Origin of the sequence: Salmonella sp. 741265073_HBA (genome assembly GCF_046569105.1) — a bacterium.
Classification (GTDB): domain Bacteria; phylum Pseudomonadota; class Gammaproteobacteria; order Enterobacterales; family Enterobacteriaceae; genus Salmonella; species Salmonella enterica.
In genome coordinates, this window is the sequence record NZ_JBKFRY010000015.1 from 57,100 (window position 1) to 109,339 (window position 52,240).

Sequence of the window (52,240 nt, forward strand, 5' to 3'; positions counted from 1 at the left end):
GCGCGTAACATGCAGCCGTAATCGCCCATCGCTTTGCCCGTTGTGCGCTGGATCAGCAGATTAATGATTTTTGACGCCGATTTGCGAAACAGGCTGTCTTGTCGGTTCTGGCGCACAGTGCCTACCACATCGAACCCTTCATCGGCTTTCGCCACCAGACGTGGGATCTCTTCCGGCGGGTTTTGCAGATCGGCATCCAGCGTAATGATAAGATCGCCGCTGACATGGCTAAACCCCGCCATAATTGCTGCATGTTGACCGTAGTTACGGTTGAGTAAAATAGAGATGATATGGCTATCGGCCTCCTGGGACGCCTTAACCATCAGCTCCGCCGAGCTATCGCTGCTACCATCATCTATCAATAAAATCTCCCACGCTTTGCCCAGACTCTCGCAGGCGGTGGTGGTGCGTCTTATCAATTCCGGCAGGCTTTCCTGTTCGTTATAGACAGGAATAACCACCGAGACTTTTTTTATGGGGGCGGCGTCAAACATGCTTATTGTCCTGCTATCTGATGAAGGGCGGTAATGACCCGATCAAAGTCACTCTCGGTCATGTCCGGGAAGAGCGGCAGTGAGCAGATCCGCTCGCTGTTCCACTCGGTGTCAGGCAGCGTGAGCGTTGGGAAACGTTCGCGATAATATTTTTGCGTATGCGCGGCGCGGAAATGCAGCCCTGTGCCGATGCCTTTCGTTTTCAGCGATGCCATCAGAGCATCCCGGGTAATACCGCAGCGGGCTTCATCGACCCGGATAATGAATAAATGCCAGGCGTGAATATGCTCCCACGACGGAAGGCTCAGAGGCTGAAAAGGCAGGTCTGCCATTGCCTGGTGGTACTGCGCTGCGATGGCGGCGCGGCGAGCGTTAAGCGCATCCAGTTTCTGTAACTGAGCAAGCGCGATAGCGGCGTTGAGGTCGGGCAAATTATATTTGTAGCCCGGCGCCAGGACTTCCGCTTGTGGCGCGCGTCCTCCGCTCTGTCGATCCCAGGCATCAACGCCAAGCCCGTGAAACTTGAGACTGCGCAGTTTATCGGCGAATTGCGGGTTATCCGTGACGACGATACCGCCTTCAGCGCAGGTAATGTTCTTAATGGCGTGGAAGGAGAAAATCGCGGTGCCCCGGGCGCCAATGTGGCGACCTTTGTAGCTGGTTCCTGTCGCGTGCGCCGCGTCTTCAATCACCGGAATGCCATAACGCTCGCCAAGAGCGTAAATAGCGTCCAGATCGGCGGGCGCGCCAGCGTAGTGGACGGGGATAATTGCTTTGGTTTGTGGCGTAATCGCGGCTTCGATATGTTCAGGTGTGACCATCAGCGTATCGCGATCGACATCGACCATGACGGGGTTCGCGCCGAGTAAAACGATCATATTTAGCGTAGAAACCCACGTCATTGACGGTGTAATGACCTCGTCGCCTTCACCAATGCCCAGCGCCATCAACGCGATGTGCATACCGGCAGTGGCTGAACTGACGGCAACGGCATATTGATTGCCTGTTAGCCGACAAAACTCCGCTTCCAGTTCCTGATTTTTCGGGCCGGTTGTTATCCAACCTGAGTCCAGTACGGTCTTAACGGCAGCGAGCTCTTCCGCGCCCATCGCCGGACGAGAGAAAGGCAAAAAGTCCGACATCATTTTTCCTTCAGCCATTGAAAGCCGCTTTTCAAATATTTCGGGAATAGAAAAGGGCTTATTTTTTAACGCATTTAACTGAACCCTACTGGATGAATATTAAATTAACATTAAGAAATTAAGGTGAAGTAAAAAGATAATTTTTAATGGAATTATGCTTTGCTTTCGCCGAAAGTTTAAGGCATTTTATGCATGCCCAAAAGCTGTTTTTATGTTTCTGGTCTGGTCTTCCGTCGCGGGATTTCATTTTAATCGTATTGCTATTAAGTTAGCTGCACTGTTTGCCTGAGAGGTTAATGTGCTGGCATTTACCCTACGCTTTATTAAAAACAAACGCTATCGCGCGACTCTGGCGGGGGCGTTGGTTATTATCGCCGGGTTGATCTCACAACATGCCTGGAGTGGTAACGGTCTACCGCAGATTAACGGTAAAGCGCTGGCGGCGCTGGCGAAGCAGCATCCGGTAGTAGTGTTATTCCGCCATGCCGAGCGGTGCGATCGTTCCGATAATACCTGCCTGTCAGACAGTACGGGGATTACGGTCAACGGTGCGCAAGACGCCAGAGCGCTGGGTAAAGCCTTCAGTGCCGATATACAAAATTACAATCTCTATTCCAGTAATACGGTGCGCACCATCCAGTCGGCAACCTGGTTTTCTGCGGGCAGGTCGCTTACGGTGGATAAAAAAATGATGGATTGCGGCAGCGGTATTTATGCTTCAATCAATACGTTACTGAAAAAGTCGCAGAATAAAAATATAGTCATTTTTACCCATAATCATTGTTTGACGTATATTGCAAAAAATAAGCGCGGCGTAAAGTTTGATCCGGACTATCTTGATGCGCTCGTTATGCATGCGGAAAACGGAAAACTCTTTTTAGATGGTGAATTTGTTCCCGGCTAGCCGCATGTTAAAAGCGTAAAGACAGCCTGAAGCGGCTGTCGTCATTATAATAACCCTTTCAATGCTAATGTGTGGCGTGTCGCTACATTCAAATCATACAGCGCCAGTTCTTCTGGCTTGACCCAGGCGTAGTCCTGAAATTCATCGTTAATACATATATCGCGATTAGCGGAAACACAGTCGAAGATGAGATAAATCATATAAATCTCTTCTTGTCTGCCATCAGCGTACGTTTTAACACGGATATCGTCGCGGAAGGTCCATGGCGTAATATCGCTCAGAATCAGTTGTTCGCCGAGTTCTTCCCGAATCTCCCGACGCAGCGCCTCTTCAATGTGTTCGCCTGGCTCGACCCCACCGCCCGACAGCGCCCACTGACCGGGAAAGACGCCGCGGTTGTCGGCCATTTTGCACAGCAGATAACAGCCATCATTTTGAATTAATGGGCAAACTATAGTTCGTTGACGCATAAGTCGCTTCCTTAAACCACCAGGACATCAGCTTAACAAATCATTCTGCGAAATTCTTTGTGAAAAATGGAAGCGATAACGCAGACTGCGTTTTTGGTTAATTTTGTTGATGCAGGCGTCGCCATGTGATGGCGCAATGATGCGTCATGGCGAAAGTAGTATTTCGTTACAATATGTTTTTGGAATGGTTTCTTAGTGCATTGATTCCTCAGCGTCTGGCAGTACAATTCTGCCGTTTTGGGGAGTTTTTCTTTATGTGCTTGCTGGAAAGGGTAAAAATGAAAAAAAGCATATTATTAGGTTTTGCCGGAATGCTGTTCGTTTCTGCATCGGCGCAGGCCATCAGTATTAGCGGCCAGGCGGGCGAAGATTACACCAACATTGGCGTGGGTTTTGGTACGGAATCGACGGGACTGGCGCTAAGCGGTAACTGGATGCACAACGATGATGATGGCGATGCTGCGGGCGTTGGTCTGGGGCTGAACATTCCGGTGGGACCGCTGCTGGCGACGGTCGGCGGTAAAGGTATTTATACCAATCCGAAAGACAGTGATGAAGGCTATGCGGCGGCTGTCGGCGGTGGGTTACAATGGAAAATCGGCGACAGCTTCCGTCTGTTCGGCGAGTATTATTATTCACCAGATTCGCTGTCCAGCGGTATCGAAAGTTATGAAGAAGCGAATGCAGGCGCGCGTTTCACCATTATGCGCCCGCTGAGCATTGAAGCCGGTTATCGTTACCTGAACCTGGCGGGTAAAGACGGCAACCGCGATAATGCGATTGCTGACGGCCCTTATGTTGGCGTAAACGCCAGCTTTTGATGCTAACGGCGCGGCAATCGTCGCGCCATATTCCTCCTGTTCCCGTCATTCTTCTTTCCACGTCCTATTCCTCTTTGCGTTATAGTGTTTTCATCATAAGAGCAGGAGAACACAATGCTAAATGTGGAAATGCTATCCACCGGGGATGAGGTGTTGCACGGACAAATCGTTGACACCAATGCCGCCTGGCTGGCTGATTTTTTCTTTCATCAGGGCGTTCCGTTATCACGGCGAAATACGGTAGGCGATAACCTGGACAGTCTGGTCGCTATCTTGCGTGAACGCAGTCAACATGCTGATGTTTTGATTGTTAATGGCGGGTTAGGGCCGACCAGCGATGATTTAAGCGCGCTCGCCGCGGCAACGGCAAAAGGCGAAGGATTAGTACTGCACCAGGCGTGGCTGACCGAAATGGAACGTTATTTTCAGCAGCGCGGTCGTGTGATGGCGCCGAGCAACCGTAAACAGGCGGAACTGCCTGCCAGCGCGGAGTTTATTAATAATCCGGTCGGCACTGCCTGTGGATTTGCGCTCCAGCTCAACCGCTGCCTGATGTTTTTCACCCCCGGCGTACCGTCGGAATTTAAGGTTATGGTGGAGAAGGAAATCTTACCGCGGTTACGCGCGCGTTTTTCGCTGCCGGAGCCGCCGCTTTGCCTGCGGTTAACGACTTTTGGACGTTCAGAAAGTGACCTCGCGCAGCGTCTCGATTCACTGCCGTTGCCGCCCGGCGTGACGATGGGGTATCGCTCATCAATGCCGATCATTGAACTGAAGTTGACCGGCCCGGCGACGCAACGGGAGGCGATGCTGGCGTTATGGCCAGAGGTCAAACGGGTCGCCGGACAGAACCTGATTTTTGAAGGTACGGAAAACCTGCCGGCGCAAATAGCCCGCCGCCTGCAGGAAAGGCAGTTGAGTCTGACGTTGAGCGAGCAATACACCAGCGGCTTACTGGCGCTACAGCTTTCCCGCGCCGGGGCGCCTGTTCTTGCCAGCGAAGTCGTTCCTTCTCAGGAAGAGACGCTGGCGCAAACGGCACACTGGACGACAGAACGACGCAGCAATCATTATGCCGGTCTGGCGCTGGCCGTGTCGGGGCTGGAAAACGAACATCTTAATTTCGCGCTGGCGACGCCGGATGGCACGTATGCCTTACGCGTGCGTTTTAGCGCCAATCGGTATAGTCTGGCAATACGTCAGGAGGTCTGCGCGATGATGGCGCTAAATATGCTGCGCCGCTGGCTTAATGGCGAGGACATTATCAGCGAGCATGGCTGGATAGATGTGGTTGAATCATTGACATCATAATCCCTTTCTCTTATCTGCGATGGGAACGACATCGTGAGCCGGATAAGGCCGCTATGCCATTATCCGGCAATATTATCTGCTTTTTTGTCCAGCCAATTGTACTGAATACAAAGTAATACGTGCGTTAATTCACATTTATATGGTTAACCCTTCCACTCCGTTGGAAGGCGGATAAGCTTTGACGCGCTTCACAATTTTTTCCCTACTGACCTTTCACACTGATTCCAGTGTCTCAGACTGGAGTCCAATATGTTGGAATCAAGTAAAGTCCCGGCTCTTACTCGCGCAATCGACATCCTCAATTTGATCGCGCGTATTGGCCCATGCAGCGCGGCAATCATTATTGAAACGCTGCGTATTCCAAAAAGCACCGCGTACCTGCTGTTGAATGAATTAAAACGTCAGCGATTTATTAGCCTCGATCATCAGGAGAACTACTGCCTGTGGACTAAGCTCGTTGAATTGTCGGGTCATGCGCTCAGCAAGATGGATCTGCGGGAGCTGGCGCGTCCTCGTCTAACACAACTGATGGATGAAACCGGGCTGCTGTGTCACTTGGGGATCATCGACCACGAAAATGCGTATTACATACTGAAAGTGGAATCCTCATCCACTATCAGCGTGCGCTCGCATGAGGGGAAAAGCCTCTCTCTTTATCGTTCCGGCATCGGCAAATGCCTGCTGGCATGGCAGCCGGCCGCCGTACGCAAAGCCATTATTGAAAAAATGGTATGGGAGCGAGCCACGCTGACCACCATCACCGAGCCGCAACAATTGAATGATGAGCTGGAACGCATTCGCCAGCGTGGATGGAGCTTTGATAACGGGGAGGATTATCCGGATGTCCGCTGCGTTGCCGCACCGGTATTTAATGCCAGAAACGAACTGACCGCGGCAATTTCAGTGGTCGGCACACGCCTGCAAATCAACGAAGAGAATCTTGATTATTTGGCCGGTAAAGCTATTGCCTGTGCCAAAGATATTTCACGCCTGTTGGGATGGAAAAGTCCCTTCGACTCACTCGCATCTTAAAATGGAGAATATTATGACTCTTCCTAAAATTAAACACGTTCGAGCCTGGTTTATTGGGGGCGCTACCGCAGAGAAAGGGGCTGGCGGCGGGGATTATCACGACCAGGGAGGAAATCACTGGATTGATGACCATATCGCCACTCCCATGAGCAAATATCGCGACTATGAGCAGTCTCGTCAGTCTTTTGGGATCAACGTGTTAGGGACGCTGATTGTCGAAGTAGAGGCGGAAAATGGGCAGACGGGGTTCGCCGTTTCGACAGCAGGGGAGATGGGCTGTTTTATCGTAGAAAAACATCTTAACCGGTTTATTGAAGGCAAATGCGTAAGCGATATCAAACTTATTCACGATCAGATGCTCGGCGCGACCATGTACTACTCCGGTTCCGGCGGTCTGGTGATGAACACGATTTCCTGTGTGGATCTGGCGCTGTGGGATCTGTTTGGCAAGGTGGTTGGACTGCCGGTTTATAAATTGCTGGGCGGAGCGGTGCGCGATGAAATTCAGTTTTACGCCACCGGCGCACGCCCGGATCTGGCTAAAGAAATGGGCTTTATCGGCGGTAAAATGCCGACTCACTGGGGACCGCACGATGGTGATGCGGGGATCCGTAAAGATGCCGCGATGGTGGCGGATATGCGTGAAAAGTGCGGGCCGGATTTCTGGCTGATGCTCGACTGCTGGATGAGTCAGGATGTGAACTATGCGACTAAACTGGCTCACGCCTGTGCGCCATTTAATCTCAAATGGATTGAAGAGTGTCTGCCGCCGCAGCAGTATGAAGGCTATCGCGAATTAAAACGCAACGCGCCTGCAGGGATGATGGTTACCAGCGGCGAACACCATGGTACGCTGCAATCCTTCCGCACTCTGGCAGAAACCGGCATTGATATTATGCAGCCGGATGTTGGCTGGTGCGGCGGATTAACCACGCTGGTTGAGATCGCCGCGCTTGCCAAATCGCGCGGGCAACTGGTGGTGCCGCACGGTTCGTCTGTCTATTCGCACCATGCAGTTATTACTTTCACTAATACCCCTTTCAGCGAGTTCCTGATGACCAGCCCGGACTGCTCCACCCTGCGTCCGCAATTTGACCCGATTCTCCTGGATGAGCCGGTGCCGGTGAATGGACGCATCCATAAATCAGTGCTGGATAAGCCGGGCTTCGGCGTCGAGCTTAACCGTGACTGTCACTTGAAACGCCCTTATAGCCACTAATAACTCGTGCGTTGCCTTTGTACGGCAACGCCCTCATCCTGTTGAGGATATTGCTATGAGCATCACTTTACTTGACGGCGTAGTGAAGAAAAACCGCGCACGTTTAATTCCTTTTATGTTGGCACTGTATGTACTGGCGTTTCTGGATCGTTCAAATATTGGTTTTGCCAAAGAGACCTATCAGATAGATACCGGGCTAAGTAATGAAGCCTACGCGCTAGGGGCCGGTATTTTCTTTGTGGTTTACGCTTTCCTTGGCGTACCGGCTAACCTGCTGATGCGCAAATTTGGCGCAAGAACCTGGATCGGCACGACTACCCTGCTGTGGGGCTTTCTCTCTGCTGCGATGGCCTGGGCGGATAGTGAAGCAAAATTCCTGATAATCCGCACGCTATTGGGCGCGGCGGAGGCTGGATTTTTCCCCGGCATGATCTATCTAACTTCACAATGGTTCCCGCAGCGTAACCGTGCCAGCATTATGGGGCTATTTTATATGGGCGCGCCGCTGGCGTTAACGTTGGGTTCGCCGCTCTCCGGCGCTCTGCTGGAGATGCATGGTTTTATGGGGCACCCGGGATGGTTCTGGATGTTCGTTATCGAAGGCCTACTGGCGATTGGCGCAGGGATATTCACCTTTTTCTGGCTTGATGACACTCCGCAGCAGGCGCGTTTTCTTAGCCTGGAAGAAAAGAACGCGCTTATCAGGCAACTGGCGAGCGAAGAAGAGAAAAAGGTCACGTCAAGGCTTGCGGATGCGCTGCGTAATGGACGCGTCTGGCAACTGGCTATTATTTATCTGACGATTCAGGTGGCGGTATACGGACTCATCTTTTTCCTGCCTACCCAGGTTGCTGCGCTATTGGGCACTAAAGTGGGCTTTACCGCTTCGGTGGTAACAGCGGTTCCCTGGGTGGCGGCTTTGCTTGGCACATGGCTTATTCCTCGCTACTCCGACCGTACCGGCGATCGCCGTAACGTTGCGGCAGTGACGCTACTGGCTGCGGGCATTGGCATTGGCCTGTCAGGTCTGGTTTCTCCGGTGCTCGCTATTCTGGCGCTCTGTGTTGCAGCAGTAGGATTTATTGCCGTTCAGCCCGTATTCTGGACCATGCCAACGCAGCTACTTTCCGGTACGGCTCTGGCGGCAGGAATTGGTTTCGTTAATCTGTTTGGCGCTGTGGGCGGTTTTATTGCCCCAATTCTGCGCGTAAAAGCGGAAACGTTGTTTGCCAGCGATGCGGCGGGCCTGCTGACGCTGGCCGGAGTCGCCATCATTGGCTCATTAATTATCTTCACGCTGAGCGTTAATCGTCCGGTGGCGCAATCCGGCGCTGCGCATCATTAATCTTATCTACGTTGTAAGGATCGCTATGAACGCATTGTTATCAAATCCTTTTAAAGAAGGATTACGTAAAGGGGATACGCAAATTGGTTTGTGGCTCAGTTCAACCACCTCTTATATGGCGGAGATTGCGGCGACGTCGGGTTATGACTGGTTGTTAATAGATGGCGAGCACGCGCCTAATACGGTGCAGGACTTGTATCATCAGTTACAGGCCATCGCCCCATACGCCAGCCAGCCGGTGATTCGCCCGATCGAGGGAAGTAAAGCGCTCATTAAACAGGTACTGGACATCGGGGCGCAAACGCTACTGATCCCGATGGTTGACACCGCAGAACAGGCGCGCCAGGTCGTTTCCGCTACCCGATACCCGCCGTTGGGGCAACGAGGCGTTGGCGCGAGCGTGGCGCGTGCGGCGCGCTGGGGGAGAATCGACAACTATATGGCACAGGCCAATGAGTCGCTCTGCCTGTTGGTGCAGGTTGAAAGCAAAGTGGCGCTGGAAAACCTTGACGCGATTCTGGAGGTTGAAGGCATTGATGGCGTCTTTATCGGTCCGGCAGATCTCTCTGCTTCATTGGGTTACCCCGATAATGCCGGACACCCGGAAGTGCAGCGGATCATTGAAGCGTGTATTTATCGTATTCGCGCCGCCGGAAAAGCGGCGGGTTTTTTGGCGGTCGATCCGGCAATGGCGCAGAAATGTCTGGCGTGGGGCGCGAATTTTGTCGCGGTCGGGGTAGATACGATGCTCTACACCGAGGCGCTGGACAGCAGGTTGGCGATGTTTAAATCTGTTCAGTCAGTAAGCACGGCAAAACGTAGTTATTGAGAAAAATGCCGGATGGCACGTATGCCTTACGCGTGCGTTTTAGCGCCAATCGGTATAGTCTGGCAATACGTCAGGAGGTCTGCGCGATGATGGCGCTAAATATGCTGCGCCGCTGGCTTAATGGCGAGGACATTACCAGCGAGCATGGCTGGATAGACGTGGTTGAATCATTGACGGCATAGAACTTTTAGTGGGAAGGCCTGGCCTTCCCACCCTTATATACTTATAAATTCTTCGCAGAGCATCATTTCAGGATAAGAGCCTATCCCACCAGGCGTAATTGTTGAAGCCAGTTTGGGGCCGGCCAGCGCGCAGAAACCGGAGCGTACACGTAGTACGTGAGGATTTTGAGCACTGCCCGGTCCCAAAATGGCGAATAAAATAGCCTAATGGGATAGGCTCTAAGTACTCACCATTACTGGAGACTGTATTCATATATTTGTCGCCGGGTTTGGGTGTTAAATAGTGTTTGTTCCTCTACTGAAAGCGTTAAGAACTTTTCCGCAAAATCTCGTAGTGTGGTAGCAGGATCGTTTTGTCCGGCATTCGATAAGAGTTGAATTGTATGGTAACAAAATAGACCACAGCCGTTGGGTACATTATTTTGTAAATTCATTTCGATAAAATTAACATCATCGCTTTCTGATATGCCTGCAATTGTTGCTGCTTCTATAATCTCTTGCTTAGTATTTTCATTTAAATCATGATAAGTATTAAATATAAGGCATTTTATTTTTTCTGCAAGTTTATAAAATAAACAGAGAAGCCAGTGATCTCCTGTATTTACCAGGAAGACTTCATTGTGAGATAATCCTGATTGAGCCATCTTTTCAAGTAGCTGAGTGCTTAATATATTTTCTTTGGTGGTAGGATGAATAAGCCCAATAGGATAGTTTACCGAGAGAAAAGGTGATTCTTGAACCAGGCCTTGCGTTGCAGCTGCCAGCTCATCTGACGACAACATTCGCGCACTACACCAAAGATTTTCAACTCCTACCTGTTCTTGATCTGTCTGAGCGAACTGGTCGCCCATAATTTTATGTGCTATTCCTATTTTTTTAGAAAGGTCGGTTGTCGCTGAACCGGCCATATAAAGTAATCTGGAAGGGGCATGTAGCTTTTTCCACTCAGTATTATTTTTCGTTATATCGTTATTGGCGATTTGATGTAATACAAGGCAAGCCTGATTGATTTTTTTGTCTATATCTGATGATCCCGATCTTTTTCCGCTAAAGAGATCAAAAAGAAATTTCTCAACTCTATGTCCCAGGTCATCGTTGCGTAACGCAAGATTGCATAACAGATCAATACAATTCTGATCACCGTTCTCTACGGCGCTAAACAACAACGCAAGCGTCTCATCGCTCACCTCTTCTGCATATAAGCTGTGAAATTGCGGTATGCTCAATCGGTAAAGTGAATTTACACATATATTCATTTTGCTCTGTTTCCTGGTAGGTGAAAGTAGCGAATATGATGTAATTTATAATTATTTGTAAAAATATTATTGTTAGTGGGGGATATATTAAATCAGGCATAGACCTGATTTTATTATTATTCACATAGCACTCAATTATTATCGGAGATATTCAGTTATCTCCCTCTTTAAAGGAGGCTGGTAACGCGTCGATACAAGAGATATTGCTCTATAAACAGTAACGTCGTTATCTGTCATGCCACCGTGGGTTAGCGGTCATGGTTAACCAAATAGGGCAGGTTATTGCAAAGAGACATCCGCGTTTATACCCAAAATAATCCGTAGCCAACACATAAGCAACTTGAAGTATGAAGGGTATATGTCTGATGGAAAATCGGCCCTGGTGAGTAGGGTAATGGCACCGGAGGGGCTCCGGCGCTTTTTACTTAGCCGAGCGCCTGGGCGAGTAGCGTAATGGGGTGTTCGCAGCGTTTGCTTGTAGACATCTCAATTTGCCACTTACAGGTTTCACAATCGGTGACGACAATGTCGGCGCCGCTCTCTTCAATCTGGCGGAACAGCGGCGCGCCGATGGACTGTGATGTCGGATAGTTTTCCTTTTTAAATCCATACGTACCGGCAATGCCGCAGCACTGTGAATCAAGTACCGTCAATTCAAGCCCCGGAATTTGCCGCAATAGTTCAAGCGTGTAAAGCGTCCAGCCCATTTTTTCCATATGACACGGCGTATGGTAGAGCACTTTCAGCGGCAAAGGATTAAGCGGCAGCGTTTTCCCGGCATCCAGTTTGCGCCATAGCCAGCGGGTGGCCAGCTCGATATGTTCGCGCAGCCCGGCGTTGTCCACGTCCAGCACTTCAGGATATTCATCGCGCAACGCAAACGTACAGGTGGATGACGTGGCGATGACCGGAATACCTTTGACGGCAATCGCCTCGCGTAGCGACTCCACATTGCTGATAGCCTGCTTGCGAGCTTTATCCGTAAAACCGTTAGCGATCAGCGGTACGCCGCAACACTTCTCTTTACTCAGTAGCTGTACGCCGGTACCCATTGCGTTCAGCACCTTAATCAGATCTTTTCCGAGCTGCGGATGGTTGTAATTCACAAAACAGCCATGGAAAAAGGCGACCTGATCTTTGTATTTAGCCTGCTGCGCCGCCACGCTACGATACCAGCGGCGGAAGGTGCCGAAAGAGTATTTTGGTAAGGTGCGGCGATGATCGATTTTGAGCGCGTAATCAAGCAACTGGCGCACTGGCTTTAATGCGGTGGCGGTATTGACCACCGGCGCGAACGGCGTTGAAACGCTGCCCATCAGATCGGTATGGCTGAGAATAAAGTTACGCAATGACGGGCGCGTCGTATCGTATTTCGCGCGGGCGCGCTGGATGATATCGCCAATCTTCACGTCCGACGGACAGGCGACCTCACACCGTTTGCAGTTAATGCAATATTTCAGCGCCTCGTCATACAGGGCGCCGTCTTTCAGACGCAGGCGTTCGCCATCCGGTCCGGCCTGTTTAGGGCCAGGGTAGCCTGGATTAACGCGGCTGACCGGGCACGCGGTGGTGCACACCGTACATTTAATACAACTTTCAAAACGTGTGTCGCTCATTGCTGTTCTCCTGCACGCTCAGCGATATGGTGCGCGGCCTGGAGGGCGCTGACTGCGCAGACGCCGCCGCCGCATCCCTCAGCTATAGGATCGAATCCCGCCAGCACAGAACCTATTGCATACAGATTTTCTACCGTATTGCCCGCAAGGGAGGGGCGGAAAGCGTCATCCGTCACGACGCCAAACTGCTGCCAGGGCTGTGGGTCGAAGAAATGTTGTTGATACCATTCGGCGCGGGTGGCCGTTTGCTGTACGTCGAGCCCTAAAATAGGTTCGCGGATCCCTTCGCGCTCGGCAACCAGACCGCTACTAAAGAAGCTACCGCTGGCAAGTACGGCAAAACGCGGGCGCAGTGGGATATCGGCATGGTTGCGGGTCCATATTTCGCTCACGGTACCGCGACGGCAGGTGACTTTCTTCACTTCATCGCCCGGCATCCAGATGCCGCCCTGACGAACAAACTGGCGCTGGAGCTGATTGTGCAGACGAATACCGAGCACCGATGGCGGCAGCGTCGGCAGCAGCGTGAGCGCGCAGGGCAGACGTTCGTTAAGCCAGCGCCACAGCGTATCGTTCGCCAGCCCGAAACAGGCGGGCATGATGATCATGTCGCAGTTTGTCGCTATTGGCGACAGCGCGTCGTACAGCAGCGGCCATTTTTCTTCGTTATCAAGCAGACGCGCAATATTGACCGCGCGAAATTCCGTCGGGTTATCACGCAGTACGTCCAGTTCCGGAAGGTCGATTTCTGCGGTTTCCACGTTGAGATCGCGTTGACGCAGCGACGCTGCCGCAAGGTGCGCCTGGAAATCCAGTAATCCGCTAACGCCGACGACGCAAATTCGCTGTGCGGATAACGGCCAGACCGGTACTTCCGGCGAGCTAAGCCAGGTTGAACGCAATGTGCCAAGCGGCGTGACACGCTGGTGCGCCTGCTGTACGTCGCCGTATAACTGCGCGCCGCTGGCGTTAAGTAGCGTTTGCGCCTGTTGCGCCAGCGTAAGGACTTTTTGCGCGCCCAAACGTGAATAAGGATGTTCAGGTGCCTGGCGGCGCAGCGCATCAAGCCCGGCGGTAATGTCGGTCACCGGTTGGCCGTCGGGCAGGGCGCTGAGTAGATCCAGCGAGCCGGAGGAAAAATGCAGTGCGCTTTGTCCGCGGGTGACGATGGCGCAGCGTAATCCATGCTGCTGGAGTTGCAGTCCGCACAGCAAACCGGCGAGACCGCCGCCCATAATAACCGTATCAAATTTCATCCTGGTGCTCCTTCTCCAGACCGCATAATCCCTGATAAACCCAGCGCGTGAATTCGCTTTCGCGCAGCGCGTCTCCCCAGGCGACAGGTTGTACGCCTTTCCAGCGCTCATTCAGAAATTCAGAGAGTTGCGTAATAGATTGCGCCGCGGTCGTCACATTAAAACGCTGCAATAGCCCGGCCGCGCGGCAGGCGCACAGCTCGCCCTGGCAAGTGCCCATCCCTACGCGGGTGCGACGACGCAGATCCAGCAGGCTATTCACGGTTAAGTTTTCGACGGCATACTGCACTTCTCCCGCCGTGACGGCCTCGCATTCACAGACCAGGCTACGGTGTTGGCGGCCTTCGCTCAGCCACCCCGGCGTGCGATCGCCATGCCGATAAACCGCCGATCCGCGTAGCGGCGCGGGAAGCGAGATAATGCGTTTCAGCGTATGTTCCGTAGACTCTTTTGAGCCAGGCAACGGCGTATCCGCCGTGATGCAGGGGCGAGTATTGCCCAACTTGCGGCACACGGCGTCGGTCGCCCATTCCGCCATCAGGCGGTAAGTCATTAGCTTCCCGCCGGTAATGGTAATGAAGCCATCAAGCCCGTCGCGTTCGGCGTGGTCGAACAACACAATACCGCGGCTGACGTTACGACCGCTGGGATCGTCATCGCTGGCCACCAGCGGGCGGACGCCGGAATACGCGCGCAGAATACGCGTCTTCGCCATGACAGGGGCCAGTTTTTCCCCTTCACGCAGCAGGATATCGACTTCATCTGCGGTGACGCGGTTGCTGTCTATCTCATTGTAATCAATATGGGTAGAGGTGGTGCCGATCAGTGAAATCGTATCGCCAGGTACCAGAATGTCGGCATCCGATGGTTTCCGGCAGCGGTTAATGACATGCTGGTTGATCCGATGGTCCATGATCAACAGCGAGCCTTTCGCCGGGAACATGCGAATACTCAGGTCGGCGTATTCGGCGATCCGTTGCCCCCAGATACCTGCCGCATTGACCACCACCGGCGCGTGAAGCGTCTGGGTTTCGCCAGTGAGATGGTTGCGCACATGGACGCCGCAGACCGTTGCGCCTTCACGAATGAGCCCGGTCACTTCATGCGCCGTTAACACGATTGCGCCATGTTCTCTGGCATCCAGCATATTGGCGGCGGTAAGGCGGAAAGGGTCCACGGTGCCATCCGGCACTTTTACCGCACCGATGAGCGCAGGGTTAACGGAAGGTTCGATGATGCGAGCCTGCTGCGGATCGATGGCTTCAGCGCGAATGCCTGCCGCTTCACAGGCGCGAATAAAGGTGGCCTGAAACGCAAGATCATCTTCCGGCAACGTAATAAACAGACCATCCGTCGGTTCGACGCAATGGCGGGCGATCCGTTTTAAAATCTGGTTTTCACTAATGCACTCGCGCGCGGATTCCGCGTCGGTAACCGCATAACGAGCGCCGCTGTGCAGCAGCCCGTGGTTACGCCCGGTCGCGCCGGTCGCTATATCATGCCGCTCCACCAGAATGACACGTAAACCGCGCAGCGCGCAGTCGCGGGCGATCCCTGCGCCTGTTGCTCCACCGCCAATGATAATCACGTCACTTGCTTGCGAGTCGCGAGTTTTCATTGTTTTTCCTCACAGTTCGTTTTTTATCATTTAGCCATACAAATCATATGGAATGTTTGATTTCGCGCATAATCGCTCACTATTCGAAAATGAAACGTGATTTCGTGCGCCTTTCTGAACATTAGCCGTAAAACTGTAACAATATGTGCTGTAATTCACATTAACGTGACGTATCTTTACTTAACATCGCGGCCACACTGGGAGCAGCGGGGTTGTTTGAACAAACTGCGGTGTTTACCTCTAAATAAAATATGGGCCACGGAGGCTACAATATGTTGAGTATTTTTAAACCAGCGCCGCATAAAGCGCGCTTGCCAGCGGCGGAGATTGATCCGACCTATCGCCGATTACGCTGGCAGATTTTCCTGGGGATATTCTTTGGCTATGCCGCGTATTATCTGGTGCGCAAGAACTTTGCCCTCGCGATGCCCTACCTGGTAGAACAGGGTTTTTCACGCGGCGATCTGGGCTTTGCGCTGTCCGGGATTTCCATCGCTTATGGTTTTTCGAAATTTATAATGGGTTCGGTGTCCGATCGCTCGAATCCGCGCGTTTTTCTGCCGGCAGGGTTGATTCTGGCCGCAGCAGTCATGTTATTTATGGGCTTTGTACCGTGGGCGACATCCAGCATCGCCGTGATGTTTGTACTGTTGTTCCTTTGCGGCTGGTTCCAGGGGATGGGGTGGCCGCCGTGCGGACGTACGATGGTTCACTGGTGGTCGCAGAAAGAGCGCGGCGGCATTGTGTCGGTCTGGAACTGTGCGCATAACGTCGGCGGCGGGATCCCGCCACTGCTGTTCCTGCTGGGGATGGCGTGGTTTAACGACTGGAAAGCGGCGCTCTATATGCCAGCCTTTGGCGCGATTGTGGTGGCGCTGTTCGCTTTCGCAATGATGCGCGATACGCCGCAATCCTGCGGTCTGCCGCCTATCGAAGAGTATAAAAACGACTATCCGGACGACTACAACGAAAAAGCGGAAGAAGAGCTGACTGCGAAGCAGATCTTCATGCAGTACGTACTGCCAAACAAACTGTTGTGGTACATCGCTATCGCCAACGTGTTTGTTTATCTGCTGCGCTACGGCATCCTCGACTGGTCGCCGACCTACCTGAAAGAAGTGAAGCATTTCGCACTGGATAAATCCTCCTGGGCCTACTTCCTGTATGAATACGCGGGTATTCCGGGCACGCTGCTGTGTGGCTGGATGTCGGATAAAGTCTTCCGCGGCAACCGCGGTGCGACCGGCGTATTCTTTATGACCCTGGTGACTATCGCGACCATCGTTTACTGGATGAACCCGGCAGGAAACCCGAACGTTGATATGGCTTGTATGATTATCATCGGCTTCCTGATCTACGGCCCGGTAATGTTGATAGGTCTGCACGCGCTGGAACTGGCGCCGAAAAAAGCGGCGGGTACGGCGGCGGGCTTTACCGGTCTGTTTGGTTACCTGGGCGGTTCTGTCGCTGCAAGCGCCATTGTGGGTTATACCGTTGACTTCTTCGGTTGGGATGGCGGCTTTATGGTGATGATTGGCGGCAGCATTCTGGCGGTAATCCTGCTGGTGGTCGTGATGATTGGTGAAAAACGCCATCATGATGAGCTGCAGTTAAAACGCAACGGAGGCTAATAACATGAAAACCACACTGAAAAATCTTAGCGTGGCGTTAATGTTGGCAGGAATGACCATCGGAAGCTGTGCCGTGGCGGCTGAAAAAGTCGTTATCGCCCACCGTGGCGCCAGCGGTTATCTGCCGGAGCATACGCTACCAGCGAAAGCGATGGCGTATGCGCAAGGGGCAGATTATCTGGAACAGGATTTAGTGATGACAAAGGACGACCATCTGGTCGTCCTCCATGACCACTACCTTGACCGGGTGACTGACGTCGCTGACCGTTTTCCGGACCGGGCGCGTAAAGATGGGCGCTATTACGCTATCGATTTTACGCTGGATGAAATTAAATCCCTGAAGTTTACCGAAGGGTTTGATATTGAAAACGGCAAAAAAGTACAAACTTATCCGGGCCGTTTCCCGATGGGAAAATCTGATTTCCGCATTCATACCTTTGAAGAGGAAATTGAATTCGTTCAGGGATTAAATCACTCTACCGGTAAAAATATCGGTATTTATCCGGAAATTAAAGCGCCGTGGTTCCATCATCAGGAAGGGAAAGATATTGCCGCGAAAACGCTGGAAGTGCTGAAGAAGTATGGTTACACCGGCAAGCAGGACAATGTCTATTTGCAGTGTTTTGATGTCGCTGAGCTGAAACGTATTAAGAATGAACTGGAACCCAAAATGGGGATGGATCTCAATCTGGTTCAACTTATTGCGTATACCGACTGGAATGAAACACAGCAGAAACAGCCGGACGGTCGTTGGGTAAATTACAACTACGACTGGATGTTTAAGCCGGGCGCTATGAAGCAGGTGGCGGAATATGCGGACGGTATTGGTCCGGATTACCATATGCTGGTCGCGGAAGGCTCAACGAAAGGGAATATCAAGCTGACTGGAATGGTGCAAGACGCACATCAGAATAAGATGGTAGTGCATCCTTACACCGTGCGTGCCGATCAATTGCCGGACTATGCCACAGACGTTAATCAGTTGTACGACATCCTGTATAACAAGGCGGGCGTCGACGGGCTGTTCACTGACTTCCCGGATAAGGCGGTCATGTTCCTGCAAAAAAATGACTAAAGGTTTGCCATAGTAGAAGTGACGCGCCGGATGAGGCCATAAACGCCTCATCCGGCCTGGCGCAACGTTTGCCAGCGTAAGTCTGGTAAACGCAATGACATCAGGCGGTGTTGTTTTATAGCAAACCCTCATCGGTCAGTGTTTCCATACATTTTTGTAATAAAAATAGCGGACTTCCTTCTACCGGCGGTTCTTTTGCTAACAGGGAAATTTGTCGATAAAAGGTGGGTTCCAGCGCCACGGAGCATAATTTTCCTGTCGTGGCTTTTAAGGTTAATTCTGGCAATAAGGCGATACCTAATCCCTGGCGAATAAAATTCAGCGCAGTATCGGGATGGTTAAATTCATATTTAAATATCGGCTCAATACCCTTTTCTTTAAACAACGCCATAATGCTTAATTCATAACGACCTTTACTGACAATAAGTGGTTCGTCCATCAGTTCTTCAACCGTCACTGTACTATTGGCCGCCAGGGGATGATTTTCAGGCACCACTACGGTGAATTTATCCCGGTAAATGGGGACGCAATACATACCGTTGACCGGAAAAGGAACGAAACCGGCATCAATACTTCCGTCCTGCAGCGAATCAATAATAGCCGTACTATTCTCTTCATAGGGGATAATTTTTACATTTGGATGATGGCTTTCAAAATAGCGAATGACGCCGGGTAAAATGCAGGCGCAGGCGCTGGGAAAACAGCCAATCCGTAGCGTACGGGCCGGGTTCTTTTTTTCTTGTTCGGCAATCTCTTTTACCGCGTTGACGTCGCGCTGGATCGCGCGTAAGTGCCTGACGATGCGGCTACCGGCGGCGGTAAGCTCAATCTCTTTACGACGCTCACGAATTAATATATCAACGCCAAGCTCCTCCTCAAGCGCGGAGATGGCCTGGCTGACGGCGGATTGCGTCATGTATAGCCGTTTGCTGGCCTCGGTAAATCCGCCGTACTCCAGTACGGCAAGCAGGGCGTGGATTTGGGTTAGCGTCATTAGCAAAACCTAATCAATATAATTAAAACGATTAATTTTTCTAATAGAGTGCACTTGTTTATACTGCGATTCTATCGAATACATCACATTTTGACGCACCTGATAGGTGTTCAGTTGAGCTGAGCGTTGCCTGCGTGCGCCATCTGAGCGGGTCGTTAAGAATGAAAGAAAAATTATGGACGAAGGATTTTTGGGCAATCACCATAGTCAGTTTTATTATCTTTTTTGTTTTTTATGTACTGCTAACTTTATTACCCATTTATATCGCTGACCGCCTGCATGCTTCTGCAGATAAGGCCGGGCTGTTAGTGACATGTTTCCTGGCCGCGGCAATTGTTATTCGGCCATTTGCCGGACAATGGGTGGGAAAATATTCGAATAAAAAGATTCTGGTGCTCTCTTCTCTGGCTTTTTTGGTGATTACCGCGCTGTATCCGGTTTGCCATTCTATCGAGTCGCTGCTCTTTATCCGCGTACTTCATGGGATTACGTTTGGTGTTATTACCACGGTAAAAGGAACTATTTCAGCGCGGTTAATTCCGGCCTCCCGACGTGGAGAGGGCATCAGCTTTTTCTCTTTAGCGATGGGCCTGGCGATGGTCGTAGGACCGTGGATCGGTTTGAATATGGCCCGCTGGAACGCGTTCACTGCCGCATTCTGGCTTTGTTCCGCTGTAGCGGCGTTAGGGATTGTGCTTTCCCTGATTGTGACGGTCCCTCCGGTAATTCGTCATGCCGATGGTTCGAAGCCGAATCTGGGTTTTGCCGCGATGTTTGACCGCGCCGCCTTGCCTTTTGCGCTGGTCACCTTTTTTATGACTTTCTCCTATGCCGGCGTGTCGGCTTTCCTGGCGCTGTATGCGCGTGAGCTGGATTTAATGGCGGCGGCCAGTAATTTCCTGCTGTGCTACGCGATTTTCCTGATGATATGCCGTACCTTCACCGGGAATATTTGTGATAAAAAAGGGCCGAAATATGTTGTTTATCCATGCCTGTTGGCTTTTACCATCGGTCTGGTGGCGCTGGGCTACACCAATGGCAGCATCATGATGATTATTTCCGGCGGTCTAATCGGTATCGGCTACGGTTCGGTCACGCCGGTTTTCCAGACGCAAATTATCAGCTCGGTTGAACCGCATAAAATCGGTGTGGCGAATTCACTGTTCTTTAACGCAATGGACGCCGGAATGGCGATTGGCGCCTTTATCATGGGAATGATGGTTGAGTCGGTTGGCTATCGTATGATTTATGTCGCTGGCGCGGTGCTGGTGGTACTCGCTGGCGCTCTGTATGCCGTGCAGATGAAAAAACGTGGCGTGATGCCTTTGGTTTCCACCAGCGAGTTGCACTGAGTTACATCTCGATTTCGATATCGCCTTTTGCCCTGCAGCAGCAGGGCAAAATCTCTCCCGGCTGGATAAACGCTAAAGGTTCCGTAATCCAGTCAACCTGACCGGCAACCAGCCGGGTACGACAGGAGCCGCAATATCCTTCGCGGCACTGATACTCCACCTCAACGTTATGCGATTCCAGCGCGGCCAGCAGAGAAGGGTGTTCATCCTGGCACAGCAGCTGTGTGCCAGTGATACGCAGCGTGACGCGTCCCATCAGAGCTGGAAATTACTCAGATCGTCGGTATCGACTTCCGAATCGATTTGTCCGACCAGATAAGAGCTAACTTCCACTTCCTGTGGCGCGACCTGAACGTTATCGGACACCAGCCAGGTATTGATCCACGGGATTGGGTTGGAGCGGGTCTGGAACGGCAGATCCAGCCCTACCGCCTGCATACGAATATTAGTAATATATTCAACGTATTGACACAGGATATCTTTATTCAGGCCGATCATCGAACCGTCGCGGAACAGATAGTCCGCCCACTCTTTTTCCTGCTGCGCCGCCTGCACGAACAGGTCATAACATTCCTGTTTACACTCTTCGGCGATTTCCGCCATCTCCGGGTCGTCCACGCCGCTACGCAACAGGTTCAGCATATGTTGCGTGCCGGTCAGATGCAGAGCTTCGTCACGGGCGATCAGACGGATAATTTTGGCGTTGCCTTCCATCAGTTCACGCTCGGCAAATGCGAAAGAGCAGGCGAAGCTGACGTAGAAGCGGATGGCTTCCAGCGCGTTCACGCTCATCAGGCACAGATACAGTTTTTTCTTCAGCTCACGCAGATTCACGACAACCGTTTTGCCATTAACGGTATGGGTGCCTTCACCGAGCAGATGCCAGTAGCTGGTCATCTCAATAAGTTCGTCGTAGTAGGCGGAGATCCCTTCGGCGCGCTTCTGAATTTGCTCATTGGTCACGATATCGTCAAACACGACCGCCGGATCGTTGACGATGTTACGAATAATGTGGGTGTAGGATCGTGAGTGAATCGTCTCAGAAAACGCCCAGGTCTCTACCCACGTCTCCAGCTCCGGGATGGAAATGAGCGGCAGCAGGGCGACGTTCGGGCTACGTCCCTGAATGGAATCCAGCAGCGTCTGGTATTTGAGGTTGCTGATGAAGATATGTTTTTCGTGCTCCGGCAACGCCTGATAATCGATACGATCGCGGGAGACGTCGACCTCTTCCGGACGCCAGAAGAAAGAGAGCTGTTTTTCGATCAGTTTTTCGAAGATGTCATATTTCTGCTGGTCATAGCGTGCAACGTTGACCGGCTGGCCAAAGAACATGGGTTCCTTGAGCTGATCGTTTTTCGTCTGTGAAAAAGTGGTGTATGCCATTGAAGTGAATCCTTTATGGGATGAGCGCCGGATGGCGGCGCAAGCGCCTTATCCGGCCTACAAACCGTACAATCGTAGGCCGGGTAAGCATAGCGCTACCCGGCACTATTCATCAGATCTTACAAGCGCCGCTTTCGCAGCCATCGTCCTGAATAGAAGGCGCCAAATCGTCCTGCGCATCTTCCGCGCCGTCGCGGGTATTTTGATAGTACAGAGTTTTCACGCCAAACTTATACGCGGTGAGCAAATCTTTCAGCAGTTGCTGCATCGGCACTTTTCCTGACGGGAAACGTGACGGATCGTAGTTGGTATTGGCAGAAATCGACTGATCGATAAACTTCTGCATGATACCCACCAGTTGCAGATAACCGTCGTTGTTCGGCATCTCCCACAACAGTTCGTAAGCGTCTTTTAGATGCTCATAATCCGGCACGACCTGACGCAAAATACCGTCTTTCGAGGCCTTGATGCTGACGTAGCCGCGCGGCGGCTCAATGCCGTTAGTGGCGTTGGAGATCTGGGACGACGTTTCCGATGGCATTAGCGCCGATAGCGTGGAGTTACGCAGACCGTGGGTTTTGATCGACTCACGCAGCTGTTGCCAGTCGTAGTGCAGCGGTTCGTTGACGATCGCATCCAGATCTTTTTTGTAGGTGTCGATCGGCAAAATGCCTTTTGCATAGGTGGTTTCGTTGAACCATGGGCAGGCGCCTTGCTCTTTCGCCAGTTCGTTGGACGCTTTAAGCAGATAGTATTGAATGGCTTCGAAGGTTTTATGCGTCAGATTATTGGCGCTGCCGTCGGAATAACGTTTACCGTTTTTCGCCAGCCAGTAGGCGAAGTTAATCACGCCAATGCCCAGCGTACGACGGCCCATTGCGCCGCGTTTGGCAGCCGGAATCGGGTAATCCTGATAATCGAGCAGAGCATCCAAAGCGCGTACTGCCAGAATAGCCAGTTCTTCCAGCTCGTCCAGAGTTTTAATGGCGCCCAGGTTGAATGCAGACAACGTACACAACGCAATTTCGCCGTTTTCATCGTTGACATCGTGCAGCGGTTTGGTCGGCAGGGCAATCTCCAGACACAGGTTAGACTGGCGTACCGGGGCGACAACCGGATCGAACGGACTGTGAGTATTGCAGTGGTCAACGTTCTGGATATAGATACGACCGGTAGAGGCGCGTTCCTGCATCATCAGCGAGAACAGTTCGACCGCTTTCACACGCTGTTTGCGGATGCTGTCGTCGTTTTCATATTTCACGTACAGGCGTTCGAATTCGTCCTGGTCGGCGAAGAACGCATCGTATAGCCCGGGTACATCGGACGGACTGAACAGCGTAATGTCGCCGCCCTTCAGCAGGCGGGTATACATCAGTTTGTTGATCTGTACGCCGTAATCCATGTGACGTACGCGGTTGCCTTCCACGCCACGGTTGTTTTTCAGCACCAGCAGGCTTTCCACTTCCAGGTGCCACATCGGATAGAACAGTGTCGCCGCGCCGCCGCGCACGCCGCCCTGCGAGCAGGATTTCACCGCCGTCTGGAAGTGCTTGTAGAACGGGATGCAGCCGGTGTGGAAGGCCTCGCCGCCGCGAATCGGGCTGCCCAGCGCACGAATGCGTCCCGCGTTGATGCCGATACCGGCGCGCTGAGAAACGTATTTCACGATAGCGCTGGAGGTGGCGTTGATGGAATCCAGACTGTCGCCACACTCGATCAGTACGCAGGAGCTAAACTGACGGGTCGGGGTACGCACACCGGACATGATGGGCGTCGGCAGCGAGATTTTGAACGTAGAGACCGCATCGTAAAAACGTTTTACATAGTCAAGACGCGTTTCACGCGGGTAGTTCGAGAACAGGCAGGCCGCTACCAGAATGTAGAGGAACTGTGCGCTTTCATAGATTTCGCCGGTCACGCGGTTTTGCACCAGATATTTCCCTTCCAGCTGCTTAACGGCAGCGTAGGAGAAGGTCATATCGCGATCGTGAACGATAAACGAATCCATCTGCTTGAACTCTTCTTCCGTGTAGTCTTCCAGCAGATGATTGTCGTATTTGCCAAGCTCAACCATTTTTACCACATGGTGGTAAAGTGCGGGCGGCTCAAACTGGCCGAAGGCTTTCTTACGCAGGTGGAAAATCGCCAGACGCGCAGCCAGGTATTGATAATCCGGCGCATCGCGAGAGATCAGGTCTGCGGCGGCCTTAATGATAGTTTCATGGATATCGGAGGTCTTAATCCCATCATAAAACTGAATATGCGAGCGTAGCTCGACCTGAGAAACCGATACGTTATTCAGTCCTTCTGCCGCCCAATCAAGCACGCGATGAATTTTGTCGAGATTGATGCGCTCAGTACGGCCGTCACGCTTTGTCACCAGCAGACTCTGATTCATGTGGTTTTCTACCTGTTTACCTGTCCGTGAAAGAAAAATATCCCCCCGCTTATCCACAACGCCACGTTGTGACTAACTCTGTGGATAAATACTATATATAGGGGGTAATCGATAAGTGAAACGCTATATGGTGAGTATTCTAGTAGGGATTCTTTTGAGTACAAGAGTTGATTTTGGCGTTAAATTGCGGTTGCAAAAGCGTAAGAATCGCTAAATGCGCGTCTGATAAGGCCTGGAGAGGATGTCAACAATTCATAAAAAAAAATCAAAATTTGATCGAATGCTGATTTCTTCATCGAAGAGAAAGGTTGCGCCCGATGATCTAACGCAACCCTTATAGGAAAATTCTTTGATGTCAGGCTTTTTTAGCGCGGGTATGCAACATGTAGTTAACGTCTACTCCGGGAGCGAGTTTGAAAGTATTGGTTATCGGGTTGTAGTGCAGCCCGGTGATATGTTGCTCTTTCAGGACGGTTTCATCTACCCAGCTTAACAGTTCAGCAGGCTTAATGAATTTCTTCACGTCGTGCGTGCCTTTTGGCACCATGCGCAGAATATACTCAGCGCCGACGACCGCCATCAGCCAGGATTTCCCATTGCGGTTCAACGTTGAGAAGAACACCTCACCGCCGGGTTTAACCAGTTGGGCGCAGGCGTGGACGACCGATTGCGGATCGGGGACGTGCTCCAGCATTTCCATACAGGTGACGACGTCGTATTGCTGGGCGTGTTTTGCCGCATGTTCCTCAACCGTCTCCTGCACGTACTCTACCTCAATGCCGCTTTCCAGCGCATGCAGTTTGGCGACCTGCAAAGGCTCAAAGCCCATATCCAGCCCGGTGACGGTTGCGCCTTCGCGTGCCATACTTTCCGCCAGAATGCCGCCGCCGCATCCGACGTCGAGTACCTTTTTACCAAACAGGCCGCCTGAGCGCTCAGTAATGTAGCCAAGGCGTAGAGGGTTGATGCGATGCAATGGCTTGAATTCGCCCTCCAGATCCCACCAGCGCGACGCGACGGCTTCGAATTTGGCGATTTCATTATGGTCAACGTTGTGAGCTACCGACGGTTTTTCAGTGTTCATGAGTACATGAGATTCCGCTATTGATCTATCGGGGCAGTATAGCAGGTGCAAAGTCGCTGCGTTATATCTACTGCCGTCTTTATTACGCTTTCTGCGCAAGAAGTTTTCTTGCGCGTTCTGTAAAACCGCTACCGATGTGGTGCGTGATAAAATTACAGACGCCCTCGACGTTGTTGTTTTTTAACATATCCAAAATAGTGGCATGTCCACGGTTAGAGCTGGTGATATATTCAGCGGTAAAATCCAGTCTGTAGCGAATTGCCAATAAACGTGCTGAGATCAACAGGTGTGCTTGTGAAATGTATTTATTATCGGCATATTTCACAAAAACATAATGAAAATCATGATCCAGTTTGAGGTAAGCTTGCGTATCTCGCTCTGCATTAATTTTTGCTGACTTCGATAAAATATTGCTTAATTCGACTATGACATTGTTAGCATTTTTCTCCATCGCTTCACGAATTGCGCCCTGTTCAAGGATAACCCTCATTTTGATGAGATCATTGATATCCTCGTCGGTGACAGAAAAAACAAATGTCCCACTGCGGGGAATGATGTTGACCAGGTTTTCATTATAGCTCAGCCAAATAAAAGCTTCACGAATTGGTGTTTTACTTACCATCAGAATATTTGATAGTTCATTTTCACTGATCGCTTGCCCAAGATCGAAATCGCCATGGATAATCATCTCCCTTATTTTCTCTTTAATCACCTGGGTGATGGATTTGGGTATTTCAATTGATATGTGACTAAAGTCACGCTTTAATCTATTTTTCATTTTCTTCTCCTCCATGGTTAAACCCGGCTCCATTGTAATTAATTTATTCAAAATTAACGGATCTAATATATCAGATATAAGAAAATTTACATACTTTATTGTTGTTATTGTATATTTCATTAAGTTTGCTTGCTGATATATCAGATATGACACATTAGCTTTTGAATTGTATTGTTTTTTACGTAACATCGATTCCGGTCAATACCCTTATTCATTGAATCATAAAAGGTGATGCAAAATGAGTAGTCCACAAGAAAATTTATACGATGCAATTCGTATTGTAAAAAGGAAAATCATTCCTTTGGCCTTTATTCTTTACTTTTTTAACTATATGGATCGTGTCAATATTGGGTTTGCTGCATTACGCATGAATGAATCTCTCGGTATTACGCCTGAGGATTTCGCTAATATTTCTTCTATATTCTTCATATCATATTTAATCTTTCAAATTCCGAGTAGCATTGGCTTGCAAAAGCTTGGTGCAAGAAAATGGATTAGTTCCATTATTATCGGCTGGGGAGCGGTAACTGGGCTGATTTTTTTTGCTAAAGATACTCAACATATTTTGCTGGCTCGCATTTTTTTGGGGGTATTTGAAGCTGGCTTTTTCCCGGGCATGGTTTATTATCTTGCATGCTGGTTCCCGGCTCGTGAACGCGGAAAAGTCAATAGTTTCTTCATGTTATCTATTGCTGTTGCATCGGTATTGGCTGCACCGATGTCTGGTTGGATCATCGAGCATTTGAATACCCCGGATTATGAAGGCTGGCGCTGGCTTTTTGCTATTGAAGGTATCCCTACCGTATTCCTTGGCATCCTGACATTTTATTTACTGCCTGACAGTCCAGAAAAGGCTAAATGGCTTACGCCACAGCAGATATCGGCCTTAGTTAATAAATTACGCACTGACAATGAAACCGCAGCGGCATTAAATAAAAATACCAACTCATCCTTTCTTTCAGTAATCAAAAATCCAGTTTTGCTTCAGCTTTCTTTCGCCTACATGTTGATTCAGGCGGCTGCTCTGGCGGCAAACTACTGGTTACCGGGGTTGGTGAAGGGATTTTCAGCTGATTTTACGGATACTGACGTCGGTTTAATCATGAGTATTCCGTTTATTTTCGCTATGTTCAGCATGCCCTGGTGGGGCTGGCATTCCGATAAAAAGAATGAACGAAAATGGCATGCTGCATTACCCATGTTTCTGGCAGGCTGTGGTTTTCTGATGATTGCTCTTGTCCCCTCAATGTCGTTGAGAATGCTGGGGCTAACGTTCTATGGTGTTGGGATCCTCAGCTATTACGGACCTTACTGGGCGCTGCCTTCTGCATTATTGTCGCCGTCAGGGTTGGCTATCAGCATTGCGTTTATTAACTCATGTTCAAGTCTTGGCGGATTCCTGATTAATAAATCACTGGGATTCGTTTCTACTCATTATGGTGCGACAGGAATATTTATTGTAGAGGCAATACTTTGCTTCGCTGCGGTAGCCGTTCTGGCGTTAATGAAAATTGATGTGAAAAAAGAAAAAAGCCAACAAACAAATGTTGTATCACGAACCTGATAAATGGAGAAATTATGAAAATTACGTCTATTGAAGTTTTTGACTGTGAATTAAAAAAAAGAGATCAAACGATGTCATCTTATAATCCAGTACTTATCCGGGTGAATACCGACTCAGGATTAAGTGGTATTGGCGAAGTAGGACTGGCCTATGGCGCAGGCGCTAAAGCTGGCGTAGGGATCATCAGAGATCTGGCGCCATTGATTGTGGGTGAAGATCCACTAAATATCGAAAAAATTTGGGAGTTCTTTTTCAGAAAGACTTTTTGGGGGATGGGGGGCGGGAACGTTTTTTATGCCGGAATGAGCGCTATTGATATTGCTCTTTGGGATATCAAAGGTAAATATTTAGGTGTACCTGTTTATCAGCTCCTTGGTGGGAAAACTAATGAAAAATTAAGAACCTATGCTAGTCAGTTACAATTTGGTTGGGGGGATAAACGCCAGATATTAGTGACACCTGATGAATATGCTGAGGCGGCGCGTGCGGCTCTTGACGATGGATATGATGCGATTAAAGTGGATCCACTCGAAATCGATCGTAATGGCGATGACTGTGTTTTTCAGAATAAAAATCGTAACTATTCAGGATTGTTACTGGCCGATCAATTAAAAATGGGGGAAGCGCGAATTGCCGCTATGCGTGAAGCAATGGGGGATGATGCTGATATTATCGTGGAAATCCATTCTCTTCTCGGTACAAACTCAGCTATTCAATTTGCGAAGGCGATAGAAAAGTATCGTATCTTTCTTTATGAAGAACCGATTCATCCATTAAATTCTGATAATATGCAGAAAGTTTCCCGTTCAACAACGATTCCAATCGCCACTGGCGAGCGTTCCTACACAAGATGGGGATACAGGGAATTACTGGAGAAGCAGTCTATTGCCGTAGCGCAACCTGATTTGTGTCTCTGCGGCGGAATTACCGAAGGAAAGAAAATCTGTGACTATGCTAATATTTATGACACCACTGTACAGGTGCATGTTTGCGGCGGTCCTGTTTCCACGGTAGCCGCGCTGCATATGGAAACAGCAATTCCCAACTTTATTATTCATGAGCATCATACCAATGCGATGAAAGCATCTATTCGGGAACTTTGTACCCACGATTATCAGCCGGAAAATGGCTATTATGTCGCGCCGGAACAGCCCGGCTTGGGTCAGGAATTAAACGATGAGGTAGTGAAAGAATACCTGGCCTATGTGATTAAATAGCATCTGGTGATACTGATTATGGTTTATGCCTCCCGGCATATCCCCTAAATAATTCGAGTTGCAGGATAAAATGGTTAACCGTCTTGAACAGCGCTTGCGCTAACCCCGACGGGGCGAGGCCCAGGGATGGGCCGAGTAACTTGCCGCCAACGCACATGAAACTTGAAGTATGACGGGTATACACGGGAGGTATTGATTTTCTAACCTCTTGCTGGCCAGACCCCGATCTCCCCTGTGTCGCCTCTGAAGCCGATCGCCGATAAACGCCGAGACCACGCTTATAAATGAAGAGAGCATGCGGCACCCGAATAAAGCATTGTCTGGCTGCATTCCGTTTACCAGTACGTGGGCGAATGTGTTATAATTTGCGACCTTTGAATCCGGGATACAGTAGAGGGATAGCGGTTAGATGAGCGACCTTGCGAGAGAAATTACACCGGTCAACATTGAGGAAGAGCTGAAGAGCTCCTATCTGGATTATGCGATGTCGGTCATTGTTGGCCGTGCGCTGCCGGATGTCCGAGATGGCCTGAAGCCGGTACACCGTCGCGTACTTTACGCCATGAACGTATTGGGCAATGACTGGAACAAAGCCTATAAAAAATCTGCCCGTGTCGTTGGTGACGTAATCGGTAAATACCATCCCCACGGCGATTCCGCAGTGTATGACACCATCGTTCGTATGGCGCAGCCATTTTCGCTGCGTTACATGCTGGTGGATGGTCAGGGTAACTTCGGTTCTATTGACGGCGACTCCGCGGCGGCAATGCGTTATACGGAGATCCGTCTGGCGAAAATCGCCCACGAACTGATGGCCGATCTCGAAAAAGAGACGGTGGATTTCGTGGATAACTATGACGGTACGGAAAAAATTCCGGACGTCATGCCGACCAAAATTCCGAATCTGCTGGTGAACGGTTCTTCCGGTATCGCAGTAGGTATGGCGACGAATATCCCGCCGCACAACCTGACGGAAGTGATTAACGGCTGCCTGGCGTATATCGACAACGAAGACATCAGCATTGAAGGGCTGATGGAACATATTCCGGGTCCGGACTTCCCGACCGCCGCGATCATCAACGGTCGTCGTGGTATCGAAGAAGCCTACCGTACCGGTCGTGGAAAAGTGTACATTCGCGCCCGCGCGGAAGTTGAAGCTGACGCGAAAACGGGCCGTGAAACCATCATCGTGCATGAAATTCCCTATCAGGTGAACAAAGCGCGCCTGATCGAGAAAATCGCCGAGCTGGTGAAAGATAAACGCGTGGAAGGCATCAGCGCGCTGCGTGACGAATCCGACAAAGACGGGATGCGCATCGTGATTGAAGTGAAACGCGATGCGGTGGGCGAGGTGGTGCTTAATAATCTCTACTCCCAGACCCAGCTACAGGTTTCCTTCGGTATTAACATGGTGGCGCTGCATCACGGCCAGCCGAAGATCATGAACCTGAAAGACATCATTTCAGCGTTCGTGCGCCACCGCCGTGAAGTGGTGACGCGTCGTACTATTTTTGAACTGCGTAAAGCCCGTGACCGTGCGCATATCCTTGAAGCTCTGGCGATTGCGCTGGCCAACATCGACCCGATTATCGAACTGATTCGCCGCGCGCCGACGCCGGCGGAAGCGAAAGCGGCGCTGATTTCGCGTCCGTGGGATCTGGGCAACGTTGCTGCGATGCTGGAGCGCGCCGGTGATGACGCCGCGCGTCCGGAATGGCTGGAGCCAGAATTTGGCGTGCGTGACGGTCAGTACTACCTGACTGAACAGCAGGCGCAGGCGATTCTGGATCTGCGTTTGCAGAAACTGACCGGCCTGGAGCATGAAAAACTGCTCGACGAATACAAAGAGTTGCTGGAGCAGATTGCTGAACTGCTGCACATTCTGGGCAGCGCCGATCGCCTGATGGAAGTGATCCGCGAAGAGATGGAGTTAATTCGCGATCAGTTCGGCGATGAGCGTCGTACCGAAATCACCGCCAACAGCGCCGATATTAATATCGAAGATCTGATTAGCCAGGAAGATGTTGTCGTGACGCTGTCTCACCAGGGTTACGTCAAATATCAACCGCTGACGGATTACGAAGCGCAACGTCGTGGTGGGAAAGGTAAATCTGCCGCGCGTATTAAAGAAGAAGACTTTATCGACCGCCTGCTGGTGGCCAACACCCATGACACCATCCTCTGCTTCTCCAGCCGGGGCCGTCTGTACTGGATGAAGGTCTATCAGTTGCCGGAAGCCAGTCGTGGCGCGCGCGGTCGTCCGATCGTTAACCTGCTGCCGCTGGAAGCCAACGAACGTATCACCGCGATTCTGCCGGTTCGTGAGTACGAAGAAGGCGTCAACGTCTTTATGGCGACCGCCAGCGGTACCGTGAAGAAAACGGCGCTGACCGAATTCAGCCGTCCGCGTTCCGCCGGTATTATCGCGGTGAACCTCAACGACGGCGACGAGCTGATTGGCGTTGACCTGACTTCTGGTTCTGACGAAGTCATGCTGTTCTCGGCCGCGGGTAAAGTGGTGCGCTTCAAAGAAGACGCCGTCCGTGCGATGGGGCGTACCGCGACCGGTGTGCGCGGTATTAAGCTGGCGGGAGACGATAAAGTCGTCTCTCTGATCATCCCACGCGGCGAAGGCGCTATTCTGACCGTAACGCAAAACGGCTACGGGAAGCGTACCGCAGCGGACGAGTACCCGACCAAGTCTCGTGCGACGCAGGGCGTTATCTCTATCAAAGTGACCGAGCGCAACGGTTCCGTTGTCGGTGCGGTACAGGTAGACGATTGCGACCAGATCATGATGATCACGGATGCCGGTACTCTGGTGCGTACCCGTGTGTCCGAGATCAGCGTAGTGGGACGTAATACCCAGGGCGTTATCCTTATCCGCACGGCGGAAGATGAAAACGTGGTGGGTCTGCAACGCGTTGCTGAACCGGTAGATGACGAAGAACTCGACGCTATCGATGGCAGCGTGGCGGAAGGGGATGAGGATATCGCCCCGGAAGCGGAAAGCGATGACGACGTTGCGGATGACGCTGACGAGTAATGTTATTGCTGTGCGAGGGCCGGATATCCGGCCCTTTTTCTTTGCCGTTGCGGGCTACGTCATTTACCGCTACCTTAGTCACATTCTATTTACATCCTGAGGCGGAGCTTCGCCCCTTTGAAATACCTTGCTTCCTTTCGAACTACGCTGAAAGTCTCGCGCTACTTATTCAGAGCGTTAGCGTTACTCATTTGGCTCTTAATCGCCTTTGTTTCGGTGTTTTACATCGTCAATGCCCTGCACCAGCGGGAATCTGAAATTCGTCAGGAGTTCAACCTTAGCTCCGATCAGGCGCAGCGTTTTATCCAGCGCACGTCGGATGTGATGAAAGAGCTCAAATATATTGCCGAGAACCGTTTAACGGCGGAAAACGGCGTCATGTCGTCGCGTGCGCGTGATGACAAAATGGTGGTGCCGGACTTTGAACCGCTATTTGCCGACTCAGACTGTGCGGCGATGGGCTCCGCCTGGCGCGGATCGCTGGAGTCGCTGGCATGGTTTATGCGTTACTGGCGCGACAACTTTTCAGCGGCGTATGATCTTAACCGCGTTTTCCTGATTGGCAGCGATAACCTCTGTATGGCGAATTTCGGCCTGCGTGAAATGCCCGTGGAGCGCGATGATGCGTTAAAAGCGTTACATGAGCGGATTATGAAATACCGCAACGCGCCGCAAGAAGAAAGTGGGAATAACCTTTTCTGGATAAGCCAGGGCGCGCGTCAGGGCGTGGGCTACTTTTATGCGCTGACGCCGGTGTATCTGGCCAACCGTCTGCAGGCGCTGCTGGGCGTCGAGCAGCCCATCCGCATGGAAAATTTTTTCACGCCCGGCAGTTTGCCGATGGGCGTCACCATTATTGATGAGAACGGCCATTCGCTGATTTCGTTGACCGGTCCTGACGGCATTATTAAAGCGGAGCCGCGCTGGATGCAGGAGCGCTCCTGGTTTGGTTATACGCCAGGTTTTCGCGAACTGGTACTCAAAAAAAGCCTGCCGCCATCCTCGCTCAGTATTGTCTATTCTGTGCCTGTAGATTTAGTCCTGGAGCGTATTCGTATTCTTATCCTGAACGCTATCCTGCTGAACGTGCTGGTGGGCGCAGGGCTGTTTACGCTTGCGCGGATGTATGAGCGGCGAATTTTTATTCCGGCGGAGAGCGATGCCCAGCGTCTGGAAGAGCATGAACAGTTCAACCGTAAAATCGTCGCCTCCGCGCCGGTGGGGATCTGTATTCTGCGCACTATTGATGGCGTCAATATTCTGAGTAACGAACTGGCGCACACCTACCTGAACATGCTCACGCATGAAGACAGACAGCGCCTGACGCAAATCATTTGCGGCCAGCAGGTCAACTTTGTTGATGTATTGACCAGTAATAATACCAATTTGCAAATTAGCTTCGTCCATTCCCGCTATCGCAATGAAAACGTCGCGATTTGCGTGTTGGTAGATGTGAGTACGCGCGTCAAAATGGAAGAGTCGCTGCAGGAGATGGCGCAGGCGGCGGAACAGGCAAGCCAGTCTAAATCCATGTTCCTTGCGACGGTCAGCCATGAATTGCGCACACCGCTGTACGGTATCATTGGCAATCTCGATCTGCTGCAAACCAAAGAGCTGCCAAAAGGCGTGGATCGTCTGGTCACGGCGATGAATAACTCCTCCAGTCTGTTGCTGAAAATTATCAGCGACATTCTCGACTTCTCGAAAATTGAGTCGGAACAGCTAAAGATTGAGCCGCGCGAATTTTCACCGCGAGAGGTGATGAATCATATCACCGCCAATTATCTGCCGCTGGTGGTGCGTAAGCAGCTCGGCCTGTATTGTTTTATTGAGCCTGACGTGCCGGTATCGCTGAACGGCGACCCGATGCGTTTACAGCAGGTCATTTCAAACCTGTTGAGCAACGCCATTAAGTTTACCGATATTGGCTGCATCGTGCTGCATGTGCGCTGTGATGGGGATTATCTCAGCATTCGCGTGCGGGATACCGGCGTCGGTATTCCGGCAAAAGAGGTGGTTCGCCTGTTCGATCCCTTCTTCCAGGTGGGAACCGGCGTACAGCGTAACTTTCAGGGGACCGGTCTGGGGCTGGCGATTTGCGAAAAATTGATCAGCATGATGGACGGCGATATTTCCGTCGATTCGGAGCCGGGCATGGGAAGCCAGTTTACGCTGCGCATCCCGCTTTATGGCGCGCAATACCCTGTGAAAAAGGGCGTGGAAGGACTCGCCGGAACCTGCTGTTGGCTGGCAGTGCGCAATACTTCTTTGTGCCAGTTTATTGAGAGCAGTCTGGCGCGTAGCGGCGTTCATACGCAGCGTTATGAAGGGCAAGAACCCGCCGCGGACGATATTTTGATTGTCGATGACGCGCTGGAGCATACCTGGCAGGGGAGGGCGGCGGTCGTCTTTTGCCGCCGTCATATCGGGATTCCGTTGGAAAGAGCGCCGGGCGAATGGGTGCATAGTGTGGCGTCGGTGCATGAGTTGCCCGCACTGTTGGCGCGTATTTATAGTATTGAGCTGGATAGTGAAGCGCTTTCCAGCGCATTGCCGACGACGGATAAAACCGCAGATTCAAATGACGACATGATGATTCTGGTCGTTGACGATCATCCGATCAATCGCCGTTTGCTGGCCGATCAACTGGGATCGCTGGGGTATCAGTGTAAGACAGCCAATGATGGCGTGGACGCTCTGAATGTGCTGAGTAAAAATGCTATCGATATTGTTCTGAGCGATGTGAACATGCCGAATATGGACGGCTACCGCCTGACGCAGCGTATCCGTCAGCTTGGGCTGACGCTGCCGGTCGTCGGCGTGACGGCGAACGCGCTGGCGGAAGAGAAACAACGTTGCCTGGAGTCCGGTATGGACAGCTGTTTGTCGAAGCCTGTGACGCTGGATGTGTTGAAACAGACGCTGGCGGTGTATGCCGAGCGGGTACGTAAAACGCGGGCATAAAAAATGCCGGATGGCGGCGTCGCCTGATCCGGCCTGCAAAAGATGAGTCGACTGGTAGGCCTGATAAGCGTAGCGCCATCAGGCTGGGTAACGTAAAAGCGATTTATTCTTTGTCTGTCGGACTCAGGGTGACGGAAGAGAGATAGTTGAGCAGCGCGATATCATTCTCTACGCCCAGTTTCATCATCGCCGATTTCTTCTGGCTGCTGATGGTCTTAATGCTGCGGTTGAGCTTCTTGGCGATTTCGGTGACCAGGAAGCCCTCGGCGAACAGGCGTAATACTTCGCTCTCTTTTGGCGACAGGCGCTTGTCGCCGTAACCGCCTGCGCTGATTTTCTCCAGCAGACGAGAAACGCTTTCTGGGGTGAATTTTTTGCCTTTTTGCAGCGCGGCCAGCGCCTTAGGCAGATCGGTTGGCGCACCCTGCTTGAGTACGATCCCTTCAATATCAAGATCCAACACGGCGCTCAGGATCGCCGGATTGTTGTTCATGGTCAGAACGATAATAGACAGGCTCGGAAAATGACGCTTGATGTACTTGATCAAGGTGATCCCATCGCCGTATTTATCTCCCGGCATGGAGAGGTCAGTGATCAACACATGCGCATCTAATTTCGGCAGGTTGTTGATCAATGCTGTGGAATCTTCAAATTCGCCGACAACATTCACCCACTCGATTTGTTCAAGTGATTTGCGAATACCGAACAGTACAATCGGGTGGTCATCGGCAATAATTACGTTCATATTGTTCATGTATTGGGCTACCTTGCTACAGCAAGCTTTTGACGTAGGCGTCAATGTCGCTGATATATTTTTCTATACCTGGAGCATCTTTCTCACGAATCAGATGTTCCAGCGTTTCACATAACTGCTTGCCGGGTACCAGATTAAGCATGGCAAACACCCCTTTCAGGCGGTGGGCCGTTTGGGCCAGCGCAGCGAAATCGCTGGTTGCCGCCTCAGTATACAACCTCTTAACATCATCCGGTACTGTGTCTACAAATAGCGCATAATAGCCGCTGGCATGAAGCTCGGCATTTTCATCTCCGCCGAGCGGGGAGGCGGGAATCTCTTCCTGCGCCAGCTGCTCTTCGATAAGTTGTAGTACAGCTTCCTGCATAGCATTGCTCATATTAAAGTTGACGCGCAACTGACCCGGGCCAATTTTCCGCACGCCTGACTCATCATCGCTTAAAAGCAAGCCCGAGGCAGTAAGATTAGACGGATTATCCGTTAAAAAGAGATCATATTCTTGACTTATCTGCCTTTCATCCGGCGTGATGCAGGTGGCGCCCCAGTTTTCTAACTGACGCAGCACAATCGCGCGAACCTCGTTGGACGTCACATCGACCATCACGCTCACGTCGTCCAGCAGACGCTCTTCGACCTGAGTATGCTGATCGTGAGGAAGCATTTTGACATGAACGGTATAGCGCGTGCCCAGCGTTTCTCGCGCTTTAATGTTGAGATGACCGCCCAGTTTGCGCGCCAGTTGATTGCACAGCCAGAAGGTGAGCGGATTCGCTTTGCCGTAACGGTCGCCCTGCGTTTCATTCATATACGGGAAATGCAGATTATCAATCTCGTTTAACGTTACGCCTTCGCCCGTATCCAGAATACGGAAAGTCAGACGCTCCGCGATAGATTCATCCTGCTCGACTTCAAGCGTAATTTTCCCCATAGCGGTCGTCGTGACGGCATACTGAATCAACAGCAGCAAAATCCGGCGCAGGGCGTCGCGATCGCCCCAGCGTTCATCGTTGCCGCTAAGATGGTTATTAATCAGCAGTTGCAGCCCTTTACGTTTAATGGCGGGCAGCACTTCCGGCACGACTTCGTCAATAAGATCCTGCAGGGAGAACAGCGTTGCTTCGCTCTTCCATGCGTCATTTTCCAGCATATTCGCCAGTTGGATTTCATCGATCATACGTACCAATACATCCGCCTGATCCGCCAGTTTCAGGCTTTCCGGCGTGGTGACTGCCGCGGCGTTAACCGCCAGTTGGCGTACGGGCTCTTTAAGCGTGTTGCTGATATTTTGCATAAAGGCGGCGCGGCCCTGCTGATTCTTCTCATACAAACGCTGCGCCTGTTTAAGCTTCTTATTCACCAGCACTTCCCGGTCCTGATCGCGAATAATAAAGATCTGCGTGCGGGGAGCGATCTGGCTGCGAAACAGACGGATCTCATACAGTTCGTTATTAATTGTCGCCTGAATCACGCCCTGATGCTGTTCCGCCATGCTGGTAATATTTTGCAGGTTAAGATGCGGCAACAGATGATCGGCGATTTTATTGCTGATCACGGTGCGGTTGCCTTCCTGATCGTAGACCAGCAGACCCAGCGGCAGCAGAGAAACGATCTCTTCATTAATGGCGCGTAAGACGCGAAGCTCATTATTCGCTGCGTTGCCGGATGTCGATTCCGTCGACCGTCCCGGCTGATGACGGAACGTGGCGTAGCCAAATAACGCCAACGCCAGCAGCCCGATGTTCAGCAGTAAAGGCAGCAAAATATTTTGCAACGTATCAAGCAAAAGCGTACCGAACGGTACCTGCCAGATCAGGCGCATTCCGGTAGAGTTAAGCGCTGAGGAGATCTCAATTTTTGAACCGTTAAAGCTAATCGTGACGCTATCAGGCGCTTCCTTTTCACTGCTTCGCCCCGTCGCCTGGGTTGCGTCAGGCTCTATCCGAAAACTGTCCAGCGGCATTCCCGGCGGGATTAAATCATTAATGGGCAGATCAAACGCCACCACGGTTGCCAGATGTCCTGGCTGATTGAAGGTCGTGCGCAGCGTAAAATAGTGACCGTTTTGCCAGGCCAGTTTTCGCAATGAGGAGAAACTTTCGCGCTCATCCAGTGCATTCGCCTGCTGCAACATCTCTGCCCGGCGGGAATCGACGATATTGCCAATAGTGGACTCTTTAAAGCCGGAAGAGAGATCTTTCAACGGTAGGGTAGAGATAAGAATCAGGCTGTTATCCTGTCCGTTGAGGTAATACATTGACCACGGCACGTTTTCCGCGCCCCACAGCGTATCCAGATAAGTTGACATACGCTGCGTCATTTCCAGCGTGGCGCTGTCATGGGAACCGAAAATCAGCGCTTCAGTTTTACGTCGCGGCTTTTCAAGATAATACACATCCTGCTTCAGACGCGTTTCCTGAAGTCCTTCACCTGTCGATGGCGTAGTGGTCGCGGCGATGTTGTCATAAATTTGCCAGGTAACATACCGCCAGGTATCCACGCGTTTATGAATAGCGTGGGTGATATCGACAATTTGATAGCTTTTGTCTTTCAACCAGGCGTTGACGGCGCTCTGTACCATAACGCCCATCGTTACCAGCAGCACAATGATCAGCAATAAGAAGAAACGGGTAATGCTTCCCGGTAGAAGGGAGAATCGGGTAGAGACCGTTGTGTCAGACTGACTCATTTATGTTTACGACCTGTAAAAGCAACGCTGAAGGTGAAGGGCAGTATAAAGGGTAATGAATGAATTTCCAGACTCTTACGTCATGCCGGGCAACTTAACACGCGCTCCGTCGGCGGGACGGGAAAAGCGTACAACCTTCGCAGAACGGTACAAATATAAAGACTACTTATAAATGTTTAGCACTAAATATCAAGAAATTATTTGCTAATGTCTTACGAACGGTCGAGCAGGGGATTGTAGTGAATAACCGTGATAGTTTTAGGCAGGTAGCATAAATCAGCCGGGTGTGTCTGAAAAAGGGTAAAAAAAACCGAATGCGAAGCATCCGGTTGAAATAGGGGTAAACAGACATTCAGAAGTGAATGACGGTAATAAATAAAGTTAATGATGATAGCGGTCACTATTTTAGTTGCGAATGAAGATTCTGTTTTATCATTCAGTGCTATGAATTTCATCAATTTAACCCGTTGATTTTAAAAGTTTCGTGAATATATTTTGTCTATTTGTGCTTATTTTTACTTGATTTTTGCTTTAAAAAAGTTCCGTAAAATTCATATTTTGAAACATCTATGTAGATAACTGTAACATCTTAAAAGTTTTAGTATCATATTCGTGTTGGATTATTCTGTATTTTTGCGGAGAATGGACTTGCCGACTGGTTAATGAGGGTTAACCAGTAAGCAGTGGCATAAAAAAGCAATAAAGGCATATAACAGAGGGTTAATAACATGAAAGTTAAAGTACTGTCCCTCCTGGTACCAGCTCTGCTGGTGGCGGGCGCAGCGAATGCGGCTGAAATTTATAATAAAGACGGCAACAAATTAGACCTGTTTGGTAAAGTTGATGGCCTGCACTACTTCTCTGACGACAAAGGCAGCGACGGCGACCAGACCTACATGCGTATCGGCTTCAAAGGCGAAACGCAGGTTAACGATCAGCTGACCGGTTATGGCCAGTGGGAATATCAGATTCAGGGCAACCAGACTGAAGGCAGCAACGACTCCTGGACGCGTGTGGCGTTTGCGGGTCTGAAATTCGCTGACGCAGGTTCCTTCGATTATGGTCGTAACTACGGCGTAACCTATGATGTGACCTCCTGGACCGACGTTCTGCCGGAGTTCGGCGGCGACACCTACGGCGCTGACAATTTTATGCAGCAGCGTGGTAACGGCTATGCCACCTACCGTAACACCGACTTCTTCGGCCTGGTGGATGGTCTGGACTTCGCGTTGCAGTATCAGGGCAAAAACGGCAGCGTGAGCGGTGAAAACACCAACGGTCGCAGCCTGCTGAACCAGAACGGCGACGGTTACGGCGGATCGCTGACTTATGCAATCGGCGAAGGCTTCTCTGTCGGTGGCGCTATCACCACGTCTAAACGTACTGCCGATCAGAACAATACCGCTAACGCTCGCCTGTATGGTAACGGCGATCGCGCCACGGTTTACACCGGCGGCCTGAAATACGATGCGAACAACATCTATCTGGCAGCGCAGTATTCTCAGACCTATAACGCAACCCGTTTTGGTACCTCTAACGGTAGCAACCCGTCCACCTCTTACGGTTTTGCCAACAAAGCGCAGAACTTTGAAGTGGTTGCTCAGTACCAGTTCGACTTTGGTCTGCGTCCGTCTGTGGCTTACCTGCAGTCTAAAGGTAAGGACATCAGCAACGGCTACGGCGCCAGCTATGGCGACCAGGACATCGTAAAATACGTTGATGTCGGCGCGACTTACTACTTCAACAAAAACATGTCCACCTATGTTGATTACAAAATCAACCTGCTGGATAAAAACGACTTTACCCGCGATGCGGGCATCAACACCGACGACATCGTAGCGCTGGGTCTGGTTTACCAGTTCTAATCAGCAAAAGATGTTGCTAAAGGGCCTGCGGGCCCTTTTTTCATGCCTTATTCCGGCGTACAAATACGACGTTTTGATATACGCTTGCGTCCATTCGAATGAGGATAAACAGCGATGAAAATGACTTTTTGCCGGGCCGTGTGTCTGGCGGCGGCTTTTTTACTTATGGGCTGCGATGAGGCTCCCGAAACGACAACAGCGTCACCTGCCGCTCAGGTGCTGGAAGGTAAAACGATGGGGACCCTCTGGCGGGTGAGCGTGGTTGGTATCGATGCGAAACGCGCCGCAGAGTTACAGACTAAAATCCAGACTCAGCTTGATGCTGATGATTGGTTGCTTTCTACCTATAAAAATGACTCCGCGCTGATGCGTTTTAACCATTCACGCAGTCTTGCGCCCTGGCCGGTCAGCGAAGCCATGGCGGATATCGTGACCTCGGCGCTACGTATTGGCGCGAAGACGGATGGCGCGATGGATATCACCGTGGGCCCGCTGGTCAATCTGTGGGGGTTTGGGCCGGATCGGCAGCCGCTGCATATCCCAACACCAGCACAAATCGATGCGGCAAAAGCGAAAACAGGCCTACAACATTTGCAGGTTATCGACAGGGCTGGGCATCAGTTTTTGCAAAAAGATCTGCCGGATCTTTATGTTGATCTCTCCACGGTCGGGGAGGGCTATGCGGCGGATCATCTGGCGCGTCTGATGGAGCAGGAGGGCATTGCGCGTTATCTGGTCTCGGTGGGCGGCGCATTAAGCAGTCGCGGGATGAATGCGCAGGGGCAGCCGTGGCGCGTCGCGATTCAGAAGCCGACCGACCGGGAAAACGCGGTGCAGGCGATTGTGGATATCAACGGGCATGGCATCAGCACCTCCGGCAGCTACCGCAACTATTATGAGCTGGATGGCAAGCGTGTCTCGCACGTTATCGATCCGCAAACGGGGCGCCCCATTGAACACAACCTGGTATCGGTTACGGTCATCGCGCCAACGGCGCTGGAAGCGGACGGCTGGGACACCGGCCTGATGGTGCTTGGTACGCAAAAGGCGCAAGAGGTCGTGCGGCGGGAAGGGCTGGCGGTCTTTATGATCATGAAAGAAGGTGAAGGCTTTAAAACCTGGATGTCGCCGCAGTTCAAAACGTTCCTGGTGAGCGATAAGAATTAAAACGCAAGATTACGGGTTTTTGTGGGCGGATTTACGGACACACTGCATGTAAGCAAGCACTATGCTTAATGAAGGAGTCTATGATGAAAAAAGCGTTACTTACCGATGATGAATGCTGGCTGCGCGTGCAGGCGCGCGATGCCAGCGCGGATGGGCGTTTCGTTTTTGCGGTGCGAACTACCGGCGTTTTTTGCCGCCCTTCTTGTCGCTCGAAGCGGGCATTACGTAAAAATGTTCGCTTTTTTGCCAACGCGCAGCAGGCGCTGGACGCCGGTTTTCGCCCCTGCAAGCGCTGTCAGCCGGATAATGCGCGCGCGCAGCAACGGCGGTTGGATAAGATTGCCTGTGCCTGCCGTTTACTTGAGCAGGAGACGCCGGTAACGCTGGCGTCTCTGGCGCAGGCGGTGGCGATGAGTCCGTTTCATCTGCACCGTCTGTTTAAAGCGAGCACCGGAATGACGCCGAAAGGGTGGCAGCAGGCGTGGCGCGCCCGGCGGCTGCGTGAGGCGTTGGCGAAAGGAGAGCCGATCACGGCGGCTATTTACCGCGCCGGCTTCCCGGATAGCAGTAGCTACTACCGTCATGCCGACCAGACGCTGGGCATGACGGCAAAACAGTTTCGCAAAGGCGGCGATAATGTCTCCGTTCGCTATGCGCTGACGGACTGGGTTTACGGACGGTGCCTGGTGGCGGAGAGCGAGCGGGGGATTTGCGCGATTCTCCCCGGTGATAGCGACGACGCGCTACTGGCTGAATTACACACCCTTTTCCCGGCGGCCCGCCACGAACCTGCTGACGCGCCTTTTCAGCAACGGGTGCGGCAGGTTGTCGCGGCTATCAACACACGCGATGTGCTGCTCTCGTTGCCGCTGGATATCCAGGGAACCGCGTTTCAACAGCAGGTCTGGCAGGCGTTATGCGCGATTCCCTGCGGCGAAACCGTAAGCTATCAACAGCTTGCCGCGACTATCGGCAAACCCACGGCAGTACGCGCGGTCGCCAGCGCGTGCGGCGCGAATAAACTGGCGATGGTGATCCCGTGTCATCGGGTCGTGCGTCGTGATGGCGCGCTCTCCGGTTATCGTTGGGGCGTGCGTCGAAAAGCGCAGCTATTAAAGCGAGAAGCGCAAAAAGAGGAGTAGCAATGCTGGATCTATTTGCTGATGAAGCGCCCTGGCAAGAGCCCCTGGCGCCTGGCGCGGTGGTGTTGCGCCGCTTTGCGTTTCGCGCGGCGCAGTCGCTATTAGACGATATCGGGTTTGTCGCCAGTCAGTCTCCGTTTCGTCAGATGGTGACGCCGGGCGGCTACACCATGTCGGTGGCGATGACCAACTGCGGCGCGTTAGGGTGGACCACCGATCGTCACGGTTATTGTTATGCCGTGCGCGATCCGTTGATCGATAAACCCTGGCCTGCGCTGCCGTTATCGTTTGCCAGCGTATGTCGTCAGGCGGCAATCGCGGCAGGGTATGCGAGCTTCCAACCGGACGCCTGCCTGATCAATCGCTACGCGCCCGGCGCAAAACTGTCGCTGCATCAGGATAAAGACGAGCCGGATCTGCGCGCGCCTATCGTCTCAGTTTCGTTGGGGGTGCCGGCGATTTTTCAGTTTGGCGGCCTGCGTCGCAGCGATCCGCTCCAGCGGATCTTACTGGAGCATGGCGATATCGTGGTCTGGGGCGGCGAGTCCCGGCTGTTTTATCATGGTATCCAGCCGCTTAAAGCGGGCTTTCATCCCATGACCGGTGAATTTCGTTACAATCTCACCTTCCGTCAGGTGGCTGAAAAAGAATAAAAATAAGAATTATTATTGCTGTGCAGGTGGAGTTAGTTAAACTGCGGGCTGTTATTATCGGTCCGGGTTGTATGCATGGAACTTCTTATTCTTGTCTGGCGGCAGTACCGCTGGCCATTTATTAGCGTGATGGCGCTGAGCCTCGCCAGCGCGGCGCTGGGGATTGGCCTGATCGCGTTTATCAATCAGCGCCTGATTGAAACGGTGGACACCACCGTCATGGTGCTGCCGGAATTTCTCGGTCTGCTCCTGTTGCTAATGGTCGTCACATTAGGTTCCCAACTGGCGCTCACCACTCTGGGACACCATTTCGTTTACCGCCTGCGCAGCGAATTTATCAAGCGCATTCTGGATACGCACGTTGAACGCATTGAGCAACTGGGCAGCGCCTCTTTACTGGCCGGTCTGACCAGCGATATTCGCAATATTACTATCGCCTTTGTGCGTCTGCCTGAGCTGGTGCAGGGCATTATCCTCACCGTCGGCTCGGCGGCGTATCTGGCGATGCTATCGACAAAAATGCTGCTGGTTACGGCTATCTGGATGGCGGTCACTATCTGGGGCGGATTTGTGCTGGTGGCGCGGGTTTACCAGCATATGGCGACCCTGCGCGAGACCGAAGATAAGCTGTACAACGACTATCAGACGGTGCTGGAAGGACGCAAAGAGCTGACGCTAAACCGCGAGCGTGCGGAGCAGATTTTTCAGCAATGCTATACCCCGGACGCCAAAGAGTACCGTCATCACATTATCCGTGCCGATACTTTTCACCTGAGCGCCGTCAACTGGTCGAATATCATGATGCTGGGGGCGATAGGCCTGGTCTTCTGGATGGCGAATAGTCTCGGCTGGGCGGATACCAACGTCGCGGCGACCTATTCACTGACGTTGCTGTTCCTGCGCACGCCGCTGCTGTCTGCGGTGGGGGCGTTGCCAACGCTACTGACCGCCCAGGTGGCGTTTAATAAACTGAATAAATTCGCGCTCGCCCCGTATAAGCCTGATTTTCCGCAGCCGAAAGCCTTTCCCGACTGGAAGACGCTGGAGCTGCGCAACGTGGTTTTCCACTATCAGGATAACGCGTTTTCCGTGGGGCCCATCAACCTGACGATTCACCGCGGCGAACTGCTGTTTTTAATTGGCGGCAACGGTAGCGGGAAATCGACGCTGGCCATGTTATTGACCGGTTTATACCAGCCGCAATCGGGAACGATTTTACTTGATGGTCAACCTATTGCCGCCGGGCAGCCGGAAGATTATCGCAAACTGTTTTCTGCGGTGTTCACCGATGTGTGGTTATTCGACCGCCTGCTGGGGCCGCAGGGGAAACCCGCCAATCCTGCGCTGGTCGAAAAGTGGCTTGAGCACCTGAAAATGACGCACAAGCTGGAGCTAAACGATGGGCGCATCTTGAATCTTAAACTGTCGAAAGGGCAAAAAAAGCGCATTGCGCTACTGCTGGCGCTGGCGGAAGAGCGCGATATTATTTTGCTGGATGAGTGGGCCGCCGATCAGGACCCGCATTTCCGCCGGGAATTTTATCAGGTACTGTTGCCGTTGATGCAGGAAATGGGCAAAACCATTTTCGCCATCAGCCATGATGATCACTATTTTATTCACGCCGATCGTCTGCTTGAAATGCGTAACGGACAGCTAACCGAACTCACCGGCGACGAACGTGACGCCGCCTCGCGTGATGCGGTTGCGCGTACTGCGTAATGGACTATGGCGCCGGATGAACCACCTGATGGCAGCCCTACGTCCGCACGTGGGTAGGCCTGATAAGATGCTACGCGTCGCCACCAGGCATCGGGCGAGCGGGTGTCCAGACGTGTTTTAAAAAGAACCCCGGAGCGCTGCGTGAGCCGGCGTGTTCAGATGCCCGGTAAGTGTGACCGGGCAGCGTAACATTATCGCGTGACGGCGTTCTGTACGTTAGCGTCCGCTTTCCAGATGCGGTATTTCACGTCCACATTCGCCGGGGTATACACCACGATCGGCAGCTTGCTGTTGTAGCGCAGCATCCCGTCTTCACCCAGCCAGGCGGTGACGAATTTTTGCTCTTTCTTACCTTCAGGGCAGGCCATCATGGTTGATACCGGAGAGGTGACGTTATCAAAGACATAATAGTCATAGCCCCAGCCTTCCAGCGTTTTTGTTTCCAGCGTGCCGCCGAGGCGATGCTGGTTACAATCCACCTTCAGCGTTTGACCAATCAACAGTTCCACTTTTAGGGTTGATTCATCCTGCTGAGGGGTAAGGGTTATCACTTGCCGCTTCATTCCTTTTTCCGCCTGCGGATAGGGGGCGATTTTCTCCAGCGGCTGGGCGGTATCGCTATTGTTAGCCCAGGCAGAGGCGCTGGCGAGGGCGGCGAAGACGACGGCAGGGACAAACATCTTCATTTGATTGTTCACAGTATTTCCTTTCTGCTGTTTTCGGTATGCACGGGCAACAGATTAACACATTCATATTATCTATTAATCTGTATTTACTCATATTTTCAAGATTATTAATAAAATAGCGTCTTTTTATATAGTGGAATATTCCGATATTGATAATGTAAATGAAATTATCAACTATTAGTGATTTTCGTTATATAAGCATCTATATAACTCATTGAAATGTGAGAAAAAGCACGTTTACGTGTCTTTACCTGGCACTCTTTTGATCCGGCAACAGCATTTACCTCTATCGGGGTATGCATCTCTTACACATCCTGAAATATCTTATTTACAAAAACAACTACTCATAAATTGTACGGTTTTTATTGGTATTCACTCCCTATGGAAGCGTGTCGTTATGGAAGGGCGATATCATGGTTGATTTATCCCGTCGAAGCATGTTGACCGGCAGTTGGCGCAACGCCAGCAATGGGATTCTTCCGCCGTGGGCCAGAGAAACAACCTATTTTCTCGCACATTGTCTGCGTTGCGACGCCTGCATCCAGGCGTGTGAGGCCGACATCCTGCAGCGAGGGGCGGGGGGATATCCGAGCGTAGATTTCAAACGGGGCGAGTGCAGCTTTTGTTATGCCTGTGCGCAGGCCTGTACTGAATCGCTTTTTCTTCCGCGCCACACCAGGGCCTGGGATCTGATTTTTACACTCACGGAAAACTGCCTCGCCAGGCAATCGGTTGAATGCCATCGCTGCCAGGACAGTTGTGAACCTATGGCCATTACCTTTCGTCCCACGCTATCCGGCATTTACCAGCCGCAGCTTGACTCGCAGGCCTGTAACGGATGCGGGGCGTGTGTGGCTATCTGTCCCGTGTCAGCCATCAAAGCGGAGAACCACCATGCGCACTAACTGGCAGGTCTGTAGCCTGGTCGTGCAGGCCAAAAGTCAGAACATCGCCGCCATTGGCACACAGTTGAACACGTTGCCGGGTTGCGAAGTCGCGTTAAGCGACGTTGAAAGCGGGCAACTGATCGTGGTGGCGGAAGCAGATCAGAGTGAAACGCTGATGCAAACAATTGAGTCAGTACGCAATGTCGAGGGCGTACTGGCGGTGTCGCTGGTTTATCACCAGCAGGATGAGCAAGGTGAGGAAACACCATGAAACTCAGTCGTCGTAGCTTTATGAAAGCTAACGCCGTTGCGGCCGCTGCGGCGGCTGCCGGTCTGAGCGTGCCGGGCGTCGCCCGCGCCGTTGTCGGGCAGCAGGAAGCCATCAAATGGGATAAAGCGCCGTGCCGTTTTTGCGGAACGGGGTGCGGTGTGTTAGTGGGAACGCAGCAGGGCCGTGTGGTCGCCTGCCAGGGCGACCCCGACGCGCCGGTCAACCGTGGTCTGAACTGCATTAAAGGCTACTTCCTGCCCAAAATCATGTACGGTAAAGATCGTCTGACGCAGCCGATGCTGCGCATGAAAGACGGCAGCTATCACAAAGACGGCGAGTTTACGCCGGTGAGCTGGGAACAGGCCTTCGATGTGATGGAGGAGAAGTTTAAAACCTCCCTGAAAGAGAAAGGACCAGAAGCGATCGGCATGTTTGGGTCGGGTCAATGGACCATCTGGGAAGGCTATGCCGCCGCGAAACTGTTCAAGGCTGGTTTCCGCTCTAACAACATCGACCCGAACGCGCGTCACTGCATGGCCTCGGCGGTGGTGGGCTTTATGCGCACCTTTGGCATGGATGAACCGATGGGCTGCTACGACGATATCGAGCAGGCCGATGCGTTTGTGCTGTGGGGTTCCAACATGGCGGAGATGCACCCGATTTTATGGTCGCGCATCACTAACCGCCGTTTGTCCGACCCGAATGTGAAAGTCGCTGTCCTCTCCACCTTCCAGCACCGTAGCTTTGAGCTGGCGGACAACGGTATTGTCTTTACCCCGCAAAGCGATCTGGTGATCCTTAACTATATCGCGAATTACATTATTCAGAACAACGCGGTAAATCAGGATTTCTTCACAAAGCATGTGAACCTGCGTAAAGGGGCGACGGATATCGGCTACGGCTTACGCCCGACGCACCCGCTGGAAAAAGCGGCGAAGAATCCGGGCTCCGATGCTTCCGAGCCGATGAGCTTCGACGAGTATAAAGCCTTCGTGGCGGAATATACGCTGGACAAGACCGCTGAAATGACCGGCGTGCCGAAAGATCAGCTGGAACAGTTGGCGCAGCTCTACGCCGATCCGAATAAGCGCGTGATCTCTTACTGGACGATGGGTTTTAACCAGCATACCCGCGGCGTGTGGGCGAATAACCTGGTTTACAACCTCCATCTGCTGACCGGAAAAATCTCCCAGCCTGGCTGCGGTCCTTTCTCGCTGACCGGCCAGCCTTCCGCCTGCGGTACGGCGCGTGAAGTGGGAACCTTCTCACACCGTCTGCCCGCAGACATGGTCGTGACGAACGAAAAACACCGCGATATCTGCGAAAAACACTGGCAGATCCCTGCTGGCACTATCCCGGCAAAAGTGGGTTTACATGCGGTGGCGCAGGATCGCGCGTTGAAAGACGGCAAGCTGAACGTCTACTGGGTAATGTGTAATAACAATATGCAGGCCGGTCCGAACATCAATGAAGATCGGATGCCGGGCTGGCGCGATCCGCGTAACTTTATCATTGTCTCCGATCCTTACCCGACGGTGAGCGCGCTGTCTGCGGATCTGATCCTGCCGACCGCCATGTGGGTTGAGAAAGAAGGCGCTTACGGCAACGCCGAACGCCGCACGCAGTTCTGGCGTCAGCAAATTAAAGCGCCGGGCGAAGCTAAATCCGACCTCTGGCAACTGGTGCAGTTCTCCCGTCGTTTTAAAACTGAGGAGGTCTGGCCGGAGGCGTTGCTGGCCCAGAAGCCGGAGCTGCGCGGTAAAACGCTGTATGACGTTCTGTTCGCCACGCCTGCGGTCAGCAAATTCCCGCTGAGCGAGCTGAAAGAGGATCAGTTAAACGATGAGTCTCGTGAGCTGGGCTTCTATCTGCAAAAAGGGTTGTTTGAAGAATACGCCTGGTTTGGACGTGGCCACGGTCACGATCTGGCGCCGTTCGACGATTACCACAACGCGCGCGGTCTGCGCTGGCCGGTCGTCGAAGGCAAAGAGACGCAATGGCGTTACAGCGAAGGCAACGACCCGTATGTAAAAGCGGGGGAAGGGTACAAATTCTACGGTAAACCGGATGGCAAAGCGGTGATCTTCGCGCTGCCATTTGAACCCGCGGCGGAGTCGCCGGACAACGAGTACGATCTGTGGCTTTCCACCGGTCGCGTGCTGGAACACTGGCATACCGGCAGTATGACGCGCCGCGTGCCTGAATTGCATCGCGCCTTCCCGGAAGCAGTGGTCTTTATTCACCCGCTGGATGCGAAAGCGCGCGATCTGCGTCGTGGGGATAAGGTTAAAGTGTCGTCCCGCCGCGGCGAAGTGATTTCGATTGTCGAAACGCGTGGACGTAACCGTCCGCCGCAGGGACTGGTGTATATGCCGTTCTTCGATGCCGCTCAGCTAGTGAACAACCTGACGCTGGATGCGACGGACCCGCTCTCTAAAGAGACGGACTTCAAGAAGTGCGCCGTTAAGCTGGCGAAGGTGTAACGCGTTATGTCCCGTACAGCGAAACCCCAAAATGGCCGCCGCCGCTTCCTGCGTGATGTTGTGCGCACTGCGGGCGGGCTGGCGGCGGTTGGCGTGGCGCTGGGCTTGCAACAGCAAACCGCGCGCGCAACGGGCGTGCGGCTGCGTCCGCCTGGCGCGCTGAATGAAAATGTCTTCGCCAGCGCCTGTGTGCGCTGCGGGCAGTGCGTTCAGGCGTGTCCATACGACACGCTAAAACTGGCGACGCTGGCCTCCGGGCTATCGGCAGGTACGCCCTATTTCGTCGCTCGCGACATCCCCTGCGAAATGTGTGAAGACATTCCGTGCGCCAAAGTCTGCCCCAGCGGGGCGCTGAATAAAGATATCGCCTCCATTGATGACTCGCGCATGGGGCTGGCGGTGCTGCTGGATCAGGAAAACTGCCTCAACTTTCAGGGGCTGCGCTGCGACGTTTGTTACCGCGAATGCCCGAAAATCGATGAGGCCATCACGCTGGAGCTGGATCGCAACATGCGCACCGGCAAACATGCGCGCTTTCTGCCCACCGTACACAGCGACGCCTGTACCGGCTGCGGCAAATGCGAAAAAGTCTGCGTACTGGAGCAACCAGCGATAAAAGTGTTGCCGTTGTCATTGGCGAAAGGGGAGTTAGGACACCATTACCGCTTCGGCTGGCTGGAGGGGAAAGATGGCAAATCGTAAACGCGACGCCGGGCGAGAAGCGCGGGCGAAAAAAGGCTGGTGGCGTAGCCACCGCTGGCTGGTGTTACGGCGTATCAGCCAGTTTATGGTGCTGGGGATGTTTCTCAGCGGCCCGTGGCTGGGCTTTTGGGTTTTGCATGGCAACTACAGCAGTAGTTTGCTGTTCGATACCCTCCCGTTGACCGATCCGCTGATTACCCTGGAAAGTCTCGCCAGTGGACATCTTCCCGCTACCGTGGCGCTGACGGGAGCAGTGATTATCGCTGTGCTGTATGCGCTGGCGGGAAAGCGATTATTTTGCAGTTGGGTTTGCCCGCTAAACCCCGTTACCGATTTGGCTAACTGGATGCGCAGGAAATTTGACCTGAACCAGTCTGCGACGATTCCACGCCATATACGGTACGTCCTTCTGGTGGTGGTGTTAATCGGTTCGGCGTTGACCGGCACGCTGCTGTGGGAATGGATTAATCCCGTGTCGCTGTTAGGCCGTAGTCTGGTTATGGGATTTAGTAGCGGCGCGTTGCTGATTATTGCTTTGTTTTTATTTGATTTATTAGTCGTTGAGCACGGTTGGTGCGGGCATATTTGCCCGATGGGCGCGCTGTATGGCGTGTTGGGCAGTAAAGGCGTAGTGACCGTGACGGCCAAAAAACGTGAGAAATGTAATCGCTGTATGGATTGTTTTCATGTTTGCCCGGAACCGCATGTGCTACGTGCGCCGGTGCTGGATGAGCAAAGCCCGGCACAGGTCACTCACCGCGACTGCATGACCTGCGGTCGCTGCGTGGATGTCTGTTCTGAGGATGTTTTTACAATAACGATACGCAACATCATTCGGGATGCATCGCGGCGGTAAGCGAGGAAATCCCCAGGAGCATAGATAACGATGTGACTGGGATTTTCGAGCGCAGCCAACAAAGAGGCAGCTCGAAGGATGAAGTGTAAATGCGATGGAGTTCGGGAGCGAAACAATGAAAAGCCATGACCTGATGAAAGCGCTGTGTCAATGGATGGCCACGCTTGCCCTGGTGGTAAGTGGTGCGGTTTGGGCGGCAAACGGAGTGGATCTGAGCCAGTCGCCGGAAGTATCCGGGACGCAGGAAGGGGCGATTCGTATGCCGAAAGAGCAGGAACGTATGCCGCTAAATTACGTCAACCAGCCGCCGATGATCCCGCACAGCGTCGAGGGCTACCAGGTGACGACCAATACCAACCGCTGTCTGCAATGCCACGGCGTGGAAAGTTATCGTACGACGGGCGCGCCGCGTATCAGCCCGACGCACTTTATGGACAGCGACGGTAAAGTGTCGGGCAACGTCGCGCCGCGTCGTTATTTCTGCCTGCAGTGCCACGTACCGCAGTCTGATACCGCGCCGATTATCGACAATACCTTTACCCCCTCGCAAGGTTACGGGAAATAAGAGGTCATTATGGAAAATTCTAACCGTAAACCTGGCTGGATAAAGCGCGTCTGGCGATGGTGGCGCAGCCCCAGCCGCCTGGCGCTGGGGACGCTGCTGTTAATCGGTTTTATCGGCGGCATCATCTTCTGGGGCGGCTTCAATACCGGAATGGAAAAGGCTAACACCGAAGAGTTTTGTATTAGCTGCCATGAAATGCGCAACACGGTGTATGAGGAGTATATGGAAACCGTCCACTACAACAACCGTAGCGGCGTTCGTGCCACCTGTCCTGACTGCCATGTGCCGCATGAGTGGGGGCCGAAGATGATCCGTAAGATCAAGGCCAGTAAAGAGCTGTACGCGAAGGTATTTGGGCTGATAGATACACCGCAGAAATTTGAAGCTCATCGCCTGACAATGGCACAAAATGAGTGGCGGCGCATGAAAGACAACAACTCGCAGGAATGCCGTAACTGCCACAATTTCGACTTTATGGATCTGACCGCGCAAAAAGGCGTCGCGGCGAAAATGCACGATCAGGCGGTCAAAGACGGACAGACCTGTATCGATTGCCACAAAGGGATCGCGCATAAACTGCCGGATATGCGTGATGTTAAACTAGGTTTCTGACAGGACGTTGATGAGTGGGAATGCTTGAAGCCAGAGATCTGTACTGCGAGCGGGACGAGAGGACGCTGTTCAGTGGGCTGTCGTTCACCGTGGACGCCGGGGAGTGGGTGCAGGTCACCGGCGGCAACGGCGCGGGAAAAACCACCCTGCTGCGCCTGCTGACCGGGCTGGCGCGCCCGGACGGCGGGGAGGTGTACTGGCAGGGCGA

At 52.1% G+C, this 52,240-nt stretch carries 44 protein-coding genes (1 of these 44 cut by a window edge); 28 read left to right on the forward strand and 16 right to left on the reverse strand.

The window, feature by feature from the left end:
• Positions 1-494, reverse strand: partial view of an undecaprenyl-phosphate 4-deoxy-4-formamido-L-arabinose transferase gene (gene arnC / locus ACLD3P_RS18405; RefSeq protein WP_000458893.1) — the 5' portion only. The gene continues 490 nt to the left of window position 1, outside the view; 494 of the gene's 984 nt are visible here — the first part of the coding sequence; the start codon lies at positions 492-494; its stop codon lies off the left edge, out of view.
• Between the two features lie 2 nt (positions 495-496).
• Entirely contained in the window at positions 497-1,636 is a 1,140-nt protein-coding gene (gene arnB / locus ACLD3P_RS18410; RefSeq protein WP_001650157.1) for a UDP-4-amino-4-deoxy-L-arabinose aminotransferase, read from the reverse strand.
• Positions 1,637-1,934: 298 nt separating this feature from the next.
• Between arnB and pmrG the strand changes: the two genes are divergently transcribed.
• Complete coding sequence (gene pmrG, locus ACLD3P_RS18415) at positions 1,935-2,540, forward strand: lipopolysaccharide core heptose(II)-phosphate phosphatase PmrG (RefSeq protein WP_000879260.1); 606 nt, start codon at positions 1,935-1,937, stop codon at positions 2,538-2,540.
• A gap of 44 nt (positions 2,541-2,584) precedes the next feature.
• Here the strand turns inward: pmrG and nudI are convergent, their stop codons facing one another.
• Positions 2,585-3,010, reverse strand: coding sequence for a nucleoside triphosphatase NudI (nudI, locus tag ACLD3P_RS18420; RefSeq protein WP_001249896.1), 426 nt, complete (start codon positions 3,008-3,010; stop codon positions 2,585-2,587).
• A gap of 278 nt (positions 3,011-3,288) precedes the next feature.
• Here nudI and ACLD3P_RS18425 point away from each other — a divergent pair, with 278 nt between their 5' ends.
• The 7 genes from ACLD3P_RS18425 to ACLD3P_RS18455 all read left to right on the forward strand — a co-directional run bounded on the left by ACLD3P_RS18425 (position 3,289) and on the right by ACLD3P_RS18455 (position 9,749).
• Positions 3,289-3,831, forward strand: a complete 543-nt coding sequence (locus ACLD3P_RS18425; RefSeq protein WP_001562414.1) for a YfaZ family outer membrane protein — start codon at positions 3,289-3,291, stop codon at positions 3,829-3,831.
• A gap of 114 nt (positions 3,832-3,945) precedes the next feature.
• On the forward strand, positions 3,946-5,142 hold the full coding sequence (locus ACLD3P_RS18430) for a nicotinamide mononucleotide deamidase-related protein YfaY (RefSeq protein ID WP_000935683.1): 1,197 nt from the start codon (positions 3,946-3,948) through the stop codon (positions 5,140-5,142).
• 249 nt (positions 5,143-5,391) lie between these two features.
• Positions 5,392-6,174: an IclR family transcriptional regulator gene (locus ACLD3P_RS18435; RefSeq protein ID WP_000894173.1), complete on the forward strand. Its 783-nt coding sequence runs from the start codon at positions 5,392-5,394 to the stop codon at positions 6,172-6,174.
• 13 nt (positions 6,175-6,187) lie between these two features.
• Complete coding sequence (rhmD, locus tag ACLD3P_RS18440; protein ID WP_001530644.1) at positions 6,188-7,393, forward strand: L-rhamnonate dehydratase; 1,206 nt, start codon at positions 6,188-6,190, stop codon at positions 7,391-7,393.
• Positions 7,394-7,448: 55 nt separating this feature from the next.
• On the forward strand, positions 7,449-8,738 hold the full coding sequence (locus tag ACLD3P_RS18445; protein ID WP_000028931.1) for an MFS transporter: 1,290 nt from the start codon (positions 7,449-7,451) through the stop codon (positions 8,736-8,738).
• A gap of 25 nt (positions 8,739-8,763) precedes the next feature.
• Complete coding sequence (gene yfaU / locus ACLD3P_RS18450; protein WP_000992941.1) at positions 8,764-9,567, forward strand: 2-keto-3-deoxy-L-rhamnonate aldolase; 804 nt, start codon at positions 8,764-8,766, stop codon at positions 9,565-9,567.
• A gap of 5 nt (positions 9,568-9,572) precedes the next feature.
• Positions 9,573-9,749, forward strand: coding sequence for a hypothetical protein (locus tag ACLD3P_RS18455; RefSeq protein ID WP_001112766.1), 177 nt, complete (start codon positions 9,573-9,575; stop codon positions 9,747-9,749).
• A gap of 233 nt (positions 9,750-9,982) precedes the next feature.
• Here the strand turns inward: ACLD3P_RS18455 and sseL are convergent, their stop codons facing one another.
• The 4 genes from sseL to glpA all read right to left on the reverse strand — a co-directional run bounded on the left by sseL (position 9,983) and on the right by glpA (position 15,495).
• Positions 9,983-11,005, reverse strand: a complete 1,023-nt coding sequence (gene sseL, locus ACLD3P_RS18460) for an SPI-2 type III secretion system effector deubiquitinase SseL (RefSeq protein WP_131046817.1) — start codon at positions 11,003-11,005, stop codon at positions 9,983-9,985.
• A gap of 425 nt (positions 11,006-11,430) precedes the next feature.
• Complete coding sequence (gene glpC, locus ACLD3P_RS18465; protein WP_131046816.1) at positions 11,431-12,621, reverse strand: anaerobic glycerol-3-phosphate dehydrogenase subunit GlpC; 1,191 nt, start codon at positions 12,619-12,621, stop codon at positions 11,431-11,433.
• Positions 12,618-13,877, reverse strand: a complete 1,260-nt coding sequence (gene glpB, locus ACLD3P_RS18470; protein ID WP_000667152.1) for a glycerol-3-phosphate dehydrogenase subunit GlpB — start codon at positions 13,875-13,877, stop codon at positions 12,618-12,620. The genes glpC and glpB overlap by 4 nt, the downstream gene beginning before the upstream one ends.
• A complete protein-coding gene (gene glpA / locus ACLD3P_RS18475) occupies positions 13,867-15,495 on the reverse strand; it encodes an anaerobic glycerol-3-phosphate dehydrogenase subunit A (protein WP_000857205.1) in 1,629 nt (542 codons plus the stop codon). The genes glpB and glpA overlap by 11 nt, the downstream gene beginning before the upstream one ends.
• 272 nt (positions 15,496-15,767) lie before the next feature.
• Between glpA and glpT the strand changes: the two genes are divergently transcribed.
• Both glpT and glpQ read left to right on the forward strand, forming a co-directional pair.
• Positions 15,768-17,126 (forward strand): glycerol-3-phosphate transporter, encoded by a 1,359-nt coding sequence (glpT, locus tag ACLD3P_RS18480; protein ID WP_000948739.1) that lies wholly within the window; start codon positions 15,768-15,770, stop codon positions 17,124-17,126.
• Between the two features lie 4 nt (positions 17,127-17,130).
• Positions 17,131-18,201, forward strand: coding sequence for a glycerophosphodiester phosphodiesterase (gene glpQ / locus ACLD3P_RS18485; protein WP_023136795.1), 1,071 nt, complete (start codon positions 17,131-17,133; stop codon positions 18,199-18,201).
• 115 nt (positions 18,202-18,316) lie between these two features.
• Here the strand turns inward: glpQ and ACLD3P_RS18490 are convergent, their stop codons facing one another.
• Positions 18,317-19,195: a LysR family transcriptional regulator gene (locus ACLD3P_RS18490; RefSeq protein WP_000176719.1), complete on the reverse strand. Its 879-nt coding sequence runs from the start codon at positions 19,193-19,195 to the stop codon at positions 18,317-18,319.
• 161 nt (positions 19,196-19,356) lie between these two features.
• On the opposite strand from ACLD3P_RS18490, the gene ACLD3P_RS18495 reads away from it, so the two are divergent.
• Positions 19,357-20,547, forward strand: coding sequence for an MFS transporter (locus ACLD3P_RS18495; RefSeq protein WP_000660248.1), 1,191 nt, complete (start codon positions 19,357-19,359; stop codon positions 20,545-20,547).
• Position 20,548: 1 nt separating this feature from the next.
• Here the strand turns inward: ACLD3P_RS18495 and yfaE are convergent, their stop codons facing one another.
• From yfaE to ACLD3P_RS18520, 5 genes are all read right to left on the reverse strand, one after another.
• Complete coding sequence (gene yfaE, locus ACLD3P_RS18500) at positions 20,549-20,803, reverse strand: ferredoxin-like diferric-tyrosyl radical cofactor maintenance protein YfaE (protein WP_000533921.1); 255 nt, start codon at positions 20,801-20,803, stop codon at positions 20,549-20,551.
• The gene (gene nrdB / locus ACLD3P_RS18505) at positions 20,803-21,933 is read right to left on the reverse strand and encodes a class Ia ribonucleoside-diphosphate reductase subunit beta (protein ID WP_000332026.1); all 1,131 of its coding nucleotides are present in this window, start codon (positions 21,931-21,933) and stop codon (positions 20,803-20,805) included. Before nrdB ends, yfaE begins: the two co-directional genes overlap by 1 nt.
• A 112-nt stretch (positions 21,934-22,045) precedes the next feature.
• Positions 22,046-24,331, reverse strand: coding sequence for a class 1a ribonucleoside-diphosphate reductase subunit alpha (gene nrdA / locus ACLD3P_RS18510; RefSeq protein ID WP_001076492.1), 2,286 nt, complete (start codon positions 24,329-24,331; stop codon positions 22,046-22,048).
• Between the two features lie 355 nt (positions 24,332-24,686).
• Positions 24,687-25,415 carry a bifunctional 2-polyprenyl-6-hydroxyphenol methylase/3-demethylubiquinol 3-O-methyltransferase UbiG gene (gene ubiG / locus ACLD3P_RS18515; RefSeq protein WP_024798085.1) on the reverse strand — a complete coding sequence of 243 codons (729 nt, stop codon included), beginning with the start codon at positions 25,413-25,415 and terminating at the stop codon, positions 24,687-24,689.
• An 82-nt stretch (positions 25,416-25,497) separates the two neighbouring features.
• Positions 25,498-26,382: a GntR family transcriptional regulator gene (locus ACLD3P_RS18520; protein ID WP_411006559.1), complete on the reverse strand. Its 885-nt coding sequence runs from the start codon at positions 26,380-26,382 to the stop codon at positions 25,498-25,500.
• Positions 26,383-26,431: 49 nt separating this feature from the next.
• Between ACLD3P_RS18520 and ACLD3P_RS18525 the strand changes: the two genes are divergently transcribed.
• The 4 genes from ACLD3P_RS18525 to rcsC all read left to right on the forward strand — a co-directional run bounded on the left by ACLD3P_RS18525 (position 26,432) and on the right by rcsC (position 34,984).
• Positions 26,432-27,757 carry an MFS transporter gene (locus ACLD3P_RS18525; protein WP_000098078.1) on the forward strand — a complete coding sequence of 442 codons (1,326 nt, stop codon included), beginning with the start codon at positions 26,432-26,434 and terminating at the stop codon, positions 27,755-27,757.
• A gap of 14 nt (positions 27,758-27,771) precedes the next feature.
• Positions 27,772-28,974: a mandelate racemase/muconate lactonizing enzyme family protein gene (locus ACLD3P_RS18530; protein ID WP_000705581.1), complete on the forward strand. Its 1,203-nt coding sequence runs from the start codon at positions 27,772-27,774 to the stop codon at positions 28,972-28,974.
• 409 nt (positions 28,975-29,383) lie between these two features.
• Entirely contained in the window at positions 29,384-32,020 is a 2,637-nt protein-coding gene (gene gyrA, locus ACLD3P_RS18535; RefSeq protein WP_001281271.1) for a DNA topoisomerase (ATP-hydrolyzing) subunit A, read from the forward strand.
• Positions 32,021-32,137: 117 nt separating this feature from the next.
• Complete coding sequence (rcsC, locus tag ACLD3P_RS18540) at positions 32,138-34,984, forward strand: two-component system sensor histidine kinase RcsC (protein ID WP_131046814.1); 2,847 nt, start codon at positions 32,138-32,140, stop codon at positions 34,982-34,984.
• Positions 34,985-35,087: 103 nt separating this feature from the next.
• Here the strand turns inward: rcsC and rcsB are convergent, their stop codons facing one another.
• Both rcsB and rcsD read right to left on the reverse strand, forming a co-directional pair.
• Positions 35,088-35,738, reverse strand: coding sequence for a response regulator transcription factor RcsB (gene rcsB, locus ACLD3P_RS18545; RefSeq protein WP_001061919.1), 651 nt, complete (start codon positions 35,736-35,738; stop codon positions 35,088-35,090).
• Between the two features lie 16 nt (positions 35,739-35,754).
• Positions 35,755-38,424 (reverse strand): phosphotransferase RcsD, encoded by a 2,670-nt coding sequence (rcsD, locus tag ACLD3P_RS18550; RefSeq protein WP_000083201.1) that lies wholly within the window; start codon positions 38,422-38,424, stop codon positions 35,755-35,757.
• 728 nt (positions 38,425-39,152) lie between these two features.
• Between rcsD and ACLD3P_RS18555 the strand changes: the two genes are divergently transcribed.
• The 5 genes from ACLD3P_RS18555 (at position 39,153) to ACLD3P_RS18575 (ending at position 44,970) form a co-directional block, all read left to right on the forward strand.
• Positions 39,153-40,289 (forward strand): porin OmpC, encoded by a 1,137-nt coding sequence (locus ACLD3P_RS18555; protein WP_000865526.1) that lies wholly within the window; start codon positions 39,153-39,155, stop codon positions 40,287-40,289.
• Positions 40,290-40,403: 114 nt separating this feature from the next.
• Positions 40,404-41,456: an FAD:protein FMN transferase ApbE gene (apbE, locus tag ACLD3P_RS18560; RefSeq protein WP_000784307.1), complete on the forward strand. Its 1,053-nt coding sequence runs from the start codon at positions 40,404-40,406 to the stop codon at positions 41,454-41,456.
• Positions 41,457-41,536: 80 nt separating this feature from the next.
• The gene (ada, locus tag ACLD3P_RS18565) at positions 41,537-42,598 is read left to right on the forward strand and encodes a bifunctional DNA-binding transcriptional regulator/O6-methylguanine-DNA methyltransferase Ada (RefSeq protein WP_000975970.1); all 1,062 of its coding nucleotides are present in this window, start codon (positions 41,537-41,539) and stop codon (positions 42,596-42,598) included.
• A gap of 2 nt (positions 42,599-42,600) precedes the next feature.
• The gene (gene alkB, locus ACLD3P_RS18570; protein ID WP_131046813.1) at positions 42,601-43,251 is read left to right on the forward strand and encodes a DNA oxidative demethylase AlkB; all 651 of its coding nucleotides are present in this window, start codon (positions 42,601-42,603) and stop codon (positions 43,249-43,251) included.
• A 75-nt stretch (positions 43,252-43,326) separates the two neighbouring features.
• Entirely contained in the window at positions 43,327-44,970 is a 1,644-nt protein-coding gene (locus tag ACLD3P_RS18575; protein ID WP_000421589.1) for a multidrug ABC transporter permease/ATP-binding protein, read from the forward strand.
• A gap of 191 nt (positions 44,971-45,161) precedes the next feature.
• On the opposite strand, the gene eco is transcribed toward ACLD3P_RS18575, so the two are convergent.
• Positions 45,162-45,656, reverse strand: coding sequence for a serine protease inhibitor ecotin (gene eco / locus ACLD3P_RS18580; protein WP_115286772.1), 495 nt, complete (start codon positions 45,654-45,656; stop codon positions 45,162-45,164).
• Between the two features lie 413 nt (positions 45,657-46,069).
• Here eco and napF point away from each other — a divergent pair, with 413 nt between their 5' ends.
• The 8 genes from napF to ACLD3P_RS18620 all read left to right on the forward strand — a co-directional run.
• Positions 46,070-46,561 (forward strand): ferredoxin-type protein NapF, encoded by a 492-nt coding sequence (napF, locus tag ACLD3P_RS18585; RefSeq protein ID WP_000228069.1) that lies wholly within the window; start codon positions 46,070-46,072, stop codon positions 46,559-46,561.
• Positions 46,551-46,814, forward strand: a complete 264-nt coding sequence (gene napD, locus ACLD3P_RS18590) for a chaperone NapD (RefSeq protein WP_001260058.1) — start codon at positions 46,551-46,553, stop codon at positions 46,812-46,814. Before napF ends, napD begins: the two co-directional genes overlap by 11 nt.
• Positions 46,811-49,297 (forward strand): nitrate reductase catalytic subunit NapA, encoded by a 2,487-nt coding sequence (gene napA, locus ACLD3P_RS18595; protein ID WP_000778097.1) that lies wholly within the window; start codon positions 46,811-46,813, stop codon positions 49,295-49,297. Before napD ends, napA begins: the two co-directional genes overlap by 4 nt.
• 6 nt (positions 49,298-49,303) lie before the next feature.
• The gene (gene napG / locus ACLD3P_RS18600) at positions 49,304-49,999 is read left to right on the forward strand and encodes a ferredoxin-type protein NapG (protein ID WP_000091679.1); all 696 of its coding nucleotides are present in this window, start codon (positions 49,304-49,306) and stop codon (positions 49,997-49,999) included.
• Positions 49,986-50,855 (forward strand): quinol dehydrogenase ferredoxin subunit NapH, encoded by an 870-nt coding sequence (gene napH, locus ACLD3P_RS18605; protein WP_000013533.1) that lies wholly within the window; start codon positions 49,986-49,988, stop codon positions 50,853-50,855. The genes napG and napH overlap by 14 nt, the downstream gene beginning before the upstream one ends.
• Positions 50,856-50,970: 115 nt before the next feature.
• The gene (gene napB / locus ACLD3P_RS18610; protein WP_000835182.1) at positions 50,971-51,420 is read left to right on the forward strand and encodes a nitrate reductase cytochrome c-type subunit; all 450 of its coding nucleotides are present in this window, start codon (positions 50,971-50,973) and stop codon (positions 51,418-51,420) included.
• A gap of 9 nt (positions 51,421-51,429) precedes the next feature.
• On the forward strand, positions 51,430-52,032 hold the full coding sequence (gene napC, locus ACLD3P_RS18615) for a cytochrome c-type protein NapC (protein WP_024158649.1): 603 nt from the start codon (positions 51,430-51,432) through the stop codon (positions 52,030-52,032).
• A 20-nt stretch (positions 52,033-52,052) separates the two neighbouring features.
• On the forward strand, positions 52,053-52,240 hold a 188-nt coding region (locus ACLD3P_RS18620; protein WP_139152478.1), incomplete at its 3' end, for an ATP-binding cassette domain-containing protein.

Bases quoted from the DNA above. Each gene is read 5' to 3' on its own strand.
- glpA (WP_000857205.1), bottom strand. From the start codon at position 15,495: ATGAAAACTCGCGACTCGCAAGCAAGTGACGTGATTATCATTGGCGGT.
- nrdA (WP_001076492.1), bottom strand. From the start codon at position 24,331: ATGAATCAGAGTCTGCTGGTGACAAAGCGTGACGGCCGTACTGAGCGC.
- ACLD3P_RS18525 (WP_000098078.1), top strand. From the start codon at position 26,432: ATGAGTAGTCCACAAGAAAATTTATACGATGCAATTCGTATTGTAAAA.
- napC (WP_024158649.1), top strand. From the start codon at position 51,430: ATGGAAAATTCTAACCGTAAACCTGGCTGGATAAAGCGCGTCTGGCGA.
- rhmD (WP_001530644.1), top strand. From the start codon at position 6,188: ATGACTCTTCCTAAAATTAAACACGTTCGAGCCTGGTTTATTGGGGGC.
- apbE (WP_000784307.1), top strand. From the start codon at position 40,404: ATGAAAATGACTTTTTGCCGGGCCGTGTGTCTGGCGGCGGCTTTTTTA.
- ubiG (WP_024798085.1), bottom strand. From the start codon at position 25,415: ATGAACACTGAAAAACCGTCGGTAGCTCACAACGTTGACCATAATGAA.
- ACLD3P_RS18430 (WP_000935683.1), top strand. From the start codon at position 3,946: ATGCTAAATGTGGAAATGCTATCCACCGGGGATGAGGTGTTGCACGGA.
- ACLD3P_RS18425 (WP_001562414.1), top strand. From the start codon at position 3,289: ATGAAAAAAAGCATATTATTAGGTTTTGCCGGAATGCTGTTCGTTTCT.
- napF (WP_000228069.1), top strand. From the start codon at position 46,070: ATGGTTGATTTATCCCGTCGAAGCATGTTGACCGGCAGTTGGCGCAAC.
- yfaE (WP_000533921.1), bottom strand. From the start codon at position 20,803: ATGGGACGCGTCACGCTGCGTATCACTGGCACACAGCTGCTGTGCCAG.
- glpB (WP_000667152.1), bottom strand. From the start codon at position 13,877: ATGAAATTTGATACGGTTATTATGGGCGGCGGTCTCGCCGGTTTGCTG.
- eco (WP_115286772.1), bottom strand. From the start codon at position 45,656: ATGAAGATGTTTGTCCCTGCCGTCGTCTTCGCCGCCCTCGCCAGCGCC.
- ACLD3P_RS18520 (WP_411006559.1), bottom strand. From the start codon at position 26,382: ATGTTACGTAAAAAACAATACAATTCAAAAGCTAATGTGTCATATCTG.
- arnB (WP_001650157.1), bottom strand. From the start codon at position 1,636: ATGTCGGACTTTTTGCCTTTCTCTCGTCCGGCGATGGGCGCGGAAGAG.
- alkB (WP_131046813.1), top strand. From the start codon at position 42,601: ATGCTGGATCTATTTGCTGATGAAGCGCCCTGGCAAGAGCCCCTGGCG.
- glpQ (WP_023136795.1), top strand. From the start codon at position 17,131: ATGAAAACCACACTGAAAAATCTTAGCGTGGCGTTAATGTTGGCAGGA.
- napG (WP_000091679.1), top strand. From the start codon at position 49,304: ATGTCCCGTACAGCGAAACCCCAAAATGGCCGCCGCCGCTTCCTGCGT.
- ACLD3P_RS18530 (WP_000705581.1), top strand. From the start codon at position 27,772: ATGAAAATTACGTCTATTGAAGTTTTTGACTGTGAATTAAAAAAAAGA.
- rcsD (WP_000083201.1), bottom strand. From the start codon at position 38,424: ATGAGTCAGTCTGACACAACGGTCTCTACCCGATTCTCCCTTCTACCG.
- glpC (WP_131046816.1), bottom strand. From the start codon at position 12,621: ATGAGCGACACACGTTTTGAAAGTTGTATTAAATGTACGGTGTGCACC.
- rcsB (WP_001061919.1), bottom strand. From the start codon at position 35,738: ATGAACAATATGAACGTAATTATTGCCGATGACCACCCGATTGTACTG.
- yfaU (WP_000992941.1), top strand. From the start codon at position 8,764: ATGAACGCATTGTTATCAAATCCTTTTAAAGAAGGATTACGTAAAGGG.
- ada (WP_000975970.1), top strand. From the start codon at position 41,537: ATGATGAAAAAAGCGTTACTTACCGATGATGAATGCTGGCTGCGCGTG.
- ACLD3P_RS18495 (WP_000660248.1), top strand. From the start codon at position 19,357: ATGAAAGAAAAATTATGGACGAAGGATTTTTGGGCAATCACCATAGTC.
- glpT (WP_000948739.1), top strand. From the start codon at position 15,768: ATGTTGAGTATTTTTAAACCAGCGCCGCATAAAGCGCGCTTGCCAGCG.
- ACLD3P_RS18490 (WP_000176719.1), bottom strand. From the start codon at position 19,195: ATGACGCTAACCCAAATCCACGCCCTGCTTGCCGTACTGGAGTACGGC.
- napA (WP_000778097.1), top strand. From the start codon at position 46,811: ATGAAACTCAGTCGTCGTAGCTTTATGAAAGCTAACGCCGTTGCGGCC.
- napB (WP_000835182.1), top strand. From the start codon at position 50,971: ATGAAAAGCCATGACCTGATGAAAGCGCTGTGTCAATGGATGGCCACG.
- gyrA (WP_001281271.1), top strand. From the start codon at position 29,384: ATGAGCGACCTTGCGAGAGAAATTACACCGGTCAACATTGAGGAAGAG.
- ACLD3P_RS18455 (WP_001112766.1), top strand. From the start codon at position 9,573: ATGCCGGATGGCACGTATGCCTTACGCGTGCGTTTTAGCGCCAATCGG.
- ACLD3P_RS18555 (WP_000865526.1), top strand. From the start codon at position 39,153: ATGAAAGTTAAAGTACTGTCCCTCCTGGTACCAGCTCTGCTGGTGGCG.
- nudI (WP_001249896.1), bottom strand. From the start codon at position 3,010: ATGCGTCAACGAACTATAGTTTGCCCATTAATTCAAAATGATGGCTGT.
- napD (WP_001260058.1), top strand. From the start codon at position 46,551: ATGCGCACTAACTGGCAGGTCTGTAGCCTGGTCGTGCAGGCCAAAAGT.
- ACLD3P_RS18445 (WP_000028931.1), top strand. From the start codon at position 7,449: ATGAGCATCACTTTACTTGACGGCGTAGTGAAGAAAAACCGCGCACGT.
- ACLD3P_RS18435 (WP_000894173.1), top strand. From the start codon at position 5,392: ATGTTGGAATCAAGTAAAGTCCCGGCTCTTACTCGCGCAATCGACATC.
- sseL (WP_131046817.1), bottom strand. From the start codon at position 11,005: ATGAATATATGTGTAAATTCACTTTACCGATTGAGCATACCGCAATTT.
- napH (WP_000013533.1), top strand. From the start codon at position 49,986: ATGGCAAATCGTAAACGCGACGCCGGGCGAGAAGCGCGGGCGAAAAAA.
- ACLD3P_RS18575 (WP_000421589.1), top strand. From the start codon at position 43,327: ATGGAACTTCTTATTCTTGTCTGGCGGCAGTACCGCTGGCCATTTATT.
- nrdB (WP_000332026.1), bottom strand. From the start codon at position 21,933: ATGGCATACACCACTTTTTCACAGACGAAAAACGATCAGCTCAAGGAA.